Below are 57,671 nucleotides of genomic sequence, written 5' to 3'. Positions count from 1 at the left end.
CAGATCTTCCGGGAGTACTACCTCCCGGCTCCCCACGAGCAGGAAGCCCTGAAAAGCACCCGTTATGAGGGCCAGCAACTCAACCCCAGACAGTCCCTGGCCCTCCTGAAAACCCGCAACTGGGTCACCGTGCCCGAAGAAGGGGCAAGAAAGACCTTCCACACCGAGGGCCTCAACGTCTGGCTGTACTTCCAGGAAGGCTTTTATACCCCCCTCGACATTGAAGGCCTCACGGTCTCCCACGTGGTCTTCACCGAAAGGGGCAAATGGGAACCCCTGCCCATCTCCAGCGTCCCACCCCGCATTTTCAGTGAGGTGATGCGCGATGTGGACCTGATTGTCTCTGTGGCCCACATTGGCGGCGTGGACCCCGAAGCGAGCCAGTCCACCGTCGAGATGCGCTCCAGCCTGATCCAGGAAACCCTCAGGCTGCTGAAAATCGACAATGTGGAATTGAAAAACACCCACGCCCTGATCAAAGGCCACCATGCCGATTACAGCATCCACCTGGGATCAGGCACGGTGCACCGTCATCCCGGAGGGGCACTGTGCATCATTCCGGTGCACTCCCAGCACCGGGGCCGCATCTTCCTGCCCTTCGCGGACAACGACCCCAAAACTGCAGAAGTGATCTCCAAAGTGCTTCTGCTTGCAAAAGACAGGCAGATTCAGGACCCGACGATTCTGGAACAGCTCAGGTAAGAACAGACTGAGGGGGAGCCACATGACTTGCTGTGGCTCCCTTTCCCTGCATGTTGAGTGATCAAAATTTTGAATTTTCAGAGCTTCAAAAATTCAAAATAAACCACCTTCCACTGCACAAATGAAAACATCCAGTCTCTCCAACAACATGAGACAATCCTCTGGCACCTGAGGTTGGGCCATTTGGGCATCCCCACAGGCGTGGGGATGAACCATAGTCCAGCCCTTCCTCCATGTCCAGCGTCCAAAGCTGCACACCCCGATCCTCGCCACAGAGCCAGAGCCACAAAGCTGCTAGGGTGTTGCAATGAAGAAACTCTTGCTTCTTGCCTGTGCGTTTTGTGGTTTCGCTTCTGCCCAGCTGTCCGACTGGAAGGAGAATCCAGCGCGCAAAACGGAGAACTACGCCCAGTACACATCTGGGGATGAAAAAGGTCTGGTTTATGCGATTCCGCTGGAAGGCTTTGTTGGGCAGGCAGTCCTGAGCGTGGTCAAACTTTCCACCAACAAGGTTTTCTCCACGGTGGAGTGCGACACGTATGTGAACCTGGGGGTGCAAGGGGGGTCCTTCGTGGTGCAGAGGAACACCATCCGCACGGTGGCAAAAGCAGCGTCCCTGACAGACCGCACGGTGCAGACCTTGCTGGGCACCAATCTGGAGAGTGAAAGGACCAGAGATGCGTTGCTCAATCTGTGTGCTGACAATGCAGATGCCAGTGAGCCGTCTGCACCCGTGACCCTGTATGTTCCGTTGCAGACACCGGATTTCGGAATTTCCACCTCTTTTACAAAGGGATTGCTGGTCAAATTGAAGAGCAGGCTGGGGCTGCTGGTCGCTCCTGAATTGAGCCCTCTCTGACCCTAAAGCCCTCTTCAGTTTCCCTTCTGGTTGTGTACAGGGTTTCCCTTACCCCACCAGTGGGGTTTTTTTCACATGCTGCTGCGCTAAGATCTCTGTAATGCATTCCCATTTGATGGTCCTGTGGTGCCTGAATGAATCCGCATGTCACACATCATTTTTGTGGTCCATGAAACCTGCTGGCACCTGACCCCATGCAAGGGTCTGTCTCAATGTGAAAGGGATGCTGAAACATGACCGGGACACCGACCCACCCCTGGATTCCCAGACCGCTCAGGTTTGAGCTTGCCAGGCCCCACCTGATCCAGAAACTCAGTGAGACCCTGCACGTGACGGTGGTGGCCCTGCTTGCCCCGAGTGGTTACGGCAAATCCACCCTGCTGGCCCAGTACGCCCGTTCCACCCTGCGTCCGGTGGTGTGGGTGAGTTGCAAGGAAGATGCACTGGACCCCTGGCAACTGAGTGAAATGCTGCTGCAGATGGCTGCCCAGCAGGCCGACGTGCAGGTGCAAACAGGGTTTACGACCACCCTTCCTGCGGCCACCACGGCAAGGCGGCTTGCAGCGGAACTCTCCCGCCTGAACACCAACCTGGATTTCGTGTTCGATGATGTGGACCTGATGGGCGAGGAGGCCCTGCAGTGGCTGCATGCCTTCATGGGGAGTGTGGGTGAGGGACACCGGGTGCTTCTTTGCGCCTATGGCCCTGAAAACCTGCGTCTGGCGCGCTTTCTGGCTGAAGGAACAGCTCTGATTCTGGACACCCATGAGCTGGCGTTCCACCCCGAGGAGACAGCATCATTCTTGCAACTGAGGGGCCTGCGTTTCACCCAGGAGCAGGTGCACCATCAACTGGAAGGCTGGCCTGCGGGCATTGCCCTGTATGCCGCCGGAGCCACCCAGCATTACCACCCCACCGATCTGGTGAAAGAGGCGGTGGGTCGGCTGCCCCGTGCATTGCAGAAACCCCTGTGTGAATTGGCCGTGGTGCGGATGTGGAGCGAGGAGGTGGTCAGGCAACTGGAAATTCCACTGCCAGAAGACTGGCTGGAGACCCTGCTGCATGCAGGTCTGCCCCTCACTCCAGTGGGGAATGCCCTGTTTAAACCCCATCAGGTGCTGCTCAGTCACCTCGGGAAAGAACTGCAACGTGACCCGGAGCGCCTGCAGGTCCTCAGTGAGCGGGCCGCCACCCTGCTGGAAAGGCAGGGGGAACAGGGTCAGGCGTATCATGCCTACTTGCAGGCCAGACGGTACACCGATGCCCTGAGGGTGCTGGAACAGCTGGTTCCGCAACTGGAGCAGCAAAAAGACTTCCGCCGCCTGAGGGAACTGCTGGAAAAACTCCCCGAATCCTGTCGTGCCCACCCCCTGACCATCACGCTCGCCCACAGCCTGATCCAGACCGGAGCGATCCGGCAGGGCAGGGTGCTGCTGGAAAGCTTGCGTGGGCAGGGGAAGTTGACCCCGGAAGGGTACGCCTTTCTGGCCTCTGCCACTGGAAGGCAGGGGAACCCGGAGCAGCAGTTGCAACTGGCACTGGAAGGGAAAAACCGTCTTCAGACAGGAGAGAGGTGCCCCAGGCTTTCCTGGCAGGTGGCTTCTGCCCTGATGACCCTGGGACGGTACAGCGAAGCAGAGCCAGAAGTGGAGTCCCTGCTGCAACACGCCGAGGAAAGGGGCACCCCCGATGAACTCGGGATGGCCCTCACCATGCAGCAGTACCTGCTTTTCGCCCAGGAGCGGTATGCCGAGCAGAAACAGGTCCTGACCCGTGCAGTGAGGCTTTACGACAGCCTCGGGCTTGCTGCCCAGAACATCCCCCTGCTTCTGATGCTCGCAGAAATCGAGGGCCTGGAAGGCCAGATGGAGGCCGCAAGCAGCCATCTGCAACAGATCCGCAGACTGGCCCTGGAGGAAGGCAGCGTGTACCTCCCCCAGATCACCGAGTGTCACGCCACGCTGAAATTCTGGGAGGATGAGCTTACCACCGCACTTGGCTTGCTGGAAGATGCCCTGAAACAGGCGGAAGACATGGGTCTGAGGCTGTTCTGCGCCCAGATCCAGTACCGCATGTGCGATGTGCTGCTCAGGCAGGGCAAGCCTGAACTTTTTCAGCAGACGCTGGAGGAGGCAGAGCGCCTCGGGGCCTCTGTTCCGCTGTATGGCACCTACCGTCCTTTCTTTGAAGGGGTGCAGGCTTTGCAGGCAGGACAACTTCAAGAGGCTTTTGCGCTTCTCAGACAGGTGACTGAACGTCCACCAGAGCGCCAGTACCTGGTGCGTGCCCTGGCACTGATGCTGGACATCGCAAAACGTCTGGGCCTAGATTCCACCCCCATCCAATCCCGTCTGGATCAGGCCCTGGCAGGCTGCACCTCCTCACCGGTGCTGCAACTGGAGCAGCATCTGCGCCTCTCTGCTCAGGAGGTGAAACCAGAAGAAACCCCACCTGCGAAACCCCTTCAGGGTCCCGTGCTGAACCTGCGCACCCTCGGGGGCTTTGCGGCAGAGCGGGACGGTCAGGTGCTGCGCATCTCCCTGTCCCGCAGTGTGGAGGTGCTGGTGTGGCTTGCCGTGCATGGCCCCTCCACCAGAGACAGCATCGTGGACGCCCTGTGGGAAGGCTCCAGTGAGGAAAAAAATTATGACTACTTCCGGGTGGCCGTGCGACGCCTGCGGGCAGACCTGCAAGCGGTTTTCCCGGAGGTGGACAACCCGGTGCCCTTCGATGGCAGTGTGTACCGCCTGTCCGGCCAGTTGCAACTTCAACTCGACCTGCACACCATCCAGCAGGCCATGGAGCAGCCTTCTGCAGAGCACCTGAAAGCCGCCCTGGACCTGTACCGGGGAGACTTCCTGCCCGAAGTGGAGACCGAATGGGCCAGCGTGCTGCGCGAGGAATACCGAGAGAAAACCATTCACATCGGGCTGAAACTGGCCACCGAGAAACTGCGAGAGCACCCGCTGGAAGCCATGACCCTGTACCGCCGCATCCTGAAAATTGATCCGTACCACCAGGGGGCCTACCTGGGGGTCATGGAAACCGCCCACGCCATTGGCGGCATTCCAGCCGCACAGCAGGCTTTCGAGCATTACCGGACGGTCATGGAGCAGGAGCTCTTCGAAGAGCTTGACCCGGTGGTCGTCAGGAAGGTGCGCGATCTGGGTGTGAAAGCCCACTGACCTGCAAGAAACACAGGGCAGATCATGGCCACAAGCCACAGGTCTGCCTTTTTGATGCTGGGAACGCAGGTTCTCACCCGAGAATCTGAGGATTCCCAGATCATTCCCACCCCTCAGGCTACAGTGGCATCAACGGAGGAACAAGCATGAAACACCTGCTCAGACTCACCCTGGTTTTCACCCTGATGGTTGCCGCCCTGCCTGCCCACACGGTTTCCCAGCCCGTTCAGACCGCTGGAGAAGACACCATGAAACCCTGGCCTCCCCATGGCGGCTGTCCGATCTGCCCCTTTGAAGACACCGAGCAGGTGTCGGGGTCGGGAAGCCTGGACTGGCCTCCCCACGACGATTGCCCCATCTGCCCATCCATCGACCCCAGGCAGGCCAGCACCGACTGGCCGCCCCACTGGCCCTGGCCTGAAGGCACGGCCTGAGAAAGTCAGGTGATGAACCATCAGCCACAACCCGTCTTCCCAGGGGGACCTGTGGACCCAGTACGTCACGGCCCTCGACCACCAGATCCGCACCCTGCGCATGTACGTGCAGGACCACCCTTTCACCTCCAGCTGGAGTGAACACAAGAAACACACGGCACTGTTTCACCTGCAGGCCATCGAGCGGGGATACCAGCAGCACCAGTATCCCCTGGAAGACCTCGCAGCCCTCTTGCACCTGAGCCACGACATGAACCTCAGTTCGGGAACCGTGGTGCGGGCGACCCTGGAAGCCCTCGGGCACTGGGTGCAGGACGCCAGCAGGACGTAAAAACCACTTCAAAAACCAGAACGGACCTTTCAGTGCAAAAACTGAAAGGTCTTTTCCTGTGGGGCGCAAGATAGAATGGCTGCATGGAAGAACCCCTCACCGGAGGAAACATGACCGCTGTGGTCCGCATTGGAGAGCGTGTTCACCGCAGTGCAGGTCCCTGGAGTTCCACCATCCAGCAGCTTCTCAGGCATGTCCGGGAACTCGGGGTCAGGTGGGTCCCGGAGCCTTTTGGTTTTGATTCCCAGGGCCGCGAAGTGCTGGAATTTCTGGAAGGTGAAGTGCCCGGTTATCCCCTGCCCCAGTGGGTGTGGGAGAGGGAAAACCTGCAGCAGAGCGCCAGGATGCTCAGGGCATTTCACGACGCCACCAGAGGGCTGATTCACCTGCAGGGGGTGTGGCAGAGTCCAGTCCATGAACCCACAGAGGTCATCTGCCACAACGATTTTGCTCCTTACAACTTTGTGTTCCGGGAGGGGAAACTGTTGGGGGTGATCGACTTTGACACCTGCTCACCCGGTCCAGCCATCTGGGATGTGGCTTACCTGGCCTACCGGATGGTCCCCCTCACCCGCCCCGAGACCTTCACGGGAATCCAGTTTGCAGACGATGAAGTGAAAGAACGTCTGCATTTGCTGCTGGACGCTTACGGCGCCCCTTTTGGAGCAAGCGATTTGCTGGAGGTGGTGGAGAAAAGGCTGCTGGAACTTGCGGAATTCTCCACCCGTCAGGCCGAAAGAAAACAGAATCCAGAACTGCTGGAACACGCCGCCCTGTACCGGGCAGATGCTGCGCATGTGCAAAACCACGGGCTGAAACACTGGGTGTGAGCCGAACACCCTCACCCTCCCTGGATTCCCAGGGAGGGTTTTTCTATTCATGCCTGAGAACCCCTGTGAACATGCATGTTCCCCCACCTTTCACACCTTGTGCCTGAACTTGATTCCCTCTGGCTTCCCTGGGGTGAGGGTACAACTGGGTCATCGCCAGCGGAACCACCGATGGACGAAAGCAACAAGGAGGAACCACCATGCAAAAGATTCTGAAACTGCAAACCCTGTCCCGTGCCGCCGAACAAGACGCCGCTGCCTGGAGCACCGCCAGCGAAGGCTGCAACACCATCACCAGCGACGAGTGGAGCACCTGGAGTGAGGGCTGCACCCGCACCAAAGCCCAGCTGAGCCGATAAACCTTTTTTCAATCCCTCAGAAGCCCTCTCACACCCCAAGGAGATTGACCATGCAAAAGATCCTGAAACTGCAAACCCTGTCCCGTGCCGCCGAACAGGACGCCGCTGCCTGGAGCACCGCCAGCGAAGGCTGCAACACCATCACCAGTGACGAGTGGAGCACCTGGAGTGAGGGCTGCACCCGCACCAAGGCCCAGCTGAACTGAATTTCAAGCTTGCTTGACCACCGTCCAGCCCGGGTGTGGGTAAGAACCTGCACCCGGGAGGGTTCTGGCCCTGTCTGCCACGTGGGTGGTTTCTGAAGAGGAGAAGGACCATGACCGAACAGATCACATCCACCATGCACGAAGACCGCCTGCGCCGGGTGGTGAACCGCCTGTATGTCAGCCAGGAGTTTTATGAGCCTTTCGAGCGGTACCAGCCCAGAAATCACCTGTACGACCACGCCAGGGCGGTTTTGCCCCGCATGTGGAGGCTGGTGCAGGAGTCCTTCTGGACGCATGCCATTCCCCTGGATGCCTCTGCACCCGTGCAGGGCTGGAAGATCCATGTTTCGGCCACCCCCAGAAATGCCGAGAGGATTCTGGAGAACGTCATTCAAGTTTGTGTGCAGGAAGGAACAGCGTTCAAATTCGCCAGCGATTATTTCATTCTGGCGATGCTGAATTCCAAGGCCTGCGCAAGGGGGTCTTCAGGCAAATTCATGACCCTCTACCCAAAAAACGAGACGCATTTTAAGCACCTGATCGAAAAACTCTACCAGGCCCTGCAGGGGGAGGAGGGGCCTTACGTGCTGTCCGACAAGCGTTACAAAGACTGCAAGGTGCTGTACTACCGTTATGGGGGCATCCGGTCCATCAAGCGTTTTGATGCAGGTGGGGACGCCACCCCGATGATCCTCTCCCCCACTTTTGAAGAGGTGCCCGATCAGCGAAACCCAGAGTTTTACGTTCCGGAATGGACGGCTGATCCCTTCCCCAGTGAGGAGGAAGACACCTCTGAGGGCCTCAAAGGGGGCCGTTACGTGATCACCGGGGTGATGGGCCACTCCAACACCGGAGGGGTGTACACCGCCCTCGACCAGCACACCGGAAAAACCGTGGTCATCAAGGAAGCCCGGCCTTTCACCAACATCAACCCCAGCGGGAACGACGCCATCGGGCAGCTGAAAAAAGAGCACCGGCTGCTGAAAAAACTCTCCGGGACGGGTCTCGCTCCTGAAGCGCTTGATTACTTCACCGAGTGGGAGCACGACTTTCTGGTGCAGGAGCTGGTTGAAGGGAATTCCCTGAGGGGTTACGCCGCGAAGAAAAGCAAGATCATCCGCACCCGCATTGACCCGGAGCAGGTGAAGGTGTGGTTTGAGCAACTGCGCAAACTCTCCCTGGGCATCGTGCGCTGCATTCATGGACTGCACCAGCAGGGGGTGGTTTTCGGGGACCTCTCGCCCAACAACATCATGTTGCTCTCCGAGGACAGCATGGAAGTGAAACTAATTGATTTTGAAGGGGCCTGTGAAAGTGGGGTGGACGCTCCCGTGAACCTCTTTACTCCAGGTTTCGCCAGCCAGAAACGCAAAGGCCAGGAGGGGGTCTCTTTTGAGGACGATTATTTCGCTCTCGGCAGCACCCTCCTGTCCCTGATGATGCCCCTCACGGTGGTCACCACCATCAAACCCGACGCCATTCGAACCTTCACGGACGCGGTGCATGAGGATTTCGGGATTCCCAGAAAGTACACCGACCTGATTGTGAACCTCACCGGAGGGCACGACACCTACCTGACCCTGGAAGAAGTGATTCGGGTGCTCGAAGACCCGGAATTGCAGGTGGAAAACCGCATGCAGATTCTGCAGACGCCAGAGAAAGTGCAAGATGTTGCGCTGGAACAGGCGGTGGAGCAGATTCTGGCTTACACCCGCAGTGTGGCGACCTTTGAGCGCAAAGACCGCCTCTTTCCCAATGGCCCCCACAGCAACAATCCCCTGAGCATTGACCACGGGGCTCTCGGTGTGGCTTATGCCATGCACACCATCGAGGGCACAGTCCCTGAAAAGGTGCTGCAATGGATCAAAAACCATGACCTGAACCCCAGTTACGTGCCTGGATTGTACGTGGGCCTCTCAGGGATGGCATGGGCACTCGCTGAACTCGGGGACCTGCAGGCCGCAAAACGGGTGATGGAACACGCCGAACTGCACCCCCTGCTGTTCCGCTCGATGGACCTGCACTCTGGAGCCGCAGGGTATGGCCTCGCCAACCTGCAGATGTTCCACAAAACCGGAGAGGACCATTACCTGCAGGAGGCCCGCATGGTGGCAGAGGTGCTGCAGGAAACAAAACACGAGGTGAATGGAGGGTACGCCTGGAGCAAACACAGTGGCGTCTACTCCATCGGACTCAGCCACGGATCGAGCGGAATTGCCCTGTTCCTGCTGTACCTGCATGCCACCACGGGAGAAAAGACGTACCTCGAATTCGGTGAAAAAGCCCTCGCCTTTGACCTCTCTTACGCCAAAGAGACCGAGGAAGGCACACTGGGCTTCCCGGACAACACCAGGAGCCTCAACACCATGTACCCCTACCTGAAACACGGCAGTGCCGGGGTGGGCACGGTGCTCCTCAGGTACCACCAGGTCACAGGCAAGAGAGAATACCGGGACCTGATCGACAAAATCCGGGGGGCCGTGACCCACAAGTACGCCCTCTTCCCCAGTTTCTTCTCGGGACTGGCCGGACTCGGAAATTACCTGCTGGACTGCCAGCAGTTCCTCAAAGACGACAGTTACCTGCCGCTGGCCCACCGGGTCGCTCAGGGCATCCTGCTCTTCGGCATTCAGAAAGACACTGGACTGGCCTTCCCCGGGGATTACCTGCACCGCATCAGCACCGATTACGCGACGGGCTCGGCTGGCATTGCCCTTTTCCTGCACCGCCTGAAGAGCGGGCAGCAGAACTTCAACTTCCTGCCCGACCACCTGCTGGAAAGCATCCCTGCTGGGAAAAACGCACTGGTGCTGGGCTGAAAGAAAGAGGTGTAGGGACGAGGCATGCAGAGAACCATTCCTGACAACCTGGGGCGAGCCGACGGCCCGCCCCTGCATGTTTTTCAACCTCAGATTTTAAAGGAGGAATCCCATGATCCGTCTGCTTCACTATTTGATCGGCAACCACAAGAAGGCCTTTGTGATTGCCATCGTCTGGGGGGTGCTGTACGCCCTGGCGATGAGCATCCTCAACCCGCTGGCCATCAAACTGCTCTTTGACGAGGCAGTGATGAAGCAGAATTTCTCGCTGTTCGTGATGGTGGCCTCCGGGAGCCTCTTGCTGTTTGTGGGGCTCAGGCTGGTGGATTACCATTACCGGCTGTTCAAGCAGAGACTTTCAAACCGCATGTTGCTGGACCTGGCCCTCAGGGTCACCCGGGCGTATTTCCGCATCCCCTACGCCCGCATTCTGGAGAAAGGTGAAGGGTACTTTGTGGCCCGCACCTACGATGAAGTGCAGGCCAGCGTGCAACCCACCCAGGAAACCATCCTGGGGCTTTTTCGCTCAGCGGCAACGCTCCTTGGGGGTCTGGTCACCATCCTGCTGATCTCCTGGAAGCTGACCCTCGCCCTCGCTCTGGTTGCACCGATTTTGCTGAAACTCTCCCGCAAGTACGGGGGGAAAATCCACCGGGACACCCGTGCAGAGCAGGAACGCAGTGCAGAACTCAGGGATGTGACCCTGAAAGTGATGCAGTCCTACAAGACCATCCGGATTTTCCAGTTGCTCTCAAAATCCATGGAGCAGTACCGGCAGAGGTTTGAAAGTTACCTGCAGGCCAATTACCTGCGCACCAGAAACATGACGGTCTACTCTGCCCTCAGTGGGGTCTTTTTGAGCATCATGGAGATGCTGGTGATTGTGGCGGGTGGGTACAGCATCATGACCAGCAACCTGACGTTTGGGGGCCTGATGGCCTTCATGAATGCCTTCTGGCTCACCGTGAACGCCCTGCAATCCCTGGTGGACAGTGTTCCGCGCATGGCGATGATTCGCGCAACCACCACCCGCCTGATGGAATTTGAGGCGGAAGCCCAGCAGGAGGACCTTCCAGCGAATCCTGCTGGGAATCTGGTGTTGCAGAATGTGGAGTTCTCCTACGGCTCCCAGCGGATGCTGCATGGTGTGAATTTGAACGTGCAGGCCGGGCAACGGCTGTTGATTGAAGGCCCCAACGGCTCTGGAAAGAGCACCCTGGCCCATGTGCTCTCAGGCCTGCTGGTTCCCGTGGCCGGGCAGATCAGTTTGCCGGGTCGGGTGAGTGCAGTGGTGGAACCAGTGAATTTCCCGGGGTTGACCCTCTTCCAGTTGCTTTCCCAGTTTGATGCAGACCGCTGTGAAAATCTGGCAGCGCGGTTTGGTCTCAGTGATCTTCTGCACCACACCTATGGGGACCTGTCCCTGGGCCAGAAAAAGAAACTCGGGGTGTTGATGTGCCTGCTGAAAGACGCCGATTGCTACATCCTGGATGAGCCCCTTGCCAACCTGGACCGCAGCAGCGAAGACACCGTGATGGAGGCCATTTTTGAGGCCACTGCCGGGAAAACCCTGCTGGTGATCCTGCACGGCAGTGAAAAACACCATGCGCGTTTCGATGGGGTGCTCAGGGTGCAGCAGGGAACCGTGCAGACGCACGTTGGGCAGGTGAAAGACGCGGTGTAAAAGGTCCCTTTTATGATCCTGAACCCATGGAAAACCCCGGCAATGATGTGCCGGGGTGGGTGTTTTCGTTCTGGAGATCAGGGAGTGAGGGTCTGCCCGGTGTTCACTTCTCCCCGGGTATGCGCCTGAGGGGCCATCCAGGTGAAGTCGCTGTATTTGTTGCCTGCGCCCCTGAGTTGCAACGACTGGCCTGCAGTTTCGGTGCCTGCTTCAGCAACCCCAATGTCCATGCTGGTCTCTCCACTGGCACAGCCATCGGTGGCAGTCATGGGTCCTTCGTAACTGAGGAACTGGATGAGGGTGGTGCCATCACAAATAGCAACTCCGTCTGGTGGTCCGTTCTGAATGCCCCCTGCAGGATTGGTCAGGGTGTAGATTTTGTAGGTGCCAGAGTCCTTGACAAAAATGGGGGCTGCGGCGGCATAAGCTTTGCCGCCGTTGCCGTTGTAGAGAACCACCTTCAGGTCTGCGGGGGTGTGGCTGACAGGCACAATCACCTCCACAAATTCATCAACATCCGTTCCAGCATTGTCGTAGTGGATTTCATTGATCCAGGCTTTTGGAACCACCACAACACCACCTGTCACATTGACCGTGAAGGTCACGGAATCTTCCACACCAGTGCCTTTTCCGGTGATGGTGACGGTGTAGGCTCCATTGGGGGTTCCTGCGGGCACATTGATGGTAACGGTCTTGCTGCCCTCGGCGGGGAGGGTGGTGCCTCCTGCAAATTCCACTGTGATGCCAGAAGCTGGTTGCACCTCTGCGGTCAGGGTCACATCCCCGGTGAAGCTGGAGCCAAGTGCACCCACACTGACGCTGCTGCTCTGCCCGGACTCAATGCTCACGCTGCCACTGGAGACCAGCAGTTCAAGGGATGCAGGCACTGCGGCATCTGCGGTGAGGTCCAGACCAAACAGCAAAGGATCATGGTCACTGGAACGGAAGGGATCAGGGGCGTAAAATCCAGTCTTCTGGCCTGCGGATTTGAAGTTCTCGTTGTAATCCAGCACGGTGGGTTCATCGCTGTTGATGTGCCACTTGGTGCGGCCTTTCAGCTGGGCATCAAGGGGTTTGGAGACCAGGGCGTGGTCCAGGCTGCCCCACTGTCCATCGAACTGGTAGCTGTAGGAATTGGCATCAAAGACGCTCACGAAGTCGTCTGCGGTGCCTGCGGTGTCATCTGCACCTTTCAGGATGGCCTGGATGGGGTCTTCTTTGAGGTAGGCATTCAGGTCGCCCATGATCAGCACGTCTGCATCATTCACTCCGGTGGGGTTGGTTTTCAGCCAGTCCATCAGGATGCTGGCCGCCTGGGTGCGGGTTTTGTTGCAGTTCCCCTGTCCGGTGGTGGTGTCATCGTCTCCAGCTCCACAACCAGAGCCCTTGGATTTCAGGTGGGCGACCACGGCAGTGAAGACCCCTCCGGTGGCATTGTCCTTGAAGGTCTTCGCCCAGGTGGGGCGGTTGCGGTTGTCCTGGTAGGCTGGATCAAACCGGTTGTCCAGCACCGCAAAAGTGCCCACAGGGGTCACCTTGTTCTTGCGGTAGATGATGCCCACGGCAATCTCGTCGGTGCCAACCTTGCTGACCGGGTTCACGTAGGCGTAGGTGCCTTTCACGCCGGGGTCGCTGTTGAGGGCCGTGACCAGTGTCTGGATCGCAGGAATGGCAGTGTTGTAATCGTTTTCGATTTCCAGCAGGCCAATCACGTCGGCATCCAGGCCCACGAGCGCCTTGATGATCTTGGTTTGCTGTTTCTCAAACTCTGCGGTGGATTCTGCACCACGGGAGGTGGGGAATCCGCCGCCTGCACCGTTTCCGTTGAAGTAGTTCAGCACGTTCATGGCGGCCACTTTCAGGGAGCCAGCCCCAGCCTCAGGGGCAGCAGGGCGGACAGGTCCGGTGAATTTTGCGTCGGTGGCATGCACCCGGTAACGCACCGATGAATTGTTCCAGCCTTCGAAGCTGTAACTGAGGACCCCGGTCACTTCTGCACTGTCCCCTCCACGCAGGGTGTTGCTGGCAGAGAGGGGTTTGCCATCCCGGGCGAAAACCACCGGGTCCGGGTTCTGGGAGAGTGATCCATCGTCGATGGTGAGGGTTCGGCGGGCAAAGTCTTTGAGGAATTCGGCGTACCCCGCTGCACTCGGGGCATTGGTCTGGGTGAACTGGAAGATGCGCTGGTCGGCAATTCGCACGCTTCCTCCACGCCCGAGCAGGAAGTTGTCGGTGACCACGCCACTGGTCTTGATTCGCATGCCCTCGTACTGCTCCAGTTTGTCCTGGGATGCTAAGGGAAGGGTGAGGGTCACCGGGGCAGGCAGGTCTGTCTGGGCTTGCAGGACTTTGACTTCTGTGAGGTCGGTCAGTTCGGTGAGGCCACCAAACTCGGTGACTTTCCCTTTGACGCTGACCACCTGCCCGACCTTCAGTTCTGGCAGGGTGTTGCAGGTGTCAGAGCAGTACACGAAAATGCCTTCCGAGGTGGCAGGGTTGTTGTCCTGGTGCAGGGTTTCTTCCTGCACGAAAAACCCCCCGAGCTGTTTGTCTCCGGTGAAAATGGCCGTCACCACTGCCCCCACGGTGACCACATTGTCTTTGAGGGGACTGTCTGCATTCCCAGCGGGAGTGGCCCCCTGAATGGCATGGATTCTGGTGGCTCCGGGCACCTCGATGGGCTTTTTGATGGGGGGCTGAAACAGGTTGCAGGAGGCCAGACTGAGTGGCAGCAGCAGAACCCACAGGCGGGAAGAGGGTTGGTTCATGATCGTCTCCTTGCAGTGCAGAATGAAAAAGGGCAGTTTCTGGTTGAATGGCCAGGCAGCAGGCATCATGACATCCCAGGTTCACTGGGAGGTCCGTTTGTGTTGTGTGTTGTGGATGCCCCCTGCCGGGTGGCCATGCGGATTTCACCACAGTCTCACCTGTCTCAGGCAACCGGGACTGTGGGAATTCCTTCAAAAGCAGGAGCAGGGGGGCGCTTTTCCTGCCCTGTTTTGAGACCAGAAGGGTCAGTCAGACTGGCGCGGGGCTGCAGTGGACTGGCGCACCTGCAGTTCGGTTTTCAGTTCGTACTGAGTGGCGGTGATCTCCACCCCACTCAGCATGGAGATCACCATGCGGGTGGCCGCTGCACCCATTTCCTGCAGGGGCTGTCTGACGGTGGTCAGGTTCGGGTGAACGATGGAGGCCCTGGGCACATCGTCGAAGCCTGCAATGGAAAGGTCGGTGGGGAGGTCAAACCCCAGCCTGCGTGCTGCGTCCATGGCCCCGATCGCCATGGTGTCATTGGCAGCAAAAATGGCGGTGGGCGGGTCTTTCTGCTGCAGCAGTTCCAGGGTGGCATTGAATCCCGAGGGTTGCAGGAAGTCCCCCTGCATGATCCATTCTTCCCGCACTTCGAGGCCCTGAATTTTCAGGGCTTCCTGGTAACCCCTGAGGCGCTCTAAGCTGGCCACGGTGTCCATCCGTCCGGTGATGAAGGCAATCTTGCGGTGCCCGAGGGAGAACAGGTGGTCCATCATGCGCCTCGCCCCGTGGTAGTTGTCTGCCAGAACAGAGGGGATGTGGGGCACGTTGTGGCGGTGGTCAATGATCGCCAGTTTGATGCCGGTGTTCTGCAGGGCCTCAAGCTGCTCGTCTGAGATGTCGTTCAAAACCACCATCAGGCCGTCGATCAGGCCACGGGTGAGGGCAGTGACGTGGCGGTTGATGTGATTGGGCTGGTGGGCGTTGGTGTAAAGCACCAGTTCATATCCGGCACTGCTCGCAGCGAGGGCTGCCCCCCGGGCAATTTCGGAGATGTATTCGGTGGTGAAATCGGGAACCAGCATGCCCAGCACCCGGGTGGTGTTGCCTGCAAGTGCGCGGGCGTTGGGGTTGGGAACGTAACCCATTTCCTGCACTGCGGCCATGACTTTCTGGCGGGTGGATTCGGAGACGCCAGGTTTGGCATTGAGCACCCGTGACACGGTCATGGGGGACACCCCGGCCAGTCGGGCGATGTCTTCCAGTTTGATGGGGGTATCGGTCATGGGCACCTCTTGAAGGGTCGGCAGGGCCGGTGTGTCAGTGATCTTATCAGATGGAACAGGTCTTCATGGTTGTGGGACCGGATTGACAGCCCTCTCTGACAGGGTTATAGTTAGCGCTATCAGTTATCATATCAGAACACAGGCTTCCGGTCACATCACCCCTCCTCCTGAAAGGCCAACATGACCCAGCACTTCCTGCAAAACCCCATCCTGCGGGGATTCAATCCAGACCCCAGCATCCTGCGTGTCGGCAACGACTACTACATCGCCACCTCGACCTTTGAATGGTTTCCCGGCGTGCAGATCCACCACTCCCGCGACCTGGTGAACTGGAGGCTCCTCACCCGCCCACTCACCCGCAAGTCACAACTGGACATGCGCGGCAACAGCAACAGTGCCGGCATCTGGGCCCCCTGCCTGACCCACGACGGTGAAAAGTTCCACCTGATCTACACCGACGTGAAGCACTGGTCCACCAATGGCTCTTTCAAGGACACCCACAACTACCTGGTGACCGCCGAGAACATCGAGGGCCCCTGGAGTGAACCCATTTACCTGAATTCCAGCGGCTTTGACCCCAGCCTCTTTCATGACGAAGACGGCAGGAAATGGCTCTCCAACATGCTGTGGGACCACCGCCCCGGACACCACCCCTTCGCAGGCATTGTGCTGCAGGAATACGATCCTGTAAAGCAAAAACTGGTTGGACCCATCAAAAACATCTTCACGGGCACCTCCCTGAAAGTCACCGAAGGTCCCCACCTGTACCGCAAAGACGGTTACTACTACCTGCTCACCGCAGAAGGGGGAACCACCTACGAGCACGCCGTCACCTTCGCACGTTCCAGAAACATTGATGGTCCTTACGAAGTGCACCCTCAAAATCCCCTGCTGACCTCCTTCGGGCACCCCGACATTCTGGTGCAGAAGGCCGGACACGGTTCCCTGGTGGAAACCCAGAGTGGCGAATGGTACCTTGCCCACCTGGGCGGACGGCCTCTGGAAGACATGCATGCCTCCGAGCGCCACTGCAACCTGGGCCGCGAAACCTCCCTGCAGAAAGTCGAGTGGCGTGAAGACGGCTGGCCCTACGTGGTCGGCGGCAACTTCCCCAGTGCACAGGTCCCGGTGTCCCTCCTTCCCCATCCTTTTGAACCTGAGCCTGCAGCAGAGGATTTTGCCTCAGGCCGACTGAGCATCCACTGGCAGACCCTGCGCACCCCGATGGATGAAAGCTGGGTCAACTTCACAGAGCGTCCCGGTCACCTCAGGCTGGTCGGGCGGGAATCCCCCACCTCCCTGCACCACCAGAGCCTGGTTGCACGCCGCCTGCAGGCTTTCCATGCCGAGGCCCAGACCACCATCGAATTTGATCCTGACACCTTCCAGCAGATGGCCGGACTGAGCGCCTACTACGACACCAGCAACTGGACCTTCCTGATGGTCACCTGGGATGAAAGGCTCGGACGCTGCCTGAAACTGGGGACCTGCGAAAACGGCAGGTACAGCGAATCTGGCACCCCCATCTCCCTGCCCGATCAGGCCGTGCACCTGGGACTGCGCTTCGCCCACGAAAGCTACCAGTTTTACTTCTCACTTGATGGTGCACAGTGGACCCCCTTTGGACCCGCCCACCCCAGTTACAAACTGTCTGACGAGTACTGCGGCGGACTGGCATTCACGGGAACCTTCATTGCGCTCTCTGCCCATGACATGTCCGGCCAGCGAAAAGCAGCCGACTTCAGCCGATTCGAGTACCGCGAATTCCCTGTCCTGGAAGGCTTCCTGAGTGCCTCTTTCCCCTCCAGCCAGGCAAACCAGCCCGAACCCGTAGCAGACCTCTGAGTTGTGGGGAAGCCAGGCTTCCCCCTCCATTTTCCGGGAGACCCCATGTCACAAGCCCTGACTGCTGCCCTTCAAACCCTGCGTTCCACCTCCGGCCACATGGATGCCAGCCCTCGAAAACAACGACCTGACGCCCCGGGTTTCACTTCCCATGAAACGCACGCTGCGTCTTGCACGATCGGGGTGCTGGTGGACAGCATCAGTGACCCGGTGCGCTGCATGATGATGCAGGGCATCGAACAGGCCGCCCTCGCAGGAAACTGCATTCCCCTGTACAGCGCCGAGCCGTGGAGTGCAGAGGTGGACGCTGTGCTCATCCTCGATGACCGCATCACGGATGATTCATTGATGCAGCTTGCAGAAGTGATTCCAATGGTGGTGCTGGGCCGCAGGGTCAAAGGCCTGGAAAAACAGTGCCTGTGGGTGGAGCAAAGTCATGCGATCAGGGAAGCTGTCCTGCATCTGCTTGGGCAAGGACATCAAAAGCTGGCTTTCGTGTGTGAGACAGAGGACGAAAAAGTGGCTTTTCAGGAAGCCCTAAAGGGCATGGGCCTTTCTCCAGAAAATGCTGTCATCACGGGTTGCACAGGTTCAGCGGAAGCCCAGGCTGCCACCCTGAAACTGCTGGAACAGGGCAGGACTTTTACAGCCCTCCTCGCTGCATCTGACCTGCTGGCTTACGGGGCACGACAGGCCCTGCAGCAAGCCAAGATGGACGTCCCGACAGATGTCGCCCTGATGGGCATTGGAGATCTGCCTTTCTCTGCCTACCTGACCCCTCCCCTGTCCAGCGTCGGGATCCCCTGGGTGGATCTGGCCCGGGAAGCCACCTTTGCGCTACTGAAGAGGGTGAATGGTCTGCCTGCACGGGTCCCAGAGGTGACCTTGCAGGTGCAAAGGCGGGAATCAACGGCCAACTGATTTTACTGCTTTCAGCAGAACTGAGCTGAGCTCAGTTCTGCTTGAGCAAAGCGAATAGAAAGGTCAGGACACTGACTCAAGGTTCAAGCAACATCTGCCTGGATCAGTAAACACGATAGATACATCGACATGGGCTGAGATACCGCTTTAATTCGTAGACTCTACCTATATTTCATTCAACACTTCATTACAGAAGATCATTGACTTTCGTGTGGCCCAGTGGAAACATGAAATTTATGATAAACTGAGTCATGAAAAAGGCAACCAAAGTGAGATCCCTGGTCCTGGCAGCTTCTCTGGTGATGCCGTGTGTATCAGCCCAGACTTTTAAATCTACAGATCTTCTCAAAACAGACAGTTGTCGCATCAACACTTGCACACTCAGCAAGAAAGAGAAGTCCAAAGACTTGTCTGGGGCTAGCATACTCTACTACAAAGTAGATGACAGCACCCTTCAGATGAGCTACATCTTAACTCTTACCAGAGACAAAAATGGCAACATCAGAAAAATGGCAGTAGGAGTCATTTTGCCTCCTGAAGCCATTTCTAAAGCCGCTGACGCCCTGGTTGGACTCATCGCTCTGTCTTCATTTAGAGAAATCTTTCAGTACTATACGGGGCGCGAAGCTGGAAGTTCAATTGCAAAAATGATCAATGATGATTTGGATGACACACCTGGAATATATTACTACAAGACCAACAATCTTATCTATCGTGCCGTTATACGCGATCAATCCAACATCACCCCATATGGCCATATTGCACTGATGTCAATCTTTGACCCGAAAGACAAAAAGTACTTTTTCAACAACAACGTACTTTAACTACAGCCTGTTACCCTTCTCGGTTGTGCCCTGCCGTTGGCCTCTGTCTGGAGCATCACCATTTTCCCAGAGAGACGAAGGCTCTCCATCTCACCAGTCGTCCTCCAGAACAACTTTTTTGCGGGGGCGTTTTTTTCCAGGGTGCTTCTGCTGGTGGTAAGCGTCCCGAAATTCTTCTTTCAGGCGGGAGGTGGCTTCATCCATGATGTCTTCAGGGATGCGGGCTTCTTCCCAGTTTTCCCTGAGGGAGGCCACCCGGTCCCGGTGCCTGCGCAGATTCACATGCCAGCTTTCAGCAAGGTCAATTTTAGGCTGGTAAGCATCCACATCGGCCTCCACCTTCTGCCTTTTTTGCTCCAGCACTGTTTCCCGGCGTTTCTCCCCTCTGGCGAGCGCCTTCTGGGCTTTCTCGTACAGCACATAGAACTCCTCGGTGTCCTCCAGGTACTTGATGCGCTCCTGCTCGTAGAGCTTCACCGGATGCTGGATTTTGCGGCGTCCTGCACGGGTGGGAATCCGCATGAAGTTCTCCTTCTCGGCATCATGCTCAGGGAGGAGTTTTTTGATCATGGTTGCCGTCCACCCGCGCTGTTTGAGGTCGAAGGTGGTGAAGTACTCGTCCTGATACGAAGCATCCCGAAAAAAGGGCTTCTCTGGCCTGTCCAGGGGCATGCTTCCAGCATACGGCAACAGTTGCCCCGAACATCGGTCTTTGCCGCAAATCAGTCTGTCCGGTCGGGCCGCACGGTGTTTCTGCCTGCGTGCTTGGCGGTGTACAGTTGGTGGTCCGCCTCCCGGAACAGGGTTTCAAGGTCGGAGTGCCCCACGGCAAAGCCCACACTGACGGTCACAGACTTCCCGGGGGTGTAAGGGGCCCAGTCATGGTCTTCAATGGTGCGGCGCAGGCGCTCACACACCTGATGGCAGGTTCTTTCATCCAGGCCGGGAAGCAGCACCACAAATTCCTCGCCACCCCACCTGGCCACAAAATCCTGTCCCCGGCAGTGCTGTTCAAGCAACCCTCCCACCACCGTCAGGACCCGGTCTCCGGTTTCATGGGAGTACCGGTCATTGACCTGCTTGAAGTGGTCGATGTCCAGCACCACCACCCCGAGCGGCCCTGGTTGTTGCTGCATGTCGCGGATCATGCGGGCAAAACGGTCATTGAACGCCCTGCGGTTGGGAAGCCCGGTGAGGGTGTCAATCAGGGCCTCCTGCGCCAGTGTGTGGGTTTTCTGGTGCAGGGCAGCATTCTGCTCCTCAAGCTGGCGGGAGAGGGTGCGCAGCTGCAGCAGTTCATGGTGGATTTCCTCCACCTGCAGTTTGATGCCGAGCATCTGGGATTTTTCCCTGGCCCGCTGTCTTTCCTGGGATTCGAAAGCCTGATGGTAGCGCTTGAAGGCCGTGAGGGCCGCCTGAAAGTCCCCTTTTTTCTCCAGCAGGTCAGCTTCCTGCCTGAGGGTCAGCATCACCCCGTAACGGGCCCTGGCCTGCTCGAAATTCTGCCTGCTGAGGGACAGGTGGTGCAGGGCTTCACTCCAGCGCCCCTGGAGACCCCGCACCACCACAAGGTCCAGGTGGGCATCTCCGTACAGGGTGTCCTGGCTCTTTTCGCCAAGCCGCTCAAGAAGGTCCTGGATGTACTTTTCTGCCGCTTCCAGGTCTTTGCGGGCCAGGGTCAGCTTGGTGAGCAGGTACAGCTCAAAACGTTTGAGCCTTTCACTGGGGTTCTGCTGCATGACCCGGCGGAAGCTTTCCAGGGCCACCTCTGCACTTTCCAGATGGCATGGGTGCGGTTCCTGCTCGTAAAGGTCCAGGTGGGCCTCCAGCACGTTGGCGTACACGAAAGCCAGTTCACCGTGCAGGCCATTCTGGCAGGCGTACTGGGTCACCTGCCGGGCGTTTTCGATGGTCTGGGCGGGTTCATTGTTGTGGCGGTACAGCCAGCACATCCCTGCCTGAATGCGCACATGTTGCACCGTGAGGGCATGCGCAGAGGTGTGGGAGAGCCCTTCTTCAAACCAGGAGAGGGCTTCATGGAAGTGCCCCATGCCTGTGCAGGCATTGCCCAGCCAGCGGTACACTTCGGCCTGCAGGGTGTTCAGTTGAAGGTCCCTGGCGTATTGCAGGGCTTCCAGCATGTGCTGGTAGGCCTGCATGTTCTGGCCCCGGTACAGGCACAGCACACCATTGAGCCGCAGCAGTTCAGCATGTTCGGCCAGCAATCCCACCTGCTTGCTGCTTTCCAGGGCCACGTCCACCCAGTGGGCAGCCTGTGGATGGTAGGCCTCGACCAGTCCGGGGAGGGTGTGGAGCAGCAGCATGACCCGGTCTCTTTCGGTGTGGGCGTCCTGGTACTGCTTTTCAAGCAAGCTGGCGTCTGGCATGTGTGGTCCCCCGGATTCATGCTAGCGCTTGCTCAAATACAGGGCTCTTACAGGGGTCGCAGAGAAAACGCTGCAACGGCTTCCCCAGCGACCTGTCCTGACGTTATTCCACAGCGTCCAGCAGGGCCATTCTGCCCAGGGTCATGTCGGCTCCCGGACTGCAGGGAGGTTTCGAGGGATCGGTGCGGACCACCCCACCACTGACATCCAGCGCTTGATACCCCACCACCAGGTTTCCAGCAGGTGTCAGGGCAATGGAGGGGTGCTTCAGGAACCATGCAGCAAGCGTGCAATTGGGGTAGGGAATCACCCGGTCTTTTTGCATCTCGGCGGTGATCTCCACCTTGATGTCCTTCCAGACAGCATCTGGCGTGGCGCAGTTCTCCTGACAGGAGGCCACGAAGATGTTGTCGTCCAGGTTGAAGGCGGCTCTGGGGCGGTCTTCGCTGTCCAGTGCCAGGTCCACTCCAGCAGCGATTTTCGGGTTTGCTCCCTGCAAGGTGCCCGTCCAGTTGCCCTCTCCCTGCACGTCTGCACAGGTCTGGTCACAGGAGAGGTACACCAGATCTGGCACCCCTTCGGCATTTCGGGTGATGCCCCAGATGCGCGGATGCCCGGACCGGGTGAGGGCCATGGACACCGCAGGGTCGATGTTGCGGGTGGTCCTGTCGAGGTAGGCAGGCATCAGGGCACCGCCCTTCCAGCCTTCGGGGGTTTCACAGCCGGTCTCACACTCGGCGTACAGCAGGTAAGGGGTTTTCTGGCCCCCATCCCCCTCCAGGTGGGCCACCCCGGCCACCTTTGCAGTGCCATCGGCAGAAAAACGCAACTGGGATTCGTACCAGGTCATTTTGCTGTCGATGGTGTGCTGTTTCCAGCTCTCTGAAACATGGCAGTCCTGATCGCAGGTCATCCAGAAGGTCTCGTTGCGGTTCGGGCCAAAAGTGCCCACCCATCCGTGCAACAGAAACCTGGGGCGACCCTGGGGGTCGAGGGCAAAAGCCTCTCCAGTCACCTGATAGAGAATGCCGTGCACCAGGATCTCACTGACCGTCCAGTCTCTGGCCGTGCGGCAGGTGGCGGTGCAGGTCCCGTAATAGGTGGTGCTGAGGGTGTCGAGCAGCACATGGGGTTTTCCCTGCCCATCGAGGGCCAGCATGGCATTGGTCACGGTGCCAGAGGTTTTCAGTCGCACCACCGACATTTCATCGCTGCTTTTGCAGGTGGATGGGCAGTAGCTGTAGAATGCGTCTCCAATGGCGTATTTTGCGTAAACCGAGTGGATGCCACCTTCCGGGTCCACTTCCACGGTGGGTTCTGTGACGTTCTCAGGCGGATCGGTGGGCAGGAAAAATTTCTGGACAGCTTGACTCTGGCTGGCACTGCGGGTTTCGGCGTGGCTGCAGGCCGTGATGCCCAGCAAAGTGACAGCAATCAGAATGATTTTTCTGATCCAGGTGTGCATGAGGACCTCCTCTGCACAACGTACCCATCAGGCTGTGACTGCCCTGTGACCACCCCCATCAAAACATCATTTGAACAGGCCACCCCTCATACCTGTCCTGACCAATGAGCACCTGATACAGCACGGTTTCATCGGTGTCGGTGAGGCGCAAGAGCCAGTCAAAATAGCCCTCGTCATGGCTGACTGCAGGCCGGGCAAAAAGCCCGGATGCTGCTGCAGCAAGCCCGAGGCGTTGCCCAACGCGCCCCACGTCCTGGTGGGTCTGCTGGTAGTCCTGCATGGTGCCCTCGGCTTGCAGAACTCCAGTGTCCTCACTGATCAGCCACACAATGGGGCAATGGGGCACATGAAACCCCGGCGTGATGAAAAGCGCCTGCTGCATTTCTGATTTGCGGGGAATGGGGGCAATCCAGCGGAAGCCCTCATGGGGAAGGTAACTGTAAGCACCAGGGTCCAGACCTTCCACGTTTTGCACCACGGCATAAAGACTGGCGGTGGTCTTTTGCCGGGAGGCGAATTCCCCCATCTGGCAGGCGGTTTCCAGTGGGAGCCTGATGGGAAGGGGATACACCCCGTTGCTGCCGTGCGCCGAATGGCGGTTGCGGGTGGCCTCCACAAAAGAAACGGGCAGTGGTGTGTCCTCTGTCTGCAGGTTTTCTCTCCAGAGCACCTGCAAAGGGATCTCTTTTTCTGTTGTGGGCCACACCCATTGTTGCGGGAAAGGAACAGACCGCAGGCCATGCCCCAGCATGTGGTGCACGAGTTGCAACTGCTCTGTCACATGCCCGGCCTCCAGGCACATGAGGCGGCTGGTGAAATCCCCGTAAATGTGCCGCAGGCGGTCTGGCACTGCACTGAGCAACCAGCCATCCTGTGGTTGCCTTGCGTTTTCTGCCAGGATGGAAAGCCAGTCCTGAAGGTCATCCATCTGCAAGGTGTGGCGGATGGGGTTGTAACGGTAGAGCCCGGCGGGAAGCGCTGCGTCCTGCAATGTGAAATACCAGAGTTCTGTGGCGTGTTTGCAGCGCGGAGAGGGGGCAGGCCTGTGGTACAGGTACAGCTCTCCGGGTTCATACCTGGACAGTCCGAGGGTGTAGTGGGCCAGGTTGGAGATGTCCTGCAGGCTCAGGTGGTCTGCAGCAGAAGCCTGGGCCACATGACCGAGAGGCAGGTCAGTGTCCAGCATCGGGTCTGGCAGGATGATTTCGCGGGTTCCCGGAGGCACAAAGAGCGGCAGAGCTGGAGGGAATTCCCCTCTGGGTGCGGTGCTTTTCAGGTAGGTGTTCTTGTAGTTCAGGGTCGCTGCTTTCATGGTCCACCTCTCAGGTGAAAGGATGCGGGTCTGCTGTGGGGGCTTGAGATGCTGGAACCCGCTGGTAGGGGTGCCCGTAAGTGATGGGGAGCAACTGTGGAGAGATGACCCTCACGCAAAAGAGGCCCTGCTCCCTCAGCACGGGATGGTCCTGCTGCACCACATGGAGCTCACAGTGGTCAAGGGTGTGCTGCAGCAAAGCCTGAAGATCTGGCACCACCCAGGCGTCCCTTTGAAGTCCCAATTCACCCGAAAGCTTTGAGGCGATGGCATCACGGGCAGCAGGGAGGGCGTAGGCCAGCAGGTGGTCTTCCAGGGTCAGCACCTGTTCTGGGTGTTGCTGCAACAGGGCTGCTTTCTCAAGCTGTTGCGGGGTGAGCTTCTGGGCCATCCCCCGGATTTCCTGGACAGCTTTCAGCAGGGCCATTCGGGGGTCCAGATGGGCAGCCGTGGCACACAGGGTCGCTGGATGAAGGCCGTCCCATTCTTTTTGGGTGGCCACCAGCAGACACACGGGCAGCCCCAGATCCGTGGTCAGGTCATGGGCCTGAACCTGATATTCCAGATCAAAAAGGTTCCCCAGCACCTCCAGAACGTCATCCTCAAAGGGAGTGGGCCACAGCGGGGCTTTGTGGGTCCCCTGCCACCAGCGCATGGCGGCATCCCGCTCTGCAAGTTCCAGAAAAGCATGAAGGGTGGCCTCTTCCAGACTCTGCCCCAGCGCACATCCACTGGAGGTGTTGAGGACCAGTGGATCAGGCATGGGGCCGTAATACACCAGGCTTTCTTCAATCCAGACAGGTTGAAGGGTTTTCAGATTGAGGCCACAAACCCAGGTGCGAGGCTGGTCTTCTTCAAAAGGCTTGCAAGGGAAATCCCGCTGCTGGTGCTGCAAAGGGAAGTACAGGTGGAGGCTTCTGGGATCAAGCACCTGCCCGGGCAGGTCACCCATAGAGGCGTGCATCCGCTGTCTTGATGGATCAGGGAAAAGACCGCCCAGACGCTCCAGCGCCTCAAGTGCAGCAATGGTTCTGGAGGCCTGAATTCGGTCTGCCCGGCCCACCCCATAGACCCGCTGGCCTGCGGCCTTGCTGGCCAGCTGCGCGGTGGCAATGGAGAGCTCTTTTTCAGCATTGACTCCAAGCAGGGGTCCCAGTGGGCTGATCAGTCGGTCCCAGCGCAAATCAGGGAGGCCCGAACGGGCAACGGATTTCTGGAGGTCCAGCTTCAGGTCACAGGGCATGGTGGTCTTCGCCAGAGGAATCCGCTCCATCTGGCCTGTTTGCAGGTGGATCAGCAGGGCATCAGTGATGTTGTGGTCCTGCAGGTGCAGGCCAGCCGTTTCAATCAGGTGGTCCTGCAGGGGGCAGGTCTGCAGGTCATGGGGATACAGATGCACTGGATGACCACTGTTTTCCAGCAGGTGTTGCAGGCCATCCTTCACATCCTGCCCCTCTGGAGCCAGCAAGGCGTACCCTCCTCCACTGATGACCCTGGGAGCCCTCTGGGTCAGGATCATTGCACCTTCACCCACCCGACAAACCCGCCATCCGTCTGGAGGCCACGCAAGTGGGGCGCATGCTCGACCTGCACATCAATGCCTTTCAGCACATCCTGCCAGTTCACCCCTTCAGGCAAAGGGGGAGCAACAGGGTCGCTGGATTCACTCTGCACCTGCCCAAGGGCACGCAGGAGGGCCATTTCCAGCGCATTCTCTCCCGTGACACCTGCAGCACGCCCCAGCAGGTGATTGCCGTGCCTGACCTCCACCACCCGTAAATCCTGCACAGACTGCACAAAGATGACCGGTTGCAGGTGATGGCGCATCTTCAGGGTTTTCCAGTACAGGGAAGCGTTTTTGCTGAGGTGCTCTGCAGCGTCTTCCCACAGGGTGGATTCTCCTGCTTGCTCTTCTGCCCACAGAAGAACCCCCATGCCCTGCATTTCTTCGGCTGTTCTGCCCCAGGCCCGTTGCCAGCCTTGACGCTCTGGCAGGGTGTGGGCGAGTCCTGCGAGGATGCCTGAGGTGCGGGCTTTTTCCACTGTTCTTTCCACCGAGAGCAGCGTGTCCCCTTTGCTGGAGTGCACCCGCAGAAGTTTCACCGGGAGTTGCAGCAGGTTCTCTTCATCCACCGAGGACAGCAGGCCACTGAAGGGGTCCACGGCATCCTTCAATTCCCTGATTTCGAGGGGATGGGTGCTGTCGGTGAGGGTGCGGGTGCAGATCCTCAGGAGTTGTGTTTCCGTGACCGACGGAAGGCCACAGAGGAGCCTGAAGGCTTCCAGGGCAGCCCTGGCCCCCATCACGCTGTATGCGGTGCTGGTGTCGGGAAGGGCAGGCTCCCACTCAATCTGGGAAAGCACCTGTTGCCAGTGGACCTCTACGGGTCCCAGCACCGCAAAGTCACGGGTGAGGGCCAGGGGGAGCACACGGCTCTGCAGGATTGCAGGGTCTTGCAGTCGGGCGTGAATCTCTTCAGGGGTGCCAATCACCACCACCAGATCTGCCGGGGTTTCTGGAAGCTGGTCTGTGAAGGTCCAGCGGCTTTGTGGGTCCCGCGCAGCATGGGCACGCCATTTGTGCTGCAGGGCTTCCAGGGGCTGCACGGAGGAAACCACCGTGCCGTGCCTGAGGCCGCTTTCCCACAGGGCGGGGGCCAGGGTGCGCACCGCAGAGCCTGCGCCCACAATCACCATGCGGCTGTTCTGGAAGCGCTCGAAGGCCTGATAGGCCCCTTCAGTGAGGGTTTCCAGAAAGGCCAGGGGGCGGGCATACAGGACCTGGCTCGCTTCATCGAGGTGCACCTCCCGGTTGGCCGTGTGGTCACGCACGGCACCCAGCCTGTGCAGCCCTTCTATCAGGCCGGTGACAGCACGGGCCTTGTCTTCGGGCAGGTTGCGGGTGAGGTCCTGCAGGTGGTGTTTGCCGTTTAAAAAGGGCAGCAGGCGTTCGGTGAGGGCGTAGATCGACTGGCCTTCCATGTGGTGCCCCCGACCATCGACAGCCACCAGCATCTGCTGGGCGTTCACAGGGGCCAGATAGATGTCGTTGCGCAGTTTGGGGTACATGCTTTTCTCCTATCGGGGTTTGCTGAGGGTGTAACGCAGGTAGGCCAGAAACGGTTGCTCCGCAGGTCCGAACATCATGCGGTTCCAGTGGAAGATCACGCACACCGCAGCAATTTCCCGGAGGCCCCGTTCCAGCATCCCCTGCTGGTTGAGGGCCATCATGCGCCCTGCCCAGTGGTCCAGGGTTTCCAGGTGGGTGTGCCCTTCAGGGACGCAGGAGATCAGTTTCTCCCGGAGATCGCGGCTTTCTGTGGTCAGCACATGCTCCATGATGGAGCGCATGCGGTTCAGTGCCGCCTCCCATTTCTCGTGGTATCCGGGCCGCACCGAACGCACCCTGCGCCACACGTCCCAGCGCTCAAAGGGATCGAGGTGAATGGACCTCAGCATCAGTTCCAGCCAGATGTGCGACACCAGGTGCCTTTCCCCGGAAGGGTGACGGCTGAGGGTGAGGGCCAGTTCACTGTCGGTTTCAAACAGGCGGTGGGTGACCTGCATGGCCTCATCCCCTCCGAACAGTCCGGCCTCGGGTTCGTACACGCCCGGCACCACTTCCCGCAGGGCACCCGAATCCAGCATGTGCTGGAACTGCTCTTCGAGGTACTGCTGCAGGTGGGGGGTGAGGCTTTCATCCACCATCTCCACCCGCAGTCGGGCGTGCAGGGCACCGTCGGATTTCAGCATGTACCAGAACCCCCGGATCTCCTCGCTGAGCTGCAACGGTTTCATGCTCTCCTCGCGCAGTTGCTGCAGGGCTTGCAGGGGCTCGTCGGTGTAAAGCCGCCATTGCAGCCACTGGCTTTGCGGGTGCAGGCGGGAGAGCAGCTTCGCATCCCGTTCAGGGTTCAGTTTCTGGAGGCCAGGGAGGCCCACCGCGACGGCATAAACAATCTGTTCTTCTTCGGGCAGGCACAAAAGCGAGTGGGTGAGGTCATCCAGGTAACTTCCGAGGGGCAGTGCTGACCAGCCCAGAGACTGGGCCACCAGCAGCAGGTTCTGCATCATGTGACCGGATTCCTGCAGGGCAAAGCGGTACGCCCTCTCTCCGTACTTGCGGGCCGCCTCCTCAAAACGGGAGGTGATGAAAAGCACCGCACTGGCCTTTTCAAGGTCCGGTTCACTGGCAAAATGCAGGGCCTGACCCAGCAGGGAGGTGTCCCCTGAGACGAGTTTCAGGGCGTGGTGTTCAGGCTGGTAACGGTACACCCCGGAGTTCAGGTCCGAGACCTGCAGGGGGACCAGATAACTGTGGTTGGGGTACAGGGCTCCGGCAGAAGGGTAGGCGCGCAGGCCATCCCCAACCTCACCGAGGCTGGCCCTGAGCCACCCGCTGACTTCCCTGAGGGGCAACGCCTGTCCGCTGAAACTGCGCTGGCTGCGGCGTTCACTTAAGGCTTCCAGCAGGGTCATTCTGGAGTTTTCCTGCACCAGAGGCAGGAATTGCCCGGGGGCCTCCTGTCTGGGGGTGGCGGCAACAGGAGGAATCTGGGGGGGCCTTCCCAGCGTGTAGCAGGTCAGCGGGTGAAAGGCCTTGTAAGACGGGATCTGGGTCACAACATCACCTCATTTCAGCGGCAACAGGTCGGGGCCTGGGGTACACGATGTCCTGCCCCCGGTGGGCCTCTTCGATGGTGCGGGCCACCATTTCGCACAGGAAAAAGCGGTCCAGCGGTCTGGCCCCAGCGGTCACCAGGTGGTTGTAGAGCAGGTTGATCAGCAGCCTGCGCACCTCCACCTCGGGTTCCCTCAGGAGTCTGGAAAGTTCGCTGTCCGGGTCGGCAAGTTCCTGGTGTCCGGGGCTGAAGGAGTACTCGCGAAACTCTGCCCCCTCGGCCACCTGGGGTTTCAGGCCCTCGTAATCCTGCAGGGTGGGCATCACCATTTCCCCGGTCAGTCGGGCCTGGAACAGCCACTGGTAGGCACTGCGCAGGTTCTGGATCAGCCAGCGCAAATCCGGCGCCGGGTCCGTGGTGGCCTCCTGGTAGGCTTTTTGCAGCACGTCCTGGCAGGCAGTGTACTTGGCTTCAAACTGGGACCGCAGGGCATTTCCGCCGTTGTGGTAGTAGGCCTCGGCGTGGGAGCGGAAACTGAGGGCCACACTGGTGGTGCTGCAGTACTGGTCCTCCCCGAGCCCCCGGAAAGCCCCGGCAAACCCGAACATCCACCGGGCGAACTGCATCAGTTTGCCCCGTGAAGCGACTTCTGGTTGCAATGCCACTTCCAGCACCGACTGGGTGCTGGCAAAAAAGGACCGGGCCACCCTGGCATTGAACTCCCCTCCGAACATGCGTTCCCGCATCAGGAGGGGTCCCCACAGCACCGTCCCACTGGGGTAAAGCGGCAGCAAAGGATCGGTGACCAGTTCTGCCGCTGCCGTCTGGGCGTACTTTTTCAGGTAGGTGGTCTCATCGAGTTCCAGGGGGCTTCCCTGTTCCACCAGCGTGGAGGCGTGGGTGATCAGGCGCTCACGGACCTGTTCTTCCTGACCAGGGAAGGGCCTGACATGCACCTGAACCTGCGGGCCGTTCAGCCAGTGGCGTTGCAGGTAGAAGCCGTCCAGCAGGCCTTCTGCTTTCAGCTGGTGCAGAGCACTGTACAGGCCCAGCATCAGGAGGTCCTTGTCTGGAGCATGGTGAACCACCCTGAGGGTGCGCCAGTGGTCTCTGTGGTCGTGGGGGAACAGGGTTTCAAGCATCTCTCTTCTCCTTGTGGGGGTGGAGGCGCACGCAGACTTCACTGACGTGCCTGTCTTGCTGGTGGTGAACAAAGGCGTCTGTGGGGTCGGGCAGGGTTTCTTGCACCCACCACTGGCCCGGCACTTCCGAAATCCACTTCTCGAAACTGCGCAGGCACCAGAACCCCTCCAGGTCAAAAAACTGCGGTTTGTACGGGCTGTGGTCGGAGCCCTGCAGGCGAAGCCCCCGGGTGGTGGGCACGGCAAAGAAGGACCTGGGAAGCCCACTGTCCTGCCAGAAGTCCAGCAGCCTTTGCCAGTAGGCCAGATCGGTTTCGTTCTTCTGCCTGCGCAGGTGAGCTGCACCTCCCATCACCCAGGTTCTGCGGGAAAGCACCACCTGCCCCAGCACAATGCGGGGGTAGAAACGCTCTTCTTCTGCCTGCAGTTCAGGGGAAAGGGCCTCCAGCATCTCCACCAGGGAAAAATGGGCAGAGGTGCCCTGAGAGAGCCCCACCATGCCCCGGTCGATGGTGGTCATCAACAGGGGGGTGTAGCTGCCGACATATACAGGTTCGATGGCCTCTCCAGAGGGGGTCTCGAGTTTTAGGCTGTGGGTGGTCGGGTCATGCCTGAGCACCAGTTCCGTGAGGCGCACTTCGCGCAGGGTCTGGCAGGCAGGGGCAGACCCGGGAGACTTCAGGGCCACCTCGAAGAGGGTCGGGAACTGGTTCATGCTGTTGAAACTGGAGACCACCAGTTGCGCGCGGGTGACCTCCCTCTGTTGCTGGCTTTTCAGGAACCGCTGGAAGGTGCTGCTCCCTTCCAGCAGCGGCCACACCCGGCTCAGGGCGTTGTGCTGACCGTACAGCACACTGTTGAGCACCAGTGTTCCAATGCCTGTGTGCTGCAGGCAGAGTTCCAGCGGAGCAGCAAGTGGGGAAGCAGGAATCCATTCAGGCTTGACCTCCACATCCAGACCTTCAGACTGCTGAATGGCTTCCCGGAGGGTGGAAAGGAACGCCAGGCGCTGGTTCTGCAGGTCCTGCAGCAGCCCATCAATCACCTCCAGCTCAGAAGTGCCAGACTGGGCCGCAGTCCCTTTCAGCAAGAAAGCCTCGGGGTCCGTGCACACCCCTGCAGGACCATAACGGGCCACAAAAGCCTTCTCCAGTTCCAGTTGACGGTCCTGATGGGACCCAAACAGGGAAACCAGTTCTGCAGTGCGCCGCAGGTCCTCTTCTGGAAGGGACCTGAAACCATCAGAAAGCTGAAGTTCAGCTGCCGAGTTCTCATAGAGCAGGCGTTGTGCAGAGAAAGGCTCCTGCACCTCCAGCAAAGTAAAAACATTCTGCAGTGCCTTCACAAGCCCTCCCCTGAGAAAGCGCCTTTCAGGTGCTGCGGCCCCCGGGTAAGCTTCCAGAACCTTCTGCACACTGTGCAACTGTTCCAGAACAGGAGCTTTCAGAGGGTCTGCTGAGCGGTCCACGAAAGAAATCAGGTTGGACACTGGATCTCTCAGGTCATCGGCATACTGGATTTCAGGGACCAGCAACCCCTGCTCTCTGAGCCCGTGCAGTGGAGCAGGATTTTCCAGACCCAGCAAGGCCTGAAGTTCGGTCAGGCGCCAGAAGGGCCGGTCCTGCATGGCATTTCTCAGGTGCTGCAGGGCAGGCTTTGCTGGCATCACGATGGTGGTGTCCTGCACGCTCTCGGTGGACAGCACCCGGCGAACGTAGACTTTCCAAACGCCGCTCTCTTCCCGCACATCCGGGTTGAAAGCGTAACGCTGGTGCCCGGCGAAGGCCGCGTGGGCCGTGACATGCAAGAAGAGTTTCCTGAGGAGCGAGCCCTGCAGTTGCACCCTGGAGCGCACCTGTCGCCATTCAGGGTGCTCTCCCCTGTGGCTTTCTTGCAAATCCACCAGGGCCGTGTAGGTCAGGCGACCCAGCGGACTGGTCTTGAAGGCCGCCCGGGTCAGGTAGGTGGTGAGGGTGAGTTCAAACTTGCGCCACTCCTGCAAAGTCTGGCTGGGTGGGGCCTGCAGGTAGGCCTCCAGGGTTTCTGCAACCTCAGGGACCGCACAATCCAGTGAAGCAGCAAAATCAGGATGTTGTGAAACCAGCCCTTTCACCTGACGCTGACAATCCCGGTACTCCTCAAACAGCAGGTCAGGGAGGGCCTGCCTGAGGGCATCCATTGCGCGGAAACGTTCCACCAGATGCATCAGGCTCTGGACCCGCTCAGCGTCCCACTGGGCCTGCAACACCTCCAGGTCTCTGGTTTTCGGAGGAAGCCCCTGGTGCAGTTGCCTGCGGGCATTGATGAGGGCCCGGCGCAACTCCTGGTGCTCTCCTGCCTGCTGCACGTCTTCAGTCATCCGTTCCGCCTCGGCGGTCATGGCTGCTGTGAGCTGTTCAGACTGCGCTTTGACCTTCTCAAGGGTCTGCAGGGTGCGGGGGAAGCGCAACAGGCGGTGCAGGCTGGCAGGCAGGCTGTTCACCCGCCAGGTGGTGAAGGGGGTCACCTCCCAGTGAAAGGAGGTTGTGGGGTTCACAGGCAAAGTGTGGGTCATGGTCTACCTCTCATGGGAAGGGATGGGGGGCTTCGGGGAGTCTGGTGCGGTTTCGCTGCAGGGCAGCTTGCAATCTGGGATTGTTCCGGGTCCTCTGTTGCGAAAAACCAAAGGTCATGGGAAGCAGGCCCGGGACCACCGCCCGCACAGCACAGAGTCCCAGAGCACTCAGGCCAGGGGTGGTCAGGTCCACAAAAGCAACATCTGGATGGTGGTCAAGGAGGGTCTGCAGAAGCAGGGTCAATTTCTGCACCACATCCGCACCCTTCCAGTGGTTTCTTCTGTCCAGAAAATGCCGCAGGGCCTCAGGATGAGGAGGGTCTGGCAGGAAATCCAGCCACTTCTGGCTCTCAAAATGGGCATAAAACAGGAAGTGGTCAAAACCAGATTCCACCTGCTCTGGGTGGTCCAGCAGCAGCTTCGCCCGTGTGGGGTCAAAAGATGGGGGGTAAAGTTCCAGGGACACCAGCAGTTCCTGCAGGGCACCCCTCAGAGCACGCAGTGGGTCCATGTGCGCGCCCAGGCTGCTGAAACTGTGAATCTGCCCCTCGCCCTTTCCTTTTGCCATCACCCACACGGCAGGCACCCCATTTTCCGTGGTGGTGTCAAACGCCTGGACCTGATAACCGAGGTCTCCTGCAACCAGCAGCATCCCTTGCACCTCACTGTCCATGCACAGGGTGAGGTCCAGGGAAGCAACAGGGCTGCGGCTGTACCAGTTCAACAGAAAAGCGTCCCGTTCAATCAGTTCAAACAGCCCATGCAGCAGTGCCTCTTCCAGGCTTGATCCCAGAGCACAGCCACTCGATGAGGCGTTGAGGATGCCCTCATCTCTGTGGTACCCCATGAAGACTTCCCGGGCCGGAATGAAAATCCGCTGCTGGTGGCGCAAAGACCACCCCTCCACCCAGTCGGTGGCTGTGCTGAATTCAGGTTCATGGTCCAGCTGGGTCAGCATCTCCCGGCCAAGATGACGTCCAGGCAGATCCTCAGGACGTGCTCTGGTCACGTGATGGCGTCCCTGAAAGACGGCACTGCGGCGCTCCAGAGCTTCGAGCAACGCAGATGTTCTGGCACTTTTTGCCGTGCTCCCCCGTCCAATGCCGAAATCCGTCTGTCCCTGCAAAGAAATGGCCGTTGCAAAAACAGGCATGGCCTCCACAGGCCAGCGCTCTGCCCTGAGCAGCATTTTCAGCAGGGTGTCATCCACTTCACTGTTGCGGCAACTGTGAGCATGGCGTTCAAACTGGGGGGTTTCGAGGTCCAGCGGTCTGCTGTTGAACCCGGCAACATGCAAAGGAAGGTGCTCAAGGTGCAGATCAGGAAGCTGAATGCGCCAGAGGCCGGATTGCAGGCCCTGCAGTTCTTCCACAAGGGTATCCAGAAACGGGTGCCCGGAAACGGGTGAAGCATCAAAATCTCTGCCCAGCAGGTCAGCGAGGGCCGTAAAAGTGTTCTCGTGTTGTGCAAGACCAGCACAAAAATACAGGTGGGGACCGTTTCGGTACAGCTTGGTCTGGAGGTCAGGGTTCAGAACCGGCATGGGAGGCTCCTTGAGCAGGGAACGCAGTGAAACTGGCCCGGGTGAAACAGTGCGCTTCACCTGGGCCAGATCGAAGTCAGGATCGAAGCAGCTTACTTGGGTTTGACGCTGCTGCAGCTGTTGTAGCCGATGCTGGCACCCGCCTCGGGCAGAGCGTAGGAGTCGTCTTCGGTGGTGACTTCCACTTCATTGAGGTCGAGGTCCTGAATGTTCAGCTCTTCTTGCTTTTTCTCGTGTGACATGTTGGTTCTCCTTTTTGGAATGAGGGCTTACTTGAGTTTGACGCTGGAGCAGCTGTTGTAACCGATGCTGGCACCAGCTTCAGGCAGAGCGTAGGAGTCGTCTTCGGTGGTGACTTCCACTTCGTTAAGGTCGAGGTCCTGGATGTTCAGCTCTTCTTGCTTTTTCTCGTGGGACATGTTCGTTCTCCTTGGATGGGAATTGAAATTTACTTGGCGGCAGGTTTAACGCTGCTGCAGCTGTTGTAACCGATGCTGGCACCAGCTTCAGGGAGGGCGTAGGAGTCATCTTCGGTGGTGACTTCCACTTCATTGAGGTCGAGGTCCTGGATGTTCAGTTCTTCTTGCTTTTTGTCATGGCTCATGTTCGTTCTCCTTGGACTGGAAATGAGGGTTTATTTGCTGACTTTGACGCTGGAGCAGCTGTTGTAACCGATGCTGGCACCAGCTTCAGGAAGGGCGTAGGAGTCATCTTCGGTGGTGACTTCCACTTCATTGAGGTCGAGGTCCTGGATGTTCAGTTCTTCTTGCTTTTTGTCATGGCTCATGTTCGTTCTCCTTGGACTGGAAATGTGGGCTTATTTGGGTCTGATGCTGCTGCAACTGTTCCAGCTGACGCTGGCTCCGGCTTCCGGAAGGGCGTAGGTGTCATCCTCGCTCTCCACCTCCACCTCACTGAGGTCAAGGTCGCGGAGGTCCAGGTCGTCCAGTGGCCTGTCCTGATGCATGGTGCTCCTCCTTTTTTGAACGTCTGAACGGCAGGGACCTGATCAGCGAACAGTGGGCGCAATGGCGCTGCAACTGTTCAGGCTGAGGCTGGCTTCCCGCTCAGGTGGAGGATGAAGTGGCTTTTCAGGGGTGAAATCCACCTCGCCCAGCTCAAGGTCTTGCAGCGTGAGCTCGGGTGTCTCTGTCTCCTCTGAAATCCTTCCCCTCCTTCCGGTGCAGTGGCCTTTCACTCCGGGCAGGGAGGGATGGGTCGAGCACCACACTGCAGCAGTTCCAGAACCCTGCCTGACTTGCACCCATTTCGGGCATCAGGTACGCCTCGTCCACGGTCAGGATGCGGATGTCTTCCAGGTCCAGATCCTGCAGGTCGAAGCCCAGGTTCACGGAAGGTGCATTGCTGTCTCTCTTCATCTCTTCTGACCTCGGTGTGGGGATTTCTGCTGAACGTCCGTTTCGGCCTTCTGTCCGTTCCTTTCGTTCTGAGGTCATGGTAGTCAGGCCTCAGGGACATCCCGGAGACAGGGCAGGACTGTGCGTGTTTGTGCAGGTTTTGCCGGAAGGTGCTCTTCCGGGGTCAGGGGTTTCTCTGATTTTGCTGGACCGGGTGTCTCCGGGATGTCCCTGCCTGTGGGGCACCTTATGTGCAGGAGGTCCTTACCATGTTCATGACCGGACAGCCCAGGGCGGCAAAGAAACTGTGGAACAGCAATTTTGTGATTTACCTGCTGGGAAGCACACAGTCGAGCCTGGGCAGCATCATTTCAGGCATTGCCCTGTCGTTTGTGACCCTTGAGATCACCCAGTCTGCTGGAGCCACCGGGCTGACCCTGGCCCTGTCCATGGTGCCCAACCTGCTCGGCCCTTTCGCAGGCACCCTGGTGGACCGCATTTCCCTGCGCATCCCCCTGATTGTGGGAGACCTGCTGCGTTTTATGCTGATGATGGTGGTGTGGTACCTTGCCACCCACGGAGACGTGCAGGTGGGCCTGATTTACGCGGTGTCCTTTTTAAACGGCCTGATCAGCATCTTCTACACGCCCGCAACCGAGGCCCTGCTGCCTTCCCTGGTTCCCGAAGAGGACCTTGCCAGGGCCAACGGCATCCTGGGGGCCACCAGTCAGGTGGTCGGGATCGGAGGTTACGCCGTGGCCGGGGTGCTGGTGAGTCAGCTTGGGGCGGGTCCCAGCCTGCTCATTGACGCCATCAGCTTCCTGGTGATGGGCCTGATGTACATGCTGGTCGAAATCCCACAACCGCGCAAAGACGTTCAGCAGAACACCTTCCTGGCAGACTTCAAGGAGGGCTGGCGCACCCTCTCCACCCACCCCCTGATGAAGCACATGCCCCTCCTGGGCTTCGTGACCATGGCCGCAATGGCTCCCCTCAACATGATGTTGCCCAAGATCTTTCAGGGCACCGGCACAGGGGCAGCGGGTTTCGGGGTGTTCATGACGGTGATGTCGGTGGGGATGCTGCTGGGAAGCCTGAGCATCACCGCACTTGGAAACCGTTTCAAAGCCGTGCCTGCAGTGGGTGCAGGCCTGGTCATTTACGGCCTGTGCTACGCTGCCCTGTCCTTCTCTCCTGCGTTGTGGATGATGTGGGGGGTGGCCTTCCTGTTCGGTGCAGGCATGAGTTTCACCTCAAGCGGCATGGTGTACCTGCTGCAGGTGGAAACCCCTCGTGAGCAGCTTGGACGGGTCTTCGGGATGGTGTTCTCGGTGCAGATGTCCGGGATGCCCCTGACCTTGCTCTTGATCAGCGGTTTCGCGGACCGGTTGCAACTCACGGTGATTTTCCTGTCCTGCTCTGCAGTGCTGCTGTTGCTTGCGGTGTTCTGGATGTGGGTGTCCAGGCGCAGCAAGGCACCCCTCGCAGCCATTGCAGACTGACTTTTCAAACAAACAAAGCCCCGAACAGAAAACTGTTCGGGGGCTTTTTTCAGCCAGACCAGCGGTAACGCAGGTTCTGGAAGCGCTCTTCAAACCCCACCCGGCGGTAGAACTCCAGGGCGTGGCTGTTTTCGGCATCCACCGCCAGATTCACCTTTTCCACCCCTCTGGCTTTCAGAAGAGCGCACCCCTGCCTGAGTGTGAGGCCTCCGTAACCCTGCTTCTGGCTTTCTTGCAAGGTGCCCAGCAGGTACACGTGTCCTCCATCGTCCTGTTTGCTGATGGCGAAAAATGCCACGGGTTTGCCGTTCACACAGAGGGCCTGGGCATCATCGGGGTGAAAATCATGCTCCCCGAACCAGTTCTCCACCTGCTGCACCCCCATCGGATAAAAGCCGAAGTGGTTCTGGAATGCGTCGTTGTGCATTTCGGTCAGTTCCAGAGGGGTGATGCGGCGGAACCCCTGCCCTGTTTGCAGCACAGGGGGCTGAATTTTTGCCAGGGCCTCTCCTTCCAGCACCATGCGGTAGAACGTGCGGGTGTAGGACAGGCCATGCTGTCTGAGGCGTTCTGCTTCCCTTTCACGGGTGTGGGGCAACCCCATTTCCAGCGGCAGGCCCCGTGATGCACAGAGTTCCTTCGCAAAGACGAGCAGGTCGTCTTCCAGGGTTTCAGGTGCTTCCGGGTGGCGGTAGGGGTACACGCAAATCACCCGGTCTGCATTCTCATGGTGGTACACCTCCAGCAGGGCCTCCTGCCCATGCAGGAAGATCTCGGCCTCTTCAGATTTCAGGTTGTACTCGACTTCCTCGGGTTTGACGGGAACAAAAGCGTCCCAGCCCTTCCGGCTCTGGTTCATCAGCGCTGCGATGTGCAGGGCGTCTGCAGGTGCGGCCTGTTTCATGTTGTCCTTTCAGAGCAACAGCCTAACGGCCCACCCCCCTGCTTTTCATGCGCCATTTTTCTTACTGGCCTGTCCGCATGACAGGCCTTGCACGTCACGCACCAGTTTTTTTTCAGACGCCAGCGGCCTGAAACGCCTCTGCTTTAAGCAGTTCCGCCCTATCGGTTTTCTCCCAGGGGAACTCGGGACGGCCAAAGTGACCGTAAGCTGCGGTCTGGGCGTAAATCGGACGCCTCAGGTCCAGTTCCGCAATGATGGCTTGAGGACGCGCATCAAAGTGCTTTTTCACCAGTTCCGTGATCTGGCCGTCCTTGATCTTTCCGGTGCCATACGTGTCCACCCGCATCGACACTGGGTTCGCACGGCCAATCGCGTAAGACACCTCCACCAGGGCTTTGTCTGCCAGACCCGCAGCCACAATGTTCTTGGCGATGTACCGGGCGTAGTACGCCGCACTCCGGTCCACCTTCGTCGGGTCTTTCCCAGAGAAGGCACCCCCACCGTGAGGCACCGCACCCCCGTAGGTGTCCACAATGATCTTCCTTCCAGTCAGCCCAGTGTCTCCGTGAGGACCACCAATCACGAACTTCCCGGAGGGGTTGATGAAATACTTCGTTTCAGGGCGCAAATAAGCCTCGGGGATCACATGGCGGATCACCAGGGCTTCCATGTCCTTTTTGATCTGCTCCTGTTCCACTTTCTCGTTGTGCTGGGTGGAAATGACCACCGTGTCCACCCACAGGTCGTCCTTCTCCCGCACCACGGTGACCTGTGCTTTGGCGTCCGGTCTCAGGTAATCCAGCACCCCTTCCTTGCGGATCTGGGCAATCCGGCGGGTCAACCCGTGGGCCAGGGTGATCGGCAGGGGCATCAGTTCCGGGGTCTCGTTGGTGGCATACCCGAACATCAGGCCCTGGTCTCCCGCACCAATCATGCTGAAGCGGTTCTCGGGCTTCGAGCGGTCTTCCTCACTCATGTGGCGCCACTCTTCGGAGTCATTCACCCCACCTGCGATGTCCGGGCTCTGCTCGTGGAGGGTGGACATCACCGCAGAGTAATCGGCGTCAAAGCCGTAGTGGGCTCGGGTGTAACCCACACTGCGCACAGCTTTGCGCACCACGTTTTGCACATCGACATAGGCGTTCTGGGCGGTGACTTCCCCAGCGACGACAGCAAGGCCCGTGGTGACTAAAGTTTCGACGGCAACGCGGGCGGTGGGCTCCTGACGCAGGAACTCATCGAGGATGCTGTCACTGATCAGGTCTGCCAGTTTGTCCGGGTGCCCTTCGGACACCGATTCTGATGTGTAGTATTTGCGCATGAAACCCCCAACATGCAGGCCCTGTGTGGTCTGCATGGGTCATAAATGGATTTGAAACGTCCGTGAATGGCCCTCTGGAGCGGGTGCTTGCAGGGCCAGAAGGCAAAAAGATCCCTTCAAATCGAGAAATTCTCTCTTTCTGATCCAGATGGGTGAATCCTTCGTACCCTGTGGTATCACAGGCCACAACTTCTCAGCAACCGAAATGATCACAGGGGAAAAGCCCACGCCGGGAAATCCCCTACAGGCCATCTGTAACGTTTTCTTCGGCCAGCAGGACATTTGGTTTTCTTTGCGTTTTCCTGGGGCCTGCGATTCTGGCCTGTCCAGTAGGTCAATGCCCTTATAAGGGATCTCCCCAAAAAGCACATTTGAACGGGGACGGAGAAAAAGTGGGTGCTACACTGACGCTGTTATTTTTTTGTAAGGAGCCCACAACCATGATTCATTCTGCTGACCCCTCCGGGGGTGTGGTGTCATTTTCCCTGACTGAAGCACAGTTTGAAGTCTGGATCGCACAACTCATCGATCCGCATTCTCCCCGATACAATTGCGCAGCCTACCTCGACATTCCTGCACTGGTCAACCTGGAGCAGCTCGAACAGGCCATTCGCCTGACCCTGCAGGAAACCGAAGTCCTGCGGGTGCGTTTCGAAACCTCAGGAAACGCTGAGGTGAAACAGGTGCTCATGCCCGTACCAGAGCAGGTGCTGGAGTGCATCGACCTGCGCAACCACCCGGATGCGGTGCCTCACATGCACACCCTGATGCGTCAGGACCTGGGGACCGTGCAGCCCTTACAGGGGGGCCAGTTGTTGCGTCAGGTGTTCTTCCAGCTTCCAGGGAACAGGGGGGTGTTCTACCTGCGCTACCACCACATCCTGATGGATGGGTTCGGTCAGAGCGTGTACTGGAAGCGCATTTCTGAGCACTACACGGCCCTCATGCAGGGTGTGGAAGCACCACCATCTGCGGCTGTGGGGCTGCAGGACATTCTGCAGGAAGAACAGCAGTACCTGCAGTCCAGCTCAGCCGAGAAAGACCAGCAGTTCTGGGAAAAGGCATTCTCTGAACCCCCTGAGCCTGTGTTTCTCTCAGAGAGCACTGCTCTGGAGGCCAGAGGGCTTCTGCGGCAGGTGACCCGTTGCGCGCCTGAGCAGCTGGAGCACCTGAGAGAACTCGTGCAGCAGGGGAAAACCCGCTGGTCTGCGGTGGCCCTGGCTGCAACAGCCATTTACCTGTACCGGATCACCGGGCACCCGGATGTGGTTCTTTCCCTGCCCCTCCCGGCACGGATGGGTCGCAGCAGCATGGCCACTCCAGTGATGCTCACCAACACCCTGCCTTTGCAGCTCAGCCTCAGCCCGGACTTGAGCGTGCAGGACGTGCTTTCACTGATCGGAATTCAACTCGGAAAGGTGCTGCGTCACCAGAGGTTCAGGGGAGAGAAACTCCAGCGCATGCTCGGACCCGCCACGGCGGGCACCGTCACGGTGAATGTGGTCTCTTTTGACCATGCACTGGAGTGGGGCGGGGTGCCTGTGCAGGCCCACTACCTGTCCTCCGGCCCGGTGCAGGACCTGCTGATCGGGTTTTATGGCCAGAGCGACGCCTCGGAACTGCAGGTGTACTTCGACGCCAACCCGGCCCGTCACTCGTCTGCCGCTCTGCAGGACCACCAGAAGCACCTGATGCAGGTGTTTTCCAGCCTGATTCAGGCGGACCTTCACACCCCGATTTCAGCGCTGCAACTGCTGCTGCCTGAAGAAAAACAGCAACTGCAAGCGTGGCATGACACTCAGGTTCCTTATGACCTGTCGAGGCCCTTGCAGGACCTGCTCGATGCTCAGGCAACCCGCACTCCCTCGCAGGTCGCCCTGACCTCGGCTTCCCGTTCCCTGACGTACCAGGAGGTGAAAAGGGAAAGCGACAAACTCGCCGCCCACCTGCAGAACCTGGGGGTCCGGCCCGGCGATCTGGTGGGCATCTGCCAGTCCCGTTCGGTGGAGATGGTGCTCAGTCTGGTTGCCACCCTCAAAGCAGGAGCGGCCTTTCTGCCCCTGGACCCTGAATTTCCGGAAAGCCGCCTGCAGGACCTGCTGGACGATGCGGGAGCGAAGTGGGTGCTGGTGGACGGGACGGCAGCCTGGAACCCGCAATCGGAAACAGTGCAGGTCTTCAAAGTGCAGGACCTGCTGTCCGGTCTGCCTGAGGCCACCCCAGAGCCGCGCAGCACCCCGGGAAGTGCCGCCTATGTGCTGTACACGTCCGGGTCCACCGGGAAACCCAAAGGGGTGGTGGTCCCGCACCGGGGATTGGTGAACCGCCTGCTGTGGATGCAAGACGCCTACCTGCTCTCAGAAGAGGACTGCGTGCTGCAGAAAACCCCCTTCACTTTTGATGTGTCGATGTGGGAGTTCTTCTGGCCCCTGATGACCGGAGCACGGCTGCACGTGCTGGAGCCCACAGCCCACCGGGACCCCAGAAGGCTTGCGCAGGTGATGCAACACGAAAAAATCACCACCCTGCATTTTGTTCCTCCCATGCTCGATGTCTTTCTGCAGGAAAACGCCAGCATGGCCTTTCCCCACCTGAAACGGGTGGTGTGCAGTGGGGAGGCGCTCAGGCCAGAAACCGTCGGGCAGTTCTTTGAAAAGTTTGATTCCCAGCAGGTGGGCCTTTACAACCTCTACGGGCCCACCGAGGCTTCCATTGATGTGACCGCCTGGACCTGCACCCCGCAGGACGCCTCCAGGGGGGTGCCCATTGGTTTCCCGGTGTCCAACACCCGCATTTACATCTTGGACGCCACCGGGCAGGAACTTCCACCTGGACGGGTGGGAGAACTTTATCTTGCCGGGGTGCAGGTGGCGACAGGATACCTGCACCGGGAGGACCTCACCCGGGAGCGTTTCCTGCCAGACCCCTGGAACAGGGGGCAGAGGATGTACCGCACAGGAGACCTCGGACGCAGACGCCAGGATGGGGCCATCGAGTACCTGGGGCGCATCGACCACCAGGTGAAAATCCGGGGGCTTCGCATTGAACCCGCAGAAGTCGATTCGGTGCTGCTGTCCCTGCCCGGGGTGACCCAGGCCCTCACGGTGGTGCAGAGGGACGCCCAGAATCCCCGACTGGTCTCTTATGTCACCTTGCAGGAGGGGATGCATCTTGAAGAGTCAGACCTGCTGCATCACACCTCCCGGCATCTGCCTGCCTACATGGTGCCCTCCTCGGTGATGGCGCTGGAACACTTCCCCATGCTGTCAAACGGCAAAATCGACCGCAAAGCCCTTCCGATGCAGGGGATAAGGGAATCCCGGCCCACAGAGGTTCTCACCGAACACCAGCAACAGGTGGCGCAGGCCTGGGAGCAGGTTCTGGGCATTCATCCCGCTTTGCAGGATTCATTTTTTGGGCTGGGTGGGGACTCCTTGACCAGCATCCGCCTGCGCAGTGTGCTGGAAAGGCAGGGGCTGACCTTTGAGTTGCGGGACCTTTTCACCCATCCCACCCTGCAGGAGATGGCAGACCGGGTGGTGCCCTTGCAACGCCAGCAGCAGAAAACCCTTGCCCCATTTGCCCTGCTTTCTGCTGCCGACCGTGCCCGCTTGCCTGAAGGGCTGCAGGACGCCTACCCGGTCAGCACCATGCAGCGCGGGATGCTCTTTCAGGCCGAAAAAGCCCCGGATTCCGGGGTGTACCGGGTGGTCACCAGTGTGCAGGTGAAATCTGTCCTGAACCTGGAAGCCCTGAAAAAGGCCATTCAGGACACCACGGCACGCCACCCCATCTTGCGCAGCAGTTTTGACCTGAGTTCTTTCTCGGTGCCTGTGCAGATGGTTCATTCGCATGTGGTGGTGCCCATTCATGTCGACCCTTCACTGCAGGACCTCACCGATGTGGGGCAGCAACAGGCCCTGGAAAGCTGGATGGCACAGGCCAAAACCTCGGTCTTTGATGTGACGCAGGCCCCCCTGATGCATTTCACCGTGCACCTGCGTTCGGAAAGGGGGTTTCAACTCTCGGTGGTAGAACACCACGTGATTCTGGATGGCTGGAGCGACGCCGCCATGCTGGACGAAATCCTCACCCGCTATCAGGCCTGCCTTGAAGGACAGGACCTGTGGCTGCCCGAGCTTCCCTGCAGCTACCGGGATTTTGTGGGGCTGGAACGGGAAGCCCTCAAAGACCCCTCCTCCAGGGCGTACTGGTCTGAGAAACTGTCAGGTGCAGAAAGCACCCCGCTGCCCCGTGTGAGCCAGATGCAGAAGGTGAAACATCAGGCCTTTGAGGTTCCCCTCTCTGCACATCTCGCTGCAGGTTTGCAGGAACTTGCCCGCAAAAACCGCTGGTCCCTGAAAAGCGTGCTGGCTGCAGCACACCTGGCGGTTTTGCGCGTGGTGTGCGCCAGCAGCAGGGTGCTCACGGGTCTGGTGGTGCACGGCAGACCGGAAAGTGAAGGCGGGGACAGCGTGCTCGGGGTGTTCCTCAACACCCTTCCCCTGCACATCGAAACCGGCCATCTGACTTTCCGGGAGGCCATTGAGGAGGTGCAGCACTTCGAACAGGAAGCCTGGCCCCACCGCCGCTTTCCGATCGGTGAAATGCAAAGGGACCTGGACACGCCTTTCGAGCTGGACAGCTACCTGAATTTCATTGATTTCCATGACCACCTGCACGCCAGCAAACACCCGCTGATTGCAGGCGGGATGGGTGTGGCAGAGACCGATTTCCCAATGGCCGTGAATTTCCTGATGGACCCCACCCTGGGGCAACTCCGGGCCTGGCTGGATTGCAATGTGGGGATGCTGGATGAGGATTTCTGCCACAGGCTCTGCGGGTATTACCGCGTTGCCCTGGAGGCCCTGATCCGCGACCCTGAACAGCACATCGACCAGCTGGATCTGCTGGACCGCAGTGAGCGCCTGCAGTTGCAAATGTGGAACAGCACTGCAGTGTCCCATGACCGCACAACCACCATCCACAGGCTGATCGAGCAGCAGGTGGAGAGAACCCCGGATCGGGTGGCGGTGACCAGCCGTTTTGAATCGCTCAGTTACCGGGAACTGAACCTCAGGGCCAACCAGCTTGCTCATGAACTCATCACTCTGGGGGCAGGTCCGGGACACAAGGTGGGGGTGTACCTGCGCCGCAGCACCGAGATGGTGGTGGCCCTGCTGGGCATCTTGAAGGCAGGGGCAGCTTATGTTCCCCTTGACCCCTCCTTCCCCAGAAACCGACTGGAATTCATCGTGCAGGATGCTGGCATGACCTTCCTGCTGACCGACCAGACCTGCCCGATGGCCCTCTCTGGCCGGGTGAAACAGGTGCTCAGGGTGCATGACCTGCTGTCCTCTCCAGAAGAAGAAGACCTGCCCAATCCGCAGGACCGTGCTGTCCCCCAGGACACCGCCTACGTGATCTACACCTCGGGCTCCACCGGGCTCCCCAAAGGCACCATCCTGCGCCATGAGAACGTCACCAACTTCTTTGTCGGGATGCAAGGCACGGTGGGCTGCACCGAAGCAGACACCTTGCTTGCCGTCACCAGCATTTCCTTTGACATCTCCGTGCTGGAACTGCTGTGGCCCCTGACTTGCGGTGCCCATGTGGTCGTTGCTGGAGAGCAGTTGATCCAGCGACTGCTGCCCCCGCCTGAACCCCGGGTGCAGGCCCCTGCATTCAGCCTGTTTTTCTTCGCCGCAGCCACCCGTGATGAGGACCGGCAAGAAGGCTACCGTCTGGTGCTGGAAGCTGCCCGCTTTGCCGACACCCACGGCTTCGAAGCGATCTGGACCCCCGAGCGGCACTTTCATGATTTCGGGGGCCTTTACCCCAACCCCAGCGTGATGTCGGCGGCCCTTTCCACCCTCACCCGTCAGGTCAAATTGCGCTCGGGCAGTGTGGTGGCCCCCCTGCATGATCCAGTGCGCCTCGCTGAAGAGTGGTCATTGGTGGACAACCTCTCCGGGGGACGTGTGGGTCTGGCTTTTGCGTCCGGCTGGAACGCCAATGATTTTGCCCTGGCTCCTGAAAATTACGCCTCGCGCAAGCAGGTCATGGAGCAGCACCTTGAGGAATTCCGCACCCTGTGGGCCGGAAAAACCGTGCAGCGCACCAGTGGACGCGGGGAGAACATTGAAGTCAGGATCTACCCCACCCCGGTGCAGAAAGACGTTGAGGTGTGGTTCACCTCCTCGGGGGCGGTGGAGACCTTCCGACGGGCAGGTCGTGCCGGAGTGAATGTGCTGACCCACCTGCTCGGGCAGGACCTGCAAGAACTGCAGGACAAGATCCAGGCGTACCGGGAGGCCCGCAGGGAAGCCGGTTTCACCACACCCGGCAAGGTCACCCTGATGATCCACACCTTCTTGCATGAGGACGCAGAGGAGGCCCGGCGCATTGCCCGGGAACCCTTCAAGAATTACCTGCGCACCTCCACCGAACTGTGGAGCCAGCTCTTTGCCAGCATGGGCATCGACTTTCAGGGTGGGGTGAACCCAGAAGACCTGGAAGATGTGCTGGACCTCGCTGTGGACCGCTACTTCGAGCGTTCCGGTCTGTTCGGGTCTGCCCTTTCGGTGGCCCCTCTGGTGCAGGAACTGGTGGCTGCCGGGGTGAATGAACTGGCCTGCCTGATCGACTTCGGGGTGCCCACCGATCAGGCCCTGGAAGGCCTGCGCACCCTGAACGAACTGCGGGAGCAGCAGATCCAGCAGGAAAAGGACGCACCACACTCTTTTGCTGCGCTGTGCGATCGCCATCAGGTGACGATGTTCCAGAGCACCCCCAGTTTCCTGTCTGCAGTGGTCGCTGAACCCCAGGCCCTGTCGGCCCTGAAGGGCACCCGCGCCGTGCTGGTGGGTGGGGAAGCATTCCCTTCTGGCCTTGCACACCGCCTGATGGACGCCCTTGAGGGGACCCGCATCTGCAACATGTACGGCCCCACCGAAACCACCATCTGGTCCACCGTGCACGAGCTCGGTGCGAAAGACCTGCAGTCCAGCAGCATTCCCATCGGCAGCCCCATCGCCAACACCCAGGTGCACGTGCTGGACGCCCAGGGCCGGGAACTTCCCGCAGATGTGCCGGGAGAACTGTGGATTGGTGGGGAGGGCGTGGCCAGCGGTTACCTCAACCGGGAAGAACTGACCCGCGAGAAATTCGTGCTCAGACCTGGCAGCACCACCCCGCTGTACCGCACGGGAGACCGGGTGCGCTGGCGCAAGGATGGGGTGCTGGAGTTCGCCGGGCGGGTGGACCGTCAGGTGAAAATCCGGGGTCACCGGGTGGAGCCTGACGAGGTGGAAAGCGTGCTGTCCCGTCATCCTGGTGTGGAGTCCGTCGCTGTCATTGCCAGCGACCAGGGGAATGGCCTCGAACTGCTGGCCTTCGTCACCGAGAATGCCCATCAGGTTCAGCCTGCACTGGAAGATGCCGTGGTGGACCGCTGGAGTGAGGTGTGGGAAGCCGCCTACGCCGAAAACGGGGTGGACCGGGAACCGGACTTCTCCGGCTGGAAGAGCAGCTACACCGACCTCCCCATCCCTGAAGGAGAAATGCAGGAATGGCTCGGGCACACCCTGCAACGCCTGCAGAACCTCTCTCCACGCCGGATGCTGGAAGTGGGTGTGGGGGTGGGCCTGATCCTGCAGGGGATGCTGCCCCACGTTGAGCACTACCGGGGCCTGGATGTGTCCCAGTCTGCCCTCACCCGTGCCCTGCTCGGGGTGAAACTGCGCGGAGAGGACCCCCGGAAAGTGAACCTGCACCTCGGGGATGCCCGCACCCTGGGCCGCTTTGCCTCCGGAGAGGTGGACACCGTGGTCTTCAACTCGGTGGTGCAGTATTTTCCCTCTGCACACTACCTGCGAGATGCCCTGCAGGCCGCCTGGGATGTGCTGCCAGACACCGGGACCCTCTTTGTGGGAGATGTGCGCCACCTGCACTGGCTGGAAGCCTTCCACGCTTCGGTGGAATGTCACCGGGCAGACCTGCTCACCCCAGTGGGGGAAATCGCCCGCAAGGTCAAACGCCGGGTGCAGGAGGAGCAGGAACTGTGCCTCGCCCCCGGATTCTTCCAGAACATGCTTTCCGGGCTCGGTGCAGGGGATGTGCGTCTGGAACTCAAACGGGGCCACTTCGAGAACGAGCTGACTGTTTTCCGCTTCGATGCGACGTTGCGCAAAACCCCGGGTGAGCCCATCACCACAACCTCCTGCAAATATGAGGATCTGACCCAGCTGGAACAGGCCTTGCAGCAAAAGCCGGACGCTGCCCTGCACATCACCGGAATTCCCAACCGCAGGCTGGTTCGCCCCCTGAAACTGGCTGAGTTGCTGCACACCCTTCCCGCCGACACCACCCTGTGGGAAGTGGAACGGCTGCTCTGGTCCCATGAAGTCTGGCAGGCCCTTGATCCAGAAGCCCTGTTCTCTGTGGCAGAAGCCCAGGGGCGCACCGTGCAGGTGCTGCTGTCCGCAGATGGCTCTCTCGACACTTTCGAAGCGGTGTTTGGGCCCAGCCAAAAGGTGTCTTCAAATGCAGAACCCCTTGATTCACACGCAATGGAGCTCAGACCATGAACGACCTCAGGAATGCATTCAGCAACCAGCCCCTGTCTTTGACGGCCACCTCCGCCCTGCGTCAGGACCTGCGGAATTACGCCCTGCAGAATTTGCCCCAGGCGATGGTCCCCTCCCGTTTTGTGGTGGTGGGACAGCTGCCGAAACTGCCCAACGGCAAGGTGGACCGCAAACGCCTGCTGCAGGAAGCCCAGACCCTGCAGGACGTGGAAGGCACCCCCCAGAACACCCATCAGCCTCCCACCACCCCGGAAGAGGTGCAGGTGGCCCACATCTGGAAGGACCTGCTCGGCACCCAGCAGATCGGGATTGAGGAGAGTTTCTTCTCGGTGGGAGGAAACTCCCTGACCGCAGTGCAGATGGCGGCCCGCATCCGGGAGGCTTTCGGGGTGGCGATCAGCCTGAGGGAACTCTTTGAGGCCCCCACCATCCGTGAGATCGCCCTGAGGCTCGGGACGGGAAGCCAGCAGGTGCTGGACCAGGCGCGTGAGCGCAGCGTCACCCCAGAGATGCTGCTCAGGGAATCCACTTTGCCGGACGACATCCAGATCACCGAGGGCCTGAAACCTGCCGTGCAGGGGTTGCCTGGCACGGTGCTGCTCACCGGGGGCACCGGGTACACCGGCGCTTTTCTGCTGCGTGCCCTGCTGGACCGCTCAGAAGCGAGGGTTTTCGTGCTGGTGCGGGCCGACAGCGACCAGCACGCTTTCGAGCGGGTCAGGCAGAACCTGCAGTCTTTCGATCTGTGGAGGCCTCAGGATGAAACCCGCGTGCTGGCTGTGGCCGGAGACCTCGGCAGGGCCTATTTCGGTCTGGGTCGCAGCACCTATGAACGGCTTGCGGAGGAAGTGGAGATGATCGTGCACAACGGTGCCCTCTCCAACTACGCCCAGACCTACACCTACCTGAAGCCCATCAACGTGCTCGGGACGGTGGAGGTGCTGCGCCTCGCCTGCCGCCAGCGGATCAAGCCTGTGCATTTCGTGTCCTCCCTGGCCGTCTTTCCGGTTCGCAAGGGTCAGGAGCGTTTCCCTGAAGCCCCTCTCAGTGACCCTTTCGGCGTGATTGGCGGTTACCAGCAGACCAAGTGGGTCGCAGACCGTCTGGTCACCGAGGCAGGCAAAAGGGGACTCCCCATCAACGTGTACCGTCCCGGCCAGATCACCGGAGCGCAACAGGGAGGGCAGGCCTCCACCGACACCTTCCTGAACGCCATGCTCAAAGGCTGCATCCAGCTCGGGAAGGCCATGCACTTCGATGTCACCCTGGAGATGGTTCCGGTGGATGTGTGCGCTGCAGTGATCAGCCACCTTGCCCTGGGAGGACAGCACCACGGCAAGGTCTTTCACCTGACCAACCCCAGGCAGGTGCACTGGCATGACGTGGTGCAGATGATCCAGGCTTGCGGTTACCCCCTCAAACACACCGATTACCTGGAGTGGTATGGGTCTCTCACCTCGGCCCTGCAACAGGGAGAGGAAAACGAACTGGCCAGATACCTCGTGCTTTTCGGGGATCAGGCCCCCTCACCGGACCTTGGGGAGAGCGGCAGTGCCCCTGTGTACCTCACCGGGCAGTTGCAAGACGCCCTGCAGGGCTCGGGCATCCACTGTGAGCCGATGGGGGTGGCCCTGATGCAGACCTACCTGAAGTATTTCGAATCCACGGGCTTCCTGCCTGCCCGCACCGGAGAAGATGCAGATGCTGCCCTCTCCCTGGTCTGAACTGCACCTCCTGCTGGAGAAAGCCTCCACAGAGCACCTGCCCTGCGATCAGGCAGAGCGTTTCCCTGAGCAGGCATTTTCAAGGCTTCAGCAGGCAGGCTTCCAGAAGCTCTTTGTTCCTGCAGCACATGGAGGAGGCCTGCAGTCTTTCGAGGACCTGCTGCAGCTCATCCGCAGGCTGTCCGGTGCAGACCTGACGCTGGCCATTGGGTACGGCAAAACCTTTCTGGGGGCGGTGTGCACCTGGGTGGCCGGGACACCAGAGCAGCAGGACCAGCTTGCAAGTGACATCCTCGCAGGGCAGGTGATGTCCTGGGGCCTCACCGAACAGGGACACGGCAGCGACCTGCTGTCCAACACGCTCAGGGCGAGCTTGCAGGAGGAGCAGTACTGGCTTTCGGGCAGCAAATGGCTGATCAACAACGCCACCCGGGGCGACCAGATCACCGTGCTGGCCCGCACCTCGGAAACTGGAGGCACACGGGGATTCAGTTTGCTGCTCGTGGACAAAAGCACCCTCACCCCACAGCAGTGCCAGTCCCTGCCGAAAGTGCCCACCCACGGGATTCGCGGGGCAGACATCAGCGGTCTTGCCTTTCACCATGCACCCGTTCCCGTGGCCCGGCGCCTTGGTCGGGAAGGAGAAGGGCTCGAGACCGTGCTGAAAGCCCTGCAGCTCACCCGCACCCTCTGTGCCGGGCTGTCTCTCGGTGCAGTGGAACACGCCATCCGTCTGGTGCAGCACTTTGCAGGAGAACGGCAGCTGTACGGAAAAACCATGCTGGAGTTGCCGATGGTGGAGCACCACCTGGGACAGAACCTTGCCCTGCTCGGTGCCCTGCAGGCCGTGAGCTGTTACGCAGCCCGCAGCGTGCACACCCTGCCCGGTGAACTCAGCCTGACCAGCAGTCTGGTGAAAGCCTGGGTGCCCACGGTGGCCGATGAGGTGATCCAGAGTTGCGCCGAACTGATGGGCGTGCGGGGTTTCCTGGTCGGTGCGTTTGAGAAACTGGAACGAGACCACCTGCTGGTGGGCATTTTTGACGGGTCCACCACGGTGAACCGCCAGAATGTCATCCACCAGATGCCGATGCTGGTCCGGGGGTTGAAACGCCCCGCTGTGCCTGCTCAGGTGTGGGAAAACACTGTGAAGCTGCAAGGTGACCTCCCTCCCCTGCCCTGGAGAAACCTCAGCCTGCTGACTTCCGGTTGCACAGTCCTGCAAAGGCTCCCAGATCTGGTGGCCCGGGTGGAGGCCCTGCACCATGTGGGGCAGGTGGGACCCGACCTCTTTTCCCTCGCACTGGAATTGAGCAACCTCTGGGGAACCCTCTGGGCCGATCTGCAGCAGGAACCCCTTGCTCCCTCACCTGCACCTGCTTCGGCTTTCCAGCGGGTCATGCAACTCGAAGAGTGCCACGCTGCTGCCATCTGCCTGGCGTTGTGGCTGCACAATCCCTCCATCCGTGAACATGAAGACTGGCTGCACGCTGCCCTTGGGCTGATTTTGCAGCGTGCAGGACAGCTGCCCATGCCAGAACCCCGGGTCTTTCAGAACCTTGCCCGGCACCAGACCTTCTGGTGGGAAGACAGAGAGGTGCACCATGCCTGACCTGCACACCAGAATCCAGCGTCTGGAACAGGCGTTTGGTGATCCCCGAAACCCCGGGAACCCTTGCGGTTTCCAGGCCCTGCTGCAGGCCGATGAGGCAGGACACCTGCCTGAAGCAGCAGAACGTGTGGCCCATGCACTGAACATCCCCGCAGAATTCGTTCCGGTGACGTTCGGAGGCCGACTGGAACGCTGGCAGGATCTGGCTCAGCTGATGCGGGCGGTGTTCCGGCGCGATCCCTGCCTGGGCCTCTCCCTGGCCGCAAGTTCCCTGATTGCCAGTGTGAATGTGTGGACCTCCGGGTCCGACCCCCAGAAACATCTGGTGGCAGACACCCTGCTTTCGGGCCGCAAACTCGGTTGCCTCTACCATGAACTTGCCCACGGCAACGATGTTTCCCGCTCGGAGTGCCGTGCAGATCTGGAAGAATGGACCCTTTCGGGCAGCAAACAGGTGATTGCCAGCCTGAACCGGGCAGAGGTGCTGCTGGTTTTTGCACGCACTTCAGAGGCGCAGGGCAGCCGCAGCCACACCCCTTTGCTGCTTCCCCTGCAAGACCTGCCTGAGTCCACCCTCCACAGGCACGGGCGGTACCTGACTTCCGGGATGCGTGGAATCGAGCTTGGAGGGCTGGATTTCACCAGGACTCCGGTTCTGCCTCAACATCTGGTGGGCCAGCCGGGCACGGGCATCGAAACCGCCCTGAAGAGCTTTCAGGTGACCCGCACCCTTCTGCCTGCCCTGTTTGTGGGCGTGCTGGACACCGGGCTGCGCCTCACCTGCGATTTTGCCCTGGAGCGCAGGCTGTACGGGAAAACCGTGATGGACCAGCCCCTCACCCGCAACCTGCTGGCAGAGGTTTACCTGGACCTGTTGTGGTGTGATGCGTTCACCACCGTCACCACCCGAGCCCTGCAGGTGCTCCCGGAGCAGTGCAGCCTGTTCAGTGCAGCCACAAAGGCACTGGTTCCCGGGGTGCTCACCCGCGCCATGTTCAAACTCACCCGCATCCTCGGGGCCAGTTTTTACACCCGCGAAGGCCCTTACGCGATGCTGCAGAAACTGTGGAGGGACCTCAAGCCTGTGGGGTTCGGGCATGCCTCCAGACTCACCTGCCTGATGGCCCTCCTGCCCCAGTTGCCCACGCTGGCCCGCCGGGGATGGACGCAGCCCGGGGTGCACCCTGAACTGTTCCAGCTGCGCATTTCCCCGCAAGGCCTTCCTTTTGACCGACTGAAGGTGGGGGCCTCCGGTCAGGATGACCTGATCTCCCTGCTGGAAACCCCCCTGACGTTCTCTGACCCGGATTTGCAAAAACAGGTGGGATTTTTCCAGGAGGCTTTCAGGGCCCTCAGAGAGCAGTGTCTGCAGTTGCACCCGCAGGACCTCGGGGGGGTCACCTCGGCCACCCCCTACCTGCTGGCTGAACAGTACAGCGTGCTGCTTGCCGCAAGCAGTTGCATCCAGCTCTCCCTGCACAACCCCTCCCATCCCCTGCTCGGAGAATCCTGGCTGTCCCTGATGCTGCAGAGGGTGCAGGGCGAATTCCAGAAGCGGCACCTGCACCTCAGTGAGGCGCAAACGCAACAGGTTTTTGAACACCTGATGCAGAACCACGAAAGCAGCAGAACCTTCGACCTCACACAAATCCATCTCCCGCACAGAACCCCACAAATGGAGGCGACCCCATGACCCAGACCACCGAAACCCACACCCTGCAGTCCATCCAGCACTGGCTCACCGAACAGGTCCGGCAGTACATCCCGCAGGCCCCGCAAGACCTCGACCCCGAAACTCCACTTGCGATGTACGGGCTGGATTCGGTGTACGCCCTGACCCTCACCGGGGACATCGAGGACCGTTTTGGGATTCTGGTGGACCCCACCGTGATGTGGGACCACCCGACCCTGAATGCCCTGACCGTCTGGATCACAGAGCAGCTTTCCTGAAAGCCCACCCTTCTGATTTCACCAAGGAGTCCCCATGAAAAACACACCTGAAATGCCCAGTGTCCGCCCCTGCCCTTTTGATCCCCCCGCTGAATACCGCAACATCCGCGCCGAGGCCCCGGTGGCCCAGTTCCGCACGCCCAGAGGGAACCTCGCCTGGCTCATCACCCGATTTGATGACATCAAGCAGGTGCTCACCGATCCCCGCTTCAGCAGCGACCCCACGCGTCCGGGTTTCCCCAGTTACCTGACTGGCGACATCCTGCCCCCTCCGGGTTACTTCCTGCTGATGGACAGCCCGGACCACCACCGCCTGCGTTCGGTGATCGTGCAGGAACTGAAAGGGGCACGCCTTGAGGAACTGCGCCCCAAGATGCAGGCCATTGTGGACGCCCAGGTGGAACGCATGCTGCAGATGACCCCTCCGGTGGACCTGATTCAGGTGTTCGCCCTTCCGGTGGCCTCCTTGATCATCTGCGACCTGCTCGGGGTGCCCTACCAGGACCACAGTTTCGTGCAGGACCGCACCGACACCATTCTGGACCGCAGCCGCACCCCCAAAGAGCAGGAAGCCGCAGCGATTGAGCTGATGATGTACTTTGACCGCATCGTCACCGAGAAAGAACAGCACCCTGAAAACGACCTGATCGGGCGGCTGATCCAGGACCCGGCCCGTTCCAGCAAAATCAACCACGCTGAGCTCGTCGGGCTTGCTGCCCTGATCCTGCTGAGCGCCTACGACACCATGGTGCAGGTGATCGGTCTGGGCACCCTCACCTTGCTGAACCACCCGGAGCAGGTGCAGGACATCCTGTCCAGCCCTGTTTTGATCGACAAACTGACCGATGAACTGGTGCGTTACCTGACCGTCAACCATGCAGGGCTCCCCAGGGTGGCCACCGAGGATGTGGTGGTCGGGGGCCAGACCATCCGTGCAGGTGAGGGGGTGGTGGTGATGCTCAACTCTGGCAACCGCGATGAGGAGGCCTTCACCCTCCCGGATGAATTCAATGTGCACCGCAGCACCCGCGACCATGTGGGGTTCGGGCACGGGCTTCACAAGTGCATCGGGGCGCACTACGCCCGCATGGAGCTCGGCATTGTGTTTTCCAGCCTGTTCCGTCAGGTGCACGGCCTGCAGGTGACGGTGCCCACCCATGAACTTGAATTTCGTGACGAGATGGTGCTTTACGGGGTGAAGCAACTGCCTGTCAGCTGGGACCTCAGGGCCAAACCTGTGCAGATCCAGGAAAACACTGAGGGCGCCGCCCCTGAAGCGAAAGGGTGCCCCATGCACGCCGGAGGACAGCATGTTTAAAGTGCTCGGGGTCTCAGGAAGCCTGAGGAGGGCATCGGTCAACACGGCCATCTTGCGTGCTGCTGCCGATCTGGCTCCAGCTCACCTGCAGGTGGTTTTGTTTGAAGGCCTCGGGGACCTGCCCCTTTTCAATCCAGACCTGGAAGAAGAACCCTTCGAGGCGGTGCTGCGCTGGCGCGAGGCCCTCAGCGGGTGTGACGCCGTGCTGATCTCCAGTCCGGAGTACGCCCACGGGGTCACCGGGGTGATCAAGAACGCCCTGGACTGGGTGGTGGGCACCGCAGAATTCGAAAACAAACCCACAGCGGTGCTGAATGCCGCCACCCGTTCGGTGTTTGCTCCACCGGCCCTGAAAGGCACTTTGCAGGTGATGGGGGCCCATCTGGTCGAAAAAGCCAGCATCACCCTGGGTCTGCCCAGCAACCGACTCACCTGCGAAGACATCAGAACCCACCCTGAATTCAGCCGCCTGCTGCGGGAAGTGCTGCAGGAACTCGAACAGTCCACCCTGCAACGGGAACCCCTGCCTTATTGATGGAGTCAAACATGCCCAGCCACACCGTACATTTTGTGGACCTGCTGGTCCAGCACGCCGAAACCTTTGCCGACAAACCCATCTACCTGTTTCTGGAAGACGGCGAGGAAATCAAAGAGCAGATCACCTACCAACAGCTCAAAGACCGGGCAGCAGCCCTGGCCGTCACCCTCAGGCAGCACCATCCCGAAGGCTCACGGGTGCTGCTCCTTTACCCCTCCTGCATCGATTACATGGTGGCGTTTTTTGGGTGCCTCGCTGCCGGGATGGTGGCGGTGCCCATCTTCCCTCCGCGCAGCAGCAAGCACAACCAGCGCCTGCTGACCGTCATGCAGGACAGTGGGGCCACCGTGGCCCTCACCACCCGCAGCCAGCTTGCCCTGATGCAGGGTCACGCCCAGGGGCTGCTGGAACAGGTGCATCTGGTCTGCACCGACGAGGTGGATGCTGCGCTGTCCAGCCAGTGGTCTCCGCCAGAGATCACCCTGGAAACCCTGGCTTTCTTGCAGTACACCTCGGGCTCCACCGGCGACCCCAAGGGGGTGATGGTCACGCACGGAAACCTGCTGTACAACCAGCAGATGCTGCAAACCTCCTTCCATCCCGACGAGGACACCGTGTACGTCACCTGGCTGCCGATCTACCATGACATGGGGCTGATGGGGAACATGCTGCACGCCTTCTGGGCCGGAGGCATGTGTTACTTCATGACTCCGGCGGTGTTCCTGCGCCGCCCTTTGTGCTGGCTGACGGCCATCAGCCGCTACCGGGCCACCATCAGCGGGGCACCGAATTTCGCGTACCAGCTTTGCACCGACCGCATCAAAGAAGCCCAGAAGGAAGGCCTGGATTTGCGCTCCTGGAAGGTGGCCTTCAACGGAGCGGAACCTGTGCGGCACAGCACCCTGCAGGCCTTCCAGAAAGCTTTTGCTTCCTGCGGGTTTCAGTCGAAGGCTTTTGTGTGCTGTTTCGGCATGGCAGAAAGCACGCTGATCGCCACCGGAGGCACCCCCTTCGAGGAGCCCATTTTTCTGACGGTTGATCCGGTGGCCCTCTCCCGAAAACAGGTCGTGGTGGCAGAAGACGGCATCACACTGGTGGCCTGTGGTCGCGCCCTGCTCGAAGAAACGGTGCGGATCATTCACCCGGAGACCCTGCAGGAATGTGAGGCAGACGAGGTGGGGGAAATCTGGCTGACTGGAAAGCACGTCTGCAAGGGCTACTATGGCCGCCCAGAGGCCACCCGTGAAACCTTTGAGGCCATGCTGGACGGCAGCCCACACCTGCGCACCGGAGACCTTGGGTTCGTGCATGGGGGCCAGCTTTACGTGGCGGGGCGCCTGAAGGACACCATCATCCTGAACGGGGTCAATCACTACCCGCAGGACATCGAGGCCACCATTGAAACGGCAGATCCGGCCATTCGCGGGGCGGGGGTTGCGGTGTTCGCATTGCAGGGTGAGCTTTCAGAGAAAGTGGTGGCTGTGGCCGAGGTGGAACGCACCCTGATGCGCAGCATTCAGCCTGCAGAACTGACCCTCAAGATCCGCCAGAAGGTCCTTGAAGCCCACGACCTGATGGTCAGTGAGGTGGTGCTGATCCTGCCGATGTCCCTGCCCAAAACCAGCAGTGGCAAGGTGCAACGCAGCCTCACCCGGCAGATGTACCTCGCAGGTGAACTCAGCACCCTGGATGCCCGGATGGCCGCCCTGACATGAAACCTGTCCTGCAAGCTTCCCGCTGGCGGACCCCGGTTCACCGGCCCTCAAAGCAGACCCATCTGCAGGTCCTGTGCTTCCCCCATGCCGGGGGAGGCGCATCCTGCTACCGTTCCCTGCCTGTCACCGAACACATCCAGTGGCAGGCCGTTCAGTTGCCCGGGCGGGAAAACCGGCTGCGGGAGAACCCGGCAGAGGACATGCAGGCCGTTATCCCGCACCTGGTCCGGGAAATCACCTCCTGCCTCGAGGGCCCCCTGGTCCTTTACGGTCACAGCATGGGGGCCTGGATGGCGTATGAACTGGCCTGCCAGCTGCAGGGCGCACACAAGCCTGTCTTGCTGGTGGTGTCTGGCAGCAAAGCCCCGCACCGTCCACGCCGGCCAGACTGGCACCTCCTGCCTGATCAGGAACTCGTGGAACGCATTCTGGACCTGAGCGGAACCCCCTCAGAGGTGTTTCACCACCCGGAACTGCGCCCCATGCTGCTGCGCACCCTGCGGGCCGACCTCAAACTTGCCGAAACCTACCGCTGTGACCTGCGCCCCCTGGACATTCCCCTGGTCGCTCTGGCAGGACACCAGGACCCCCACGCTGTGCCTGATGAGCTGATCCACTGGGGCCCTTACACCCGCAAGGAATTCCGCTCCCTGGCCTTTCCCGGTGACCACTTCTTCAACCGCAGCATCTTTGAAGACCTTCCTGCCCTGATTCACAGCATGCTTCCCGATTTCACTTGAAAGGAGAAAAGCGCAGGTCGGATGTCAACTGAAACAGGCTGACCTGGAGTGCCTGTTGCACGGCCACCGAATACACCACCTCACCTGTGATGAAGGTCCGCAGCATCCAGCCCTGCAAGGTGGCCTGCAGCGTGTCCATGTCCTGCAGGGACACGGTGATGCCCTGCCCACTGGCTTTCAGGCAGGCTTCCTTGCGGGTCCAGCACCAGTAAAAGTGCTCCAGTGGCCCGGTCAGAATGTGCTTTTGCTCTGCTGCACTGAAAAACTGCAGCACTTCACGGGGGTTGAAATGCCTGTTGATGTGCTCTATGTCCACCCCGATGGGAGAACGGGCAACCCC

At 59.7% G+C, this 57,671-nt stretch carries 44 protein-coding genes (2 of these 44 only partly in view); 23 read left to right on the top strand and 21 right to left on the bottom strand.

Translation table 11 applies throughout. The features are described from left to right. The 10 genes from DC3_RS12475 to DC3_RS12440 all read left to right on the top strand — a co-directional run. Nucleotides 1-702, top strand: the 3' portion of a protein-coding gene (locus tag DC3_RS12475) for a DUF4132 domain-containing protein (RefSeq protein WP_146884752.1). 4,074 nt of this gene lie to the left of the window's left edge; the window shows 702 of its 4,776 coding nt (coding positions 4,075-4,776); its start codon lies off the left edge, out of view; the stop codon is at nt 700-702. A gap of 307 nt (nt 703-1,009) precedes the next feature. After that, the gene (locus DC3_RS12470; protein WP_146884750.1) at nt 1,010-1,561 is read left to right on the top strand and encodes a hypothetical protein; all 552 of its coding nucleotides are present in this window, start codon (nt 1,010-1,012) and stop codon (nt 1,559-1,561) included. A 233-nt stretch (nt 1,562-1,794) separates the two neighbouring features. Then, nucleotides 1,795-4,746 (top strand): AfsR/SARP family transcriptional regulator, encoded by a 2,952-nt coding sequence (locus DC3_RS12465; protein ID WP_146884748.1) that lies wholly within the window; start codon nt 1,795-1,797, stop codon nt 4,744-4,746. Nucleotides 4,747-4,892: 146 nt separating this feature from the next. After that, a complete protein-coding gene (locus tag DC3_RS12460) occupies nt 4,893-5,180 on the top strand; it encodes a hypothetical protein (RefSeq protein ID WP_146884746.1) in 288 nt (95 codons plus the stop codon). Nucleotides 5,181-5,280: 100 nt separating this feature from the next. After that, entirely contained in the window at nt 5,281-5,511 is a 231-nt protein-coding gene (locus tag DC3_RS12455) for a hypothetical protein (protein ID WP_146884744.1), read from the top strand. An 83-nt stretch (nt 5,512-5,594) separates the two neighbouring features. Next, nucleotides 5,595-6,341 carry a phosphotransferase gene (locus tag DC3_RS12450; RefSeq protein WP_146884742.1) on the top strand — a complete coding sequence of 249 codons (747 nt, stop codon included), beginning with the start codon at nt 5,595-5,597 and terminating at the stop codon, nt 6,339-6,341. Nucleotides 6,342-6,541: 200 nt separating this feature from the next. Next, on the top strand, nt 6,542-6,700 hold the full coding sequence (locus DC3_RS29150) for a class III lanthipeptide (protein WP_186816000.1): 159 nt from the start codon (nt 6,542-6,544) through the stop codon (nt 6,698-6,700). Between the two features lie 50 nt (nt 6,701-6,750). Continuing rightward, the gene (locus DC3_RS29145) at nt 6,751-6,906 is read left to right on the top strand and encodes a class III lanthipeptide (protein ID WP_186815999.1); all 156 of its coding nucleotides are present in this window, start codon (nt 6,751-6,753) and stop codon (nt 6,904-6,906) included. Nucleotides 6,907-7,016: 110 nt separating this feature from the next. Further along, nucleotides 7,017-9,725 (top strand): class III lanthionine synthetase LanKC, encoded by a 2,709-nt coding sequence (gene lanKC / locus DC3_RS12445; RefSeq protein WP_146884740.1) that lies wholly within the window; start codon nt 7,017-7,019, stop codon nt 9,723-9,725. A gap of 112 nt (nt 9,726-9,837) precedes the next feature. Next, entirely contained in the window at nt 9,838-11,409 is a 1,572-nt protein-coding gene (locus DC3_RS12440; protein ID WP_146884738.1) for an ATP-binding cassette domain-containing protein, read from the top strand. 77 nt (nt 11,410-11,486) lie between these two features. Here the strand turns inward: DC3_RS12440 and DC3_RS12435 are convergent, their stop codons facing one another. Further along, complete coding sequence (locus DC3_RS12435) at nt 11,487-14,177, bottom strand: ExeM/NucH family extracellular endonuclease (RefSeq protein WP_186815998.1); 2,691 nt, start codon at nt 14,175-14,177, stop codon at nt 11,487-11,489. 246 nt (nt 14,178-14,423) lie between these two features. Beyond that, nucleotides 14,424-15,446, bottom strand: a complete 1,023-nt coding sequence (locus DC3_RS12430; protein WP_146884735.1) for a LacI family DNA-binding transcriptional regulator — start codon at nt 15,444-15,446, stop codon at nt 14,424-14,426. A gap of 180 nt (nt 15,447-15,626) precedes the next feature. On the opposite strand from DC3_RS12430, the gene DC3_RS12425 reads away from it, so the two are divergent. The 3 genes from DC3_RS12425 (at nt 15,627) to DC3_RS12415 (ending at nt 19,036) form a co-directional block, all read left to right on the top strand. After that, nucleotides 15,627-17,291: a glycoside hydrolase family 43 protein gene (locus DC3_RS12425; RefSeq protein ID WP_146884733.1), complete on the top strand. Its 1,665-nt coding sequence runs from the start codon at nt 15,627-15,629 to the stop codon at nt 17,289-17,291. Between the two features lie 45 nt (nt 17,292-17,336). After that, nucleotides 17,337-18,212 carry a substrate-binding domain-containing protein gene (locus DC3_RS12420; protein WP_146884731.1) on the top strand — a complete coding sequence of 292 codons (876 nt, stop codon included), beginning with the start codon at nt 17,337-17,339 and terminating at the stop codon, nt 18,210-18,212. 251 nt (nt 18,213-18,463) lie between these two features. Further along, on the top strand, nt 18,464-19,036 hold the full coding sequence (locus DC3_RS12415) for a hypothetical protein (protein WP_146884729.1): 573 nt from the start codon (nt 18,464-18,466) through the stop codon (nt 19,034-19,036). A gap of 90 nt (nt 19,037-19,126) precedes the next feature. Here DC3_RS12415 and DC3_RS12410 read toward each other — a convergent pair whose 3' ends face one another. From DC3_RS12410 to DC3_RS12340, 16 genes are all read right to left on the bottom strand, one after another. Continuing rightward, nucleotides 19,127-19,708, bottom strand: a complete 582-nt coding sequence (locus DC3_RS12410) for an ATP synthase subunit B family protein (RefSeq protein WP_146884727.1) — start codon at nt 19,706-19,708, stop codon at nt 19,127-19,129. Nucleotides 19,709-19,758: 50 nt separating this feature from the next. Continuing rightward, nucleotides 19,759-21,423: a diguanylate cyclase domain-containing protein gene (locus DC3_RS12405; protein WP_146884725.1), complete on the bottom strand. Its 1,665-nt coding sequence runs from the start codon at nt 21,421-21,423 to the stop codon at nt 19,759-19,761. Nucleotides 21,424-21,526: 103 nt separating this feature from the next. Further along, a complete protein-coding gene (locus tag DC3_RS12400) occupies nt 21,527-22,888 on the bottom strand; it encodes a hypothetical protein (RefSeq protein WP_146884724.1) in 1,362 nt (453 codons plus the stop codon). Between the two features lie 58 nt (nt 22,889-22,946). Beyond that, on the bottom strand, nt 22,947-24,200 hold the full coding sequence (locus DC3_RS12395; protein WP_146884723.1) for a nitroreductase family protein: 1,254 nt from the start codon (nt 24,198-24,200) through the stop codon (nt 22,947-22,949). A 10-nt stretch (nt 24,201-24,210) separates the two neighbouring features. Further along, nucleotides 24,211-25,719: a YcaO-like family protein gene (locus DC3_RS12390; protein WP_146884722.1), complete on the bottom strand. Its 1,509-nt coding sequence runs from the start codon at nt 25,717-25,719 to the stop codon at nt 24,211-24,213. Further along, nucleotides 25,716-27,269: a Rossmann-fold NAD(P)-binding domain-containing protein gene (locus DC3_RS12385; RefSeq protein WP_146884721.1), complete on the bottom strand. Its 1,554-nt coding sequence runs from the start codon at nt 27,267-27,269 to the stop codon at nt 25,716-25,718. The genes DC3_RS12390 and DC3_RS12385 overlap by 4 nt, the downstream gene beginning before the upstream one ends. A 9-nt stretch (nt 27,270-27,278) precedes the next feature. Beyond that, complete coding sequence (locus tag DC3_RS12380) at nt 27,279-28,823, bottom strand: thiopeptide-type bacteriocin biosynthesis protein (RefSeq protein WP_146884720.1); 1,545 nt, start codon at nt 28,821-28,823, stop codon at nt 27,279-27,281. Between the two features lie 4 nt (nt 28,824-28,827). Next, entirely contained in the window at nt 28,828-29,964 is a 1,137-nt protein-coding gene (locus DC3_RS12375; RefSeq protein ID WP_146884718.1) for a lantibiotic dehydratase C-terminal domain-containing protein, read from the bottom strand. After that, a complete protein-coding gene (locus tag DC3_RS12370; protein WP_146884716.1) occupies nt 29,957-32,518 on the bottom strand; it encodes a lantibiotic dehydratase family protein in 2,562 nt (853 codons plus the stop codon). Before DC3_RS12370 ends, DC3_RS12375 begins: the two co-directional genes overlap by 8 nt. Nucleotides 32,519-32,528: 10 nt before the next feature. Next, entirely contained in the window at nt 32,529-34,061 is a 1,533-nt protein-coding gene (locus DC3_RS12365; protein WP_146884714.1) for a YcaO-like family protein, read from the bottom strand. Between the two features lie 92 nt (nt 34,062-34,153). Next, nucleotides 34,154-34,303, bottom strand: a complete 150-nt coding sequence (locus DC3_RS12360; RefSeq protein ID WP_146884712.1) for a thiazolylpeptide-type bacteriocin — start codon at nt 34,301-34,303, stop codon at nt 34,154-34,156. A 27-nt stretch (nt 34,304-34,330) separates the two neighbouring features. Continuing rightward, complete coding sequence (locus DC3_RS12355; protein WP_146884710.1) at nt 34,331-34,480, bottom strand: thiazolylpeptide-type bacteriocin; 150 nt, start codon at nt 34,478-34,480, stop codon at nt 34,331-34,333. A 29-nt stretch (nt 34,481-34,509) separates the two neighbouring features. Next, complete coding sequence (locus tag DC3_RS12350; protein WP_146884709.1) at nt 34,510-34,665, bottom strand: thiazolylpeptide-type bacteriocin; 156 nt, start codon at nt 34,663-34,665, stop codon at nt 34,510-34,512. 30 nt (nt 34,666-34,695) lie between these two features. Beyond that, the gene (locus tag DC3_RS12345; RefSeq protein WP_146884707.1) at nt 34,696-34,848 is read right to left on the bottom strand and encodes a thiazolylpeptide-type bacteriocin; all 153 of its coding nucleotides are present in this window, start codon (nt 34,846-34,848) and stop codon (nt 34,696-34,698) included. Nucleotides 34,849-34,878: 30 nt separating this feature from the next. Then, nucleotides 34,879-35,028, bottom strand: coding sequence for a thiopeptide-type bacteriocin (locus DC3_RS29140; RefSeq protein ID WP_186815997.1), 150 nt, complete (start codon nt 35,026-35,028; stop codon nt 34,879-34,881). Nucleotides 35,029-35,179: 151 nt separating this feature from the next. After that, on the bottom strand, nt 35,180-35,440 hold the full coding sequence (locus DC3_RS12340) for a thiopeptide-type bacteriocin (protein WP_146884705.1): 261 nt from the start codon (nt 35,438-35,440) through the stop codon (nt 35,180-35,182). Between the two features lie 254 nt (nt 35,441-35,694). Between DC3_RS12340 and DC3_RS12335 the strand changes: the two genes are divergently transcribed. After that, nucleotides 35,695-36,921 (top strand): MFS transporter, encoded by a 1,227-nt coding sequence (locus DC3_RS12335; protein ID WP_186815996.1) that lies wholly within the window; start codon nt 35,695-35,697, stop codon nt 36,919-36,921. Between the two features lie 49 nt (nt 36,922-36,970). Here DC3_RS12335 and DC3_RS12330 read toward each other — a convergent pair whose 3' ends face one another. Together DC3_RS12330 and metK are read right to left on the bottom strand one after the other, a co-directional pair. Next, nucleotides 36,971-37,825 (bottom strand): GNAT family N-acetyltransferase, encoded by an 855-nt coding sequence (locus DC3_RS12330; RefSeq protein WP_146884702.1) that lies wholly within the window; start codon nt 37,823-37,825, stop codon nt 36,971-36,973. 112 nt (nt 37,826-37,937) lie between these two features. After that, nucleotides 37,938-39,146: a methionine adenosyltransferase gene (gene metK, locus DC3_RS12325; protein WP_146884700.1), complete on the bottom strand. Its 1,209-nt coding sequence runs from the start codon at nt 39,144-39,146 to the stop codon at nt 37,938-37,940. 440 nt (nt 39,147-39,586) lie between these two features. On the opposite strand from metK, the gene DC3_RS12320 reads away from it, so the two are divergent. Genes DC3_RS12320 through DC3_RS12280 form a run of 9 tightly spaced genes read left to right on the top strand, consistent with a single transcriptional unit; the run spans nt 39,587 to nt 57,331 of the window. Continuing rightward, the gene (locus DC3_RS12320) at nt 39,587-47,734 is read left to right on the top strand and encodes a non-ribosomal peptide synthetase (RefSeq protein ID WP_146884698.1); all 8,148 of its coding nucleotides are present in this window, start codon (nt 39,587-39,589) and stop codon (nt 47,732-47,734) included. Further along, complete coding sequence (locus tag DC3_RS12315) at nt 47,731-49,458, top strand: thioester reductase domain-containing protein (protein ID WP_146884696.1); 1,728 nt, start codon at nt 47,731-47,733, stop codon at nt 49,456-49,458. Before DC3_RS12320 ends, DC3_RS12315 begins: the two co-directional genes overlap by 4 nt. Further along, nucleotides 49,436-51,070, top strand: a complete 1,635-nt coding sequence (locus DC3_RS12310) for an acyl-CoA dehydrogenase family protein (RefSeq protein ID WP_186815995.1) — start codon at nt 49,436-49,438, stop codon at nt 51,068-51,070. Before DC3_RS12315 ends, DC3_RS12310 begins: the two co-directional genes overlap by 23 nt. Then, entirely contained in the window at nt 51,063-52,763 is a 1,701-nt protein-coding gene (locus DC3_RS12305; RefSeq protein WP_146884692.1) for an acyl-CoA dehydrogenase family protein, read from the top strand. The genes DC3_RS12310 and DC3_RS12305 overlap by 8 nt, the downstream gene beginning before the upstream one ends. Further along, nucleotides 52,760-53,020, top strand: coding sequence for an acyl carrier protein (locus tag DC3_RS12300; RefSeq protein ID WP_146884690.1), 261 nt, complete (start codon nt 52,760-52,762; stop codon nt 53,018-53,020). Before DC3_RS12305 ends, DC3_RS12300 begins: the two co-directional genes overlap by 4 nt. 34 nt (nt 53,021-53,054) lie before the next feature. Beyond that, a complete protein-coding gene (locus DC3_RS12295; RefSeq protein ID WP_146884688.1) occupies nt 53,055-54,338 on the top strand; it encodes a cytochrome P450 in 1,284 nt (427 codons plus the stop codon). After that, a complete protein-coding gene (locus tag DC3_RS12290; protein ID WP_146884686.1) occupies nt 54,331-54,873 on the top strand; it encodes an NADPH-dependent FMN reductase in 543 nt (180 codons plus the stop codon). Before DC3_RS12295 ends, DC3_RS12290 begins: the two co-directional genes overlap by 8 nt. Before the next feature lie 11 nt (nt 54,874-54,884). Continuing rightward, complete coding sequence (locus DC3_RS12285; RefSeq protein WP_186815994.1) at nt 54,885-56,591, top strand: fatty acyl-AMP ligase; 1,707 nt, start codon at nt 54,885-54,887, stop codon at nt 56,589-56,591. Then, a complete protein-coding gene (locus DC3_RS12280) occupies nt 56,588-57,331 on the top strand; it encodes a thioesterase II family protein (RefSeq protein WP_146884682.1) in 744 nt (247 codons plus the stop codon). Before DC3_RS12285 ends, DC3_RS12280 begins: the two co-directional genes overlap by 4 nt. Here DC3_RS12280 and DC3_RS12275 read toward each other — a convergent pair. Continuing rightward, on the bottom strand, nt 57,324-57,671 hold the 3' portion of the coding sequence (locus tag DC3_RS12275; protein ID WP_146884680.1) for a 4'-phosphopantetheinyl transferase family protein. The gene runs 345 nt beyond the window's last position; only the last 348 of its 693 coding nucleotides appear in the window; its start codon lies off the right edge, out of view; the stop codon is at nt 57,324-57,326. The genes DC3_RS12280 and DC3_RS12275 overlap by 8 nt on opposite strands.

The organism is Deinococcus cellulosilyticus NBRC 106333 = KACC 11606, assembly GCF_007990775.1.
In the GTDB taxonomy this organism is placed as follows: Bacteria; Deinococcota; Deinococci; order Deinococcales; family Deinococcaceae; genus Deinococcus_C; species Deinococcus_C cellulosilyticus.
This window is presented reverse-complemented; position numbering and strand designations above follow the sequence as displayed.

Bases quoted from the DNA above. Each gene is read 5' to 3' on its own strand.
- DC3_RS12470 (WP_146884750.1), top strand. From the start codon at position 1,010: ATGAAGAAACTCTTGCTTCTTGCCTGTGCGTTTTGTGGTTTCGCTTCT.
- DC3_RS12465 (WP_146884748.1), top strand. From the start codon at position 1,795: ATGACCGGGACACCGACCCACCCCTGGATTCCCAGACCGCTCAGGTTT.
- DC3_RS12460 (WP_146884746.1), top strand. From the start codon at position 4,893: ATGAAACACCTGCTCAGACTCACCCTGGTTTTCACCCTGATGGTTGCC.
- DC3_RS12455 (WP_146884744.1), top strand. From the start codon at position 5,281: ATGTACGTGCAGGACCACCCTTTCACCTCCAGCTGGAGTGAACACAAG.
- DC3_RS12450 (WP_146884742.1), top strand. From the start codon at position 5,595: ATGGAAGAACCCCTCACCGGAGGAAACATGACCGCTGTGGTCCGCATT.
- DC3_RS29150 (WP_186816000.1), top strand. From the start codon at position 6,542: ATGCAAAAGATTCTGAAACTGCAAACCCTGTCCCGTGCCGCCGAACAA.
- DC3_RS29145 (WP_186815999.1), top strand. From the start codon at position 6,751: ATGCAAAAGATCCTGAAACTGCAAACCCTGTCCCGTGCCGCCGAACAG.
- lanKC (WP_146884740.1), top strand. From the start codon at position 7,017: ATGACCGAACAGATCACATCCACCATGCACGAAGACCGCCTGCGCCGG.
- DC3_RS12440 (WP_146884738.1), top strand. From the start codon at position 9,838: ATGATCCGTCTGCTTCACTATTTGATCGGCAACCACAAGAAGGCCTTT.
- DC3_RS12435 (WP_186815998.1), bottom strand. From the start codon at position 14,177: ATGAACCAACCCTCTTCCCGCCTGTGGGTTCTGCTGCTGCCACTCAGT.
- DC3_RS12430 (WP_146884735.1), bottom strand. From the start codon at position 15,446: ATGACCGATACCCCCATCAAACTGGAAGACATCGCCCGACTGGCCGGG.
- DC3_RS12425 (WP_146884733.1), top strand. From the start codon at position 15,627: ATGACCCAGCACTTCCTGCAAAACCCCATCCTGCGGGGATTCAATCCA.
- DC3_RS12420 (WP_146884731.1), top strand. From the start codon at position 17,337: ATGTCACAAGCCCTGACTGCTGCCCTTCAAACCCTGCGTTCCACCTCC.
- DC3_RS12415 (WP_146884729.1), top strand. From the start codon at position 18,464: ATGAAAAAGGCAACCAAAGTGAGATCCCTGGTCCTGGCAGCTTCTCTG.
- DC3_RS12410 (WP_146884727.1), bottom strand. From the start codon at position 19,708: ATGCCCCTGGACAGGCCAGAGAAGCCCTTTTTTCGGGATGCTTCGTAT.
- DC3_RS12405 (WP_146884725.1), bottom strand. From the start codon at position 21,423: ATGCCAGACGCCAGCTTGCTTGAAAAGCAGTACCAGGACGCCCACACC.
- DC3_RS12400 (WP_146884724.1), bottom strand. From the start codon at position 22,888: ATGCACACCTGGATCAGAAAAATCATTCTGATTGCTGTCACTTTGCTG.
- DC3_RS12395 (WP_146884723.1), bottom strand. From the start codon at position 24,200: ATGAAAGCAGCGACCCTGAACTACAAGAACACCTACCTGAAAAGCACC.
- DC3_RS12390 (WP_146884722.1), bottom strand. From the start codon at position 25,719: ATGATCCTGACCCAGAGGGCTCCCAGGGTCATCAGTGGAGGAGGGTAC.
- DC3_RS12385 (WP_146884721.1), bottom strand. From the start codon at position 27,269: ATGTACCCCAAACTGCGCAACGACATCTATCTGGCCCCTGTGAACGCC.
- DC3_RS12375 (WP_146884718.1), bottom strand. From the start codon at position 29,964: ATGCTTGAAACCCTGTTCCCCCACGACCACAGAGACCACTGGCGCACC.
- DC3_RS12370 (WP_146884716.1), bottom strand. From the start codon at position 32,518: ATGACCCACACTTTGCCTGTGAACCCCACAACCTCCTTTCACTGGGAG.
- DC3_RS12365 (WP_146884714.1), bottom strand. From the start codon at position 34,061: ATGCCGGTTCTGAACCCTGACCTCCAGACCAAGCTGTACCGAAACGGT.
- DC3_RS12360 (WP_146884712.1), bottom strand. From the start codon at position 34,303: ATGTCACACGAGAAAAAGCAAGAAGAGCTGAACATTCAGGACCTCGAC.
- DC3_RS12355 (WP_146884710.1), bottom strand. From the start codon at position 34,480: ATGTCCCACGAGAAAAAGCAAGAAGAGCTGAACATCCAGGACCTCGAC.
- DC3_RS12350 (WP_146884709.1), bottom strand. From the start codon at position 34,665: ATGAGCCATGACAAAAAGCAAGAAGAACTGAACATCCAGGACCTCGAC.
- DC3_RS12345 (WP_146884707.1), bottom strand. From the start codon at position 34,848: ATGAGCCATGACAAAAAGCAAGAAGAACTGAACATCCAGGACCTCGAC.
- DC3_RS29140 (WP_186815997.1), bottom strand. From the start codon at position 35,028: ATGCATCAGGACAGGCCACTGGACGACCTGGACCTCCGCGACCTTGAC.
- DC3_RS12340 (WP_146884705.1), bottom strand. From the start codon at position 35,440: ATGAAGAGAGACAGCAATGCACCTTCCGTGAACCTGGGCTTCGACCTG.
- DC3_RS12335 (WP_186815996.1), top strand. From the start codon at position 35,695: ATGACCGGACAGCCCAGGGCGGCAAAGAAACTGTGGAACAGCAATTTT.
- DC3_RS12330 (WP_146884702.1), bottom strand. From the start codon at position 37,825: ATGAAACAGGCCGCACCTGCAGACGCCCTGCACATCGCAGCGCTGATG.
- metK (WP_146884700.1), bottom strand. From the start codon at position 39,146: ATGCGCAAATACTACACATCAGAATCGGTGTCCGAAGGGCACCCGGAC.
- DC3_RS12320 (WP_146884698.1), top strand. From the start codon at position 39,587: ATGATTCATTCTGCTGACCCCTCCGGGGGTGTGGTGTCATTTTCCCTG.
- DC3_RS12315 (WP_146884696.1), top strand. From the start codon at position 47,731: ATGAACGACCTCAGGAATGCATTCAGCAACCAGCCCCTGTCTTTGACG.
- DC3_RS12310 (WP_186815995.1), top strand. From the start codon at position 49,436: ATGCTGCCCTCTCCCTGGTCTGAACTGCACCTCCTGCTGGAGAAAGCC.
- DC3_RS12305 (WP_146884692.1), top strand. From the start codon at position 51,063: ATGCCTGACCTGCACACCAGAATCCAGCGTCTGGAACAGGCGTTTGGT.
- DC3_RS12300 (WP_146884690.1), top strand. From the start codon at position 52,760: ATGACCCAGACCACCGAAACCCACACCCTGCAGTCCATCCAGCACTGG.
- DC3_RS12295 (WP_146884688.1), top strand. From the start codon at position 53,055: ATGAAAAACACACCTGAAATGCCCAGTGTCCGCCCCTGCCCTTTTGAT.
- DC3_RS12290 (WP_146884686.1), top strand. From the start codon at position 54,331: ATGTTTAAAGTGCTCGGGGTCTCAGGAAGCCTGAGGAGGGCATCGGTC.
- DC3_RS12285 (WP_186815994.1), top strand. From the start codon at position 54,885: ATGCCCAGCCACACCGTACATTTTGTGGACCTGCTGGTCCAGCACGCC.
- DC3_RS12280 (WP_146884682.1), top strand. From the start codon at position 56,588: ATGAAACCTGTCCTGCAAGCTTCCCGCTGGCGGACCCCGGTTCACCGG.